The sequence below is a fragment of the Flavobacterium johnsoniae genome, assembly GCF_001879205.1.
Lineage (GTDB): Bacteria > Bacteroidota > Bacteroidia > Flavobacteriales > Flavobacteriaceae > Flavobacterium > Flavobacterium johnsoniae_A.
In genome coordinates this window covers 1-57,671 of record NZ_MLFK01000007.1, presented here as the reverse complement: position 1 = coordinate 57,671, position 57,671 = coordinate 1, and the positions used below count along the sequence as shown (strand labels likewise).

At 34.2% G+C, this 57,671-nt stretch carries 46 protein-coding genes and 1 tRNA gene (1 of these 47 running past the window's edge); 28 read left to right on the top strand and 19 right to left on the bottom strand.

The window, feature by feature from the left end; genetic code table 11:
- On the bottom strand, positions 1-504 hold the 5' portion of the coding sequence (gene nrfH / locus BKM63_RS11810; RefSeq protein WP_071636788.1) for a cytochrome c nitrite reductase small subunit. It extends 123 nt beyond the left edge of the window; only the first 504 of its 627 coding nucleotides appear in the window; its start codon is at positions 502-504; its stop codon lies beyond the left edge, outside the window.
- A 268-nt stretch (positions 505-772) separates the two neighbouring features.
- Between nrfH and BKM63_RS11805 the strand changes: the two genes are divergently transcribed.
- Both BKM63_RS11805 and abc-f read left to right on the top strand, forming a co-directional pair.
- Positions 773-1,141, top strand: coding sequence for a nuclear transport factor 2 family protein (locus BKM63_RS11805; protein ID WP_071636787.1), 369 nt, complete (start codon positions 773-775; stop codon positions 1,139-1,141).
- A gap of 153 nt (positions 1,142-1,294) precedes the next feature.
- Positions 1,295-2,884, top strand: a complete 1,590-nt coding sequence (gene abc-f, locus BKM63_RS11800) for a ribosomal protection-like ABC-F family protein (RefSeq protein WP_071636786.1) — start codon at positions 1,295-1,297, stop codon at positions 2,882-2,884.
- 56 nt (positions 2,885-2,940) lie between these two features.
- Here the strand turns inward: abc-f and BKM63_RS11795 are convergent, their stop codons facing one another.
- Together BKM63_RS11795 and BKM63_RS11790 are read right to left on the bottom strand one after the other, a co-directional pair.
- Positions 2,941-4,476: a YifB family Mg chelatase-like AAA ATPase gene (locus tag BKM63_RS11795; RefSeq protein ID WP_071636785.1), complete on the bottom strand. Its 1,536-nt coding sequence runs from the start codon at positions 4,474-4,476 to the stop codon at positions 2,941-2,943.
- 76 nt (positions 4,477-4,552) lie between these two features.
- Positions 4,553-5,527, bottom strand: a complete 975-nt coding sequence (locus BKM63_RS11790; RefSeq protein WP_071636784.1) for a Gfo/Idh/MocA family protein — start codon at positions 5,525-5,527, stop codon at positions 4,553-4,555.
- A gap of 316 nt (positions 5,528-5,843) precedes the next feature.
- Between BKM63_RS11790 and BKM63_RS11785 the strand changes: the two genes are divergently transcribed.
- A complete protein-coding gene (locus BKM63_RS11785) occupies positions 5,844-7,160 on the top strand; it encodes an ammonium transporter (RefSeq protein ID WP_071636783.1) in 1,317 nt (438 codons plus the stop codon).
- A 197-nt stretch (positions 7,161-7,357) separates the two neighbouring features.
- On the opposite strand, the gene BKM63_RS11780 is transcribed toward BKM63_RS11785, so the two are convergent.
- The 3 genes from BKM63_RS11780 to BKM63_RS11770 all read right to left on the bottom strand — a co-directional run bounded on the left by BKM63_RS11780 (position 7,358) and on the right by BKM63_RS11770 (position 12,284).
- On the bottom strand, positions 7,358-9,448 hold the full coding sequence (locus BKM63_RS11780; RefSeq protein WP_207539256.1) for a protein-disulfide reductase DsbD family protein: 2,091 nt from the start codon (positions 9,446-9,448) through the stop codon (positions 7,358-7,360).
- Positions 9,448-10,758, bottom strand: a complete 1,311-nt coding sequence (gene tilS / locus BKM63_RS11775) for a tRNA lysidine(34) synthetase TilS (protein WP_071636782.1) — start codon at positions 10,756-10,758, stop codon at positions 9,448-9,450. Before tilS ends, BKM63_RS11780 begins: the two co-directional genes overlap by 1 nt.
- 227 nt (positions 10,759-10,985) lie before the next feature.
- Positions 10,986-12,284, bottom strand: a complete 1,299-nt coding sequence (locus BKM63_RS11770; RefSeq protein ID WP_071636781.1) for an anthranilate synthase component I family protein — start codon at positions 12,282-12,284, stop codon at positions 10,986-10,988.
- Positions 12,285-12,602: 318 nt separating this feature from the next.
- Between BKM63_RS11770 and BKM63_RS11765 the strand changes: the two genes are divergently transcribed.
- Positions 12,603-12,977, top strand: coding sequence for a DoxX family membrane protein (locus BKM63_RS11765; RefSeq protein ID WP_071636780.1), 375 nt, complete (start codon positions 12,603-12,605; stop codon positions 12,975-12,977).
- A gap of 57 nt (positions 12,978-13,034) precedes the next feature.
- Here BKM63_RS11765 and BKM63_RS11760 read toward each other — a convergent pair whose 3' ends face one another.
- Positions 13,035-13,577, bottom strand: a complete 543-nt coding sequence (locus tag BKM63_RS11760; RefSeq protein ID WP_071636779.1) for a lipocalin family protein — start codon at positions 13,575-13,577, stop codon at positions 13,035-13,037.
- Between the two features lie 156 nt (positions 13,578-13,733).
- Between BKM63_RS11760 and BKM63_RS11755 the strand changes: the two genes are divergently transcribed.
- The gene (locus BKM63_RS11755) at positions 13,734-14,387 is read left to right on the top strand and encodes a hypothetical protein (RefSeq protein ID WP_071636778.1); all 654 of its coding nucleotides are present in this window, start codon (positions 13,734-13,736) and stop codon (positions 14,385-14,387) included.
- A gap of 56 nt (positions 14,388-14,443) precedes the next feature.
- On the opposite strand, the gene lpdA is transcribed toward BKM63_RS11755, so the two are convergent.
- Together lpdA and BKM63_RS11745 are read right to left on the bottom strand one after the other, a co-directional pair.
- The gene (gene lpdA / locus BKM63_RS11750) at positions 14,444-15,847 is read right to left on the bottom strand and encodes a dihydrolipoyl dehydrogenase (protein ID WP_071636777.1); all 1,404 of its coding nucleotides are present in this window, start codon (positions 15,845-15,847) and stop codon (positions 14,444-14,446) included.
- Between the two features lie 394 nt (positions 15,848-16,241).
- A complete protein-coding gene (locus tag BKM63_RS11745; RefSeq protein WP_071636776.1) occupies positions 16,242-16,700 on the bottom strand; it encodes an Lrp/AsnC family transcriptional regulator in 459 nt (152 codons plus the stop codon).
- Between the two features lie 432 nt (positions 16,701-17,132).
- On the opposite strand from BKM63_RS11745, the gene BKM63_RS11740 reads away from it, so the two are divergent.
- Positions 17,133-18,347, top strand: coding sequence for an aminotransferase class I/II-fold pyridoxal phosphate-dependent enzyme (locus BKM63_RS11740; protein ID WP_071637344.1), 1,215 nt, complete (start codon positions 17,133-17,135; stop codon positions 18,345-18,347).
- A gap of 394 nt (positions 18,348-18,741) precedes the next feature.
- Here the strand turns inward: BKM63_RS11740 and BKM63_RS11735 are convergent, their stop codons facing one another.
- The gene (locus BKM63_RS11735; RefSeq protein WP_071636775.1) at positions 18,742-20,673 is read right to left on the bottom strand and encodes an amino acid permease; all 1,932 of its coding nucleotides are present in this window, start codon (positions 20,671-20,673) and stop codon (positions 18,742-18,744) included.
- Between the two features lie 417 nt (positions 20,674-21,090).
- Positions 21,091-23,997 (bottom strand): FAD-binding and (Fe-S)-binding domain-containing protein, encoded by a 2,907-nt coding sequence (locus BKM63_RS11730; protein ID WP_071636774.1) that lies wholly within the window; start codon positions 23,995-23,997, stop codon positions 21,091-21,093.
- Between the two features lie 157 nt (positions 23,998-24,154).
- Here BKM63_RS11730 and BKM63_RS11725 point away from each other — a divergent pair, with 157 nt between their 5' ends.
- The 19 genes from BKM63_RS11725 (at position 24,155) to BKM63_RS11635 (ending at position 43,956) form a co-directional block, all read left to right on the top strand.
- Positions 24,155-25,006, top strand: a complete 852-nt coding sequence (locus tag BKM63_RS11725) for a mechanosensitive ion channel family protein (RefSeq protein ID WP_242661133.1) — start codon at positions 24,155-24,157, stop codon at positions 25,004-25,006.
- Positions 25,007-25,315: 309 nt separating this feature from the next.
- Positions 25,316-27,403 (top strand): GEVED domain-containing protein, encoded by a 2,088-nt coding sequence (locus BKM63_RS11720; RefSeq protein WP_071636773.1) that lies wholly within the window; start codon positions 25,316-25,318, stop codon positions 27,401-27,403.
- A gap of 376 nt (positions 27,404-27,779) precedes the next feature.
- Positions 27,780-28,988, top strand: a complete 1,209-nt coding sequence (locus tag BKM63_RS11715; protein ID WP_071636772.1) for an anhydro-N-acetylmuramic acid kinase — start codon at positions 27,780-27,782, stop codon at positions 28,986-28,988.
- Positions 28,989-29,233: 245 nt separating this feature from the next.
- Positions 29,234-30,805 (top strand): glycoside hydrolase family 10 protein, encoded by a 1,572-nt coding sequence (locus tag BKM63_RS11710; protein WP_071636771.1) that lies wholly within the window; start codon positions 29,234-29,236, stop codon positions 30,803-30,805.
- Positions 30,792-32,066 carry an MFS transporter gene (locus BKM63_RS11705; RefSeq protein WP_071636770.1) on the top strand — a complete coding sequence of 425 codons (1,275 nt, stop codon included), beginning with the start codon at positions 30,792-30,794 and terminating at the stop codon, positions 32,064-32,066. Before BKM63_RS11710 ends, BKM63_RS11705 begins: the two co-directional genes overlap by 14 nt.
- A gap of 22 nt (positions 32,067-32,088) precedes the next feature.
- Entirely contained in the window at positions 32,089-32,430 is a 342-nt protein-coding gene (locus tag BKM63_RS11700) for a hypothetical protein (protein ID WP_071636769.1), read from the top strand.
- A 197-nt stretch (positions 32,431-32,627) separates the two neighbouring features.
- Positions 32,628-33,074: a GNAT family N-acetyltransferase gene (locus BKM63_RS11695; protein WP_071636768.1), complete on the top strand. Its 447-nt coding sequence runs from the start codon at positions 32,628-32,630 to the stop codon at positions 33,072-33,074.
- Positions 33,075-33,082: 8 nt separating this feature from the next.
- On the top strand, positions 33,083-34,690 hold the full coding sequence (locus BKM63_RS11690) for a glycoside hydrolase family 3 protein (protein ID WP_431733023.1): 1,608 nt from the start codon (positions 33,083-33,085) through the stop codon (positions 34,688-34,690).
- 125 nt (positions 34,691-34,815) lie between these two features.
- Positions 34,816-35,454, top strand: a complete 639-nt coding sequence (locus tag BKM63_RS11685; protein ID WP_057119327.1) for a peroxiredoxin — start codon at positions 34,816-34,818, stop codon at positions 35,452-35,454.
- Positions 35,455-35,679: 225 nt separating this feature from the next.
- Positions 35,680-35,988, top strand: a complete 309-nt coding sequence (locus BKM63_RS11680; protein WP_007805605.1) for a thioredoxin family protein — start codon at positions 35,680-35,682, stop codon at positions 35,986-35,988.
- Positions 35,989-36,101: 113 nt separating this feature from the next.
- A complete protein-coding gene (locus BKM63_RS11675) occupies positions 36,102-36,359 on the top strand; it encodes a DUF6952 family protein (RefSeq protein WP_042566605.1) in 258 nt (85 codons plus the stop codon).
- Between the two features lie 326 nt (positions 36,360-36,685).
- Positions 36,686-37,183, top strand: coding sequence for a thiol peroxidase (gene tpx, locus BKM63_RS11670; RefSeq protein ID WP_071636766.1), 498 nt, complete (start codon positions 36,686-36,688; stop codon positions 37,181-37,183).
- A 13-nt stretch (positions 37,184-37,196) separates the two neighbouring features.
- Complete coding sequence (locus BKM63_RS11665) at positions 37,197-37,571, top strand: diacylglycerol kinase (RefSeq protein WP_071636765.1); 375 nt, start codon at positions 37,197-37,199, stop codon at positions 37,569-37,571.
- 12 nt (positions 37,572-37,583) lie between these two features.
- Complete coding sequence (locus tag BKM63_RS11660) at positions 37,584-40,028, top strand: DNA translocase FtsK (protein ID WP_071636764.1); 2,445 nt, start codon at positions 37,584-37,586, stop codon at positions 40,026-40,028.
- A gap of 7 nt (positions 40,029-40,035) precedes the next feature.
- Positions 40,036-40,728: a LolA family protein gene (locus tag BKM63_RS11655; protein WP_123907072.1), complete on the top strand. Its 693-nt coding sequence runs from the start codon at positions 40,036-40,038 to the stop codon at positions 40,726-40,728.
- Positions 40,729-40,736: 8 nt separating this feature from the next.
- Positions 40,737-42,197, top strand: a complete 1,461-nt coding sequence (locus BKM63_RS11650; protein WP_071636763.1) for an LptF/LptG family permease — start codon at positions 40,737-40,739, stop codon at positions 42,195-42,197.
- A 2-nt stretch (positions 42,198-42,199) separates the two neighbouring features.
- The gene (gene ribB / locus BKM63_RS11645; RefSeq protein ID WP_071636762.1) at positions 42,200-43,330 is read left to right on the top strand and encodes a 3,4-dihydroxy-2-butanone-4-phosphate synthase; all 1,131 of its coding nucleotides are present in this window, start codon (positions 42,200-42,202) and stop codon (positions 43,328-43,330) included.
- Positions 43,331-43,333: 3 nt separating this feature from the next.
- The gene (locus BKM63_RS11640; protein WP_071636761.1) at positions 43,334-43,732 is read left to right on the top strand and encodes an acyl-CoA thioesterase; all 399 of its coding nucleotides are present in this window, start codon (positions 43,334-43,336) and stop codon (positions 43,730-43,732) included.
- A gap of 139 nt (positions 43,733-43,871) precedes the next feature.
- Positions 43,872-43,956: transfer RNA gene (locus BKM63_RS11635), tRNA-Ser, on the top strand.
- Positions 43,957-44,455: 499 nt separating this feature from the next.
- Here the strand turns inward: BKM63_RS11635 and BKM63_RS11630 are convergent.
- The 5 genes from BKM63_RS11630 to BKM63_RS11605 form a co-directional block, all read right to left on the bottom strand.
- Entirely contained in the window at positions 44,456-45,010 is a 555-nt protein-coding gene (locus tag BKM63_RS11630) for a hypothetical protein (protein WP_071636760.1), read from the bottom strand.
- Between the two features lie 13 nt (positions 45,011-45,023).
- Positions 45,024-45,809 carry a hypothetical protein gene (locus tag BKM63_RS11625; RefSeq protein WP_071636759.1) on the bottom strand — a complete coding sequence of 262 codons (786 nt, stop codon included), beginning with the start codon at positions 45,807-45,809 and terminating at the stop codon, positions 45,024-45,026.
- Positions 45,810-45,827: 18 nt separating this feature from the next.
- Entirely contained in the window at positions 45,828-46,463 is a 636-nt protein-coding gene (locus tag BKM63_RS11620) for a hypothetical protein (protein WP_071636758.1), read from the bottom strand.
- Between the two features lie 763 nt (positions 46,464-47,226).
- Positions 47,227-47,706 (bottom strand): HEPN domain-containing protein, encoded by a 480-nt coding sequence (locus tag BKM63_RS11610; RefSeq protein WP_071636756.1) that lies wholly within the window; start codon positions 47,704-47,706, stop codon positions 47,227-47,229.
- The gene (locus BKM63_RS11605; RefSeq protein ID WP_071636729.1) at positions 47,703-48,815 is read right to left on the bottom strand and encodes a DUF262 domain-containing protein; all 1,113 of its coding nucleotides are present in this window, start codon (positions 48,813-48,815) and stop codon (positions 47,703-47,705) included. The genes BKM63_RS11610 and BKM63_RS11605 overlap by 4 nt, the downstream gene beginning before the upstream one ends.
- A gap of 238 nt (positions 48,816-49,053) precedes the next feature.
- Between BKM63_RS11605 and BKM63_RS11600 the strand changes: the two genes are divergently transcribed.
- The 3 genes from BKM63_RS11600 to BKM63_RS11590 are packed head-to-tail and all read left to right on the top strand — an operon-like array spanning position 49,054 to position 52,538.
- On the top strand, positions 49,054-50,622 hold the full coding sequence (locus BKM63_RS11600; RefSeq protein WP_071636728.1) for an Eco57I restriction-modification methylase domain-containing protein: 1,569 nt from the start codon (positions 49,054-49,056) through the stop codon (positions 50,620-50,622).
- 6 nt (positions 50,623-50,628) lie between these two features.
- Positions 50,629-51,750 carry a DUF262 domain-containing protein gene (locus tag BKM63_RS11595; protein ID WP_083572222.1) on the top strand — a complete coding sequence of 374 codons (1,122 nt, stop codon included), beginning with the start codon at positions 50,629-50,631 and terminating at the stop codon, positions 51,748-51,750.
- Positions 51,747-52,538, top strand: a complete 792-nt coding sequence (locus BKM63_RS11590) for an MAE_28990/MAE_18760 family HEPN-like nuclease (protein ID WP_071636727.1) — start codon at positions 51,747-51,749, stop codon at positions 52,536-52,538. The genes BKM63_RS11595 and BKM63_RS11590 overlap by 4 nt, the downstream gene beginning before the upstream one ends.
- A 512-nt stretch (positions 52,539-53,050) precedes the next feature.
- On the opposite strand, the gene BKM63_RS11585 is transcribed toward BKM63_RS11590, so the two are convergent.
- The 3 genes from BKM63_RS11585 to BKM63_RS11575 all read right to left on the bottom strand — a co-directional run bounded on the left by BKM63_RS11585 (position 53,051) and on the right by BKM63_RS11575 (position 57,444).
- Complete coding sequence (locus BKM63_RS11585) at positions 53,051-54,853, bottom strand: glycoside hydrolase family 2 protein (protein WP_071636726.1); 1,803 nt, start codon at positions 54,851-54,853, stop codon at positions 53,051-53,053.
- Between the two features lie 187 nt (positions 54,854-55,040).
- The gene (locus BKM63_RS11580; RefSeq protein WP_071636725.1) at positions 55,041-56,450 is read right to left on the bottom strand and encodes a hypothetical protein; all 1,410 of its coding nucleotides are present in this window, start codon (positions 56,448-56,450) and stop codon (positions 55,041-55,043) included.
- A gap of 91 nt (positions 56,451-56,541) precedes the next feature.
- A complete protein-coding gene (locus BKM63_RS11575; protein WP_071636724.1) occupies positions 56,542-57,444 on the bottom strand; it encodes a PKD domain-containing protein in 903 nt (300 codons plus the stop codon).
- Positions 57,445-57,671 lie beyond the last annotated feature (227 nt).

Below are 57,671 nucleotides of genomic sequence, written 5' to 3'. Positions count from 1 at the left end.
CAAGCTGTTAACTTTACCATGAGGAACTTCTCTGTGGCAGTCCCAGCATAATTTTCCTTCTCCATGCTGTTTATTTTCGAGTGTTACTCCTAGTGTACTCACATTTGCATTAAGATTACCGTGACAACGCTGGCAGTTTTTTTGAACAACATCTGTCCCTGCTTCTTTAATATGAATTACCTGCGGTTCTGCACGCCATGTAAATACTGTTGCATGATAGATTCCATCTTTTGCTTTAAAAAAGTATTTGTCAAAAGCATTTGTATGGGGTACATGACAGTCATTACAGTTTGTGACACGGGCATGCGAACTGTGTTGCCAAGTCGCATAAAAAGGAGTCATAACGTGACAGTTTACACATGTTTTAGGGTCATCTGACAGATATGACACAGCATTAGAAACGTATAATAAGTAAGCAAATAATCCCATTCCTATTCCAACTGCCACAATCACAAAAGGGATCCATTTTCGAGGTGGCAATAAATAATTTAGAATCTTCATCATGATATTTTTCCTTAATATTTCAAAACAAAAATATAAAGTCAATTCCTACATTAATATGATAATTATCAGATAACCAAAATTTTTGTTAAAAAAAATAACAACCTAGATTCTATAAGCCACAGAGCATTTTTATTTAAGCCAGTAAAAACATTTTAAACATTAAATAGTGTAGGAATAAAGGACCTTAGAATTATAAAATTTATTACATTTATATTTACTTCAGATCAGAAGGCAAGCCGCATTATTAATTGATTTAAATATTCTATCTATGTCCCCAAATAAACAAACTGTAAACGAATACATGGCTGCTTTTATGGTAAGCGATCACAAAAGAATCCTGAACTGCCTTACTGACGATGTAATTTGGGAAATGCCGGGAATTTATCAGCATAACGGAAAAGAAGCATTTGATAAAGAAATAGAAAATGAAAATTTTGTTGGCAGCCCTGCTATTCAAATTGTAAAATTAGTTGAAGAAAACAATGTGGTTATTGCTGAAGGCGCTGTGCAGGGAAATATGAAAAACGGAAATAAGCTAGATGCTGTTTTTTGTGATGTTTTTGAAATGGAAAATGGAAAAATAAAAAAGCTTACCTCCTATTTAATGTCTAAAAATGCCAATTTAAAATTTGAATAATTTGATATTTAAATCTTAAAAAATATTTTTTATATCTTTGCAATACTAAACAAACCGCACAATCTCTATGTGAATAAAAATTTCTTTCGGACAATTTTAAGGTAAGCTGTAAAAATGGCTTGCTCATTTGTTTATTCCTTAAAGAAAGAAATTATGGTTATTTTACAGAATATCTCATACTTGCATTCAAACAAAGATGTATTGTTTGATAAAATTACTTTTACAGTTAATCATCAGGAAAAAATTGCTTTAATAGGCAATAATGGCGTTGGAAAGTCAACATTATTGAAAATTATTACAGGGCAATTAAAGCCTGCAGACGGCTTATTAAAAACCGATTCTACGCCTTTTTACCTGCCGCAGATTTTTGGTCAGTTTAATCATCTTACCATTGCCCAGGCTTTGCAGGTTGACGATAAACTGAATGCTCTTCAGGAAATTCTTAACGGAAATGTTTCTGAAGAAAACCTCAATACACTAAACGATGACTGGACCATTGAAGAGCGTTGTAATGAAGCTCTCCAATATTGGCAGCTGCAGGATTTAAGCTTAAATCAGAAATTAGAAACCCTGAGCGGAGGACAAAAAACAAAAGTTTTTTTGGCTGGAATTTCAATTCATCAACCTGAACTTATTTTGCTTGATGAACCCAGCAATCATTTGGATATTGAAGCAAGAGAACTCTTGTACAATTTTATAAAAAACACTTCCTCGACTTTGATTATAGTGAGTCATGACCGAAAATTATTGAATTTACTAAATTCTGTTGCCGAATTATCAAAACACGGAATTACGGTTCATGGCGGCAATTATGATTTTTATGCCGAACAAAAGCAAATCGAAAATAATGCTTTGAGTCACGATATTCAAAGTAAAGAAAAAGCGTTGCGTAAAGCGAAAGAAAAAGAACGTGAAACGCTCGAACGTCAAAACAAACTGGATTCTCGCGGGGAAAAAAAACAGAAAAAAGCAGGAGTTTCCAGAATTATGATGAATACTTTACGAAACAGTGCCGAAAATAGTACAGCCAAAACAAAAGGTGTTCATGCCGAAAAAATTGGAGGAATTTCAAATGAACTGCAAAAATTACGTTCTTCTGTTCCAGACATTGATCAGATGAAATTCGGTTTTGATAAAACAGATTTACACAAGGGCAAAATTCTTTTTACAGCGACAGAAATCAACCATAGTTTTGAAGATCATCTACTATGGAAAAATCCTCTTAACTTTCAAATTAGAAGCGGAGACAGAATTGCTTTAAAAGGTTTAAACGGTTCTGGAAAAACGACTTTAATTAAAATAATCATGGGAAAATTAATCCCGAAGACAGGAACTATTTTTAAAGCCGAATCAAAAATCATTTACATTGATCAGGACTATTCTCTAATCGAAAATGAAATTTCGGTTTATGAACAGGCTCAAAAATTTAATACTTCCGGTTTACAGGAACATGATATAAAAATGAAACTGAACAAGTTTTTGTTTTCACAAAATGACTGGAACAAACCCTGTTTCGCTTTAAGCGGAGGCGAAAAAATGCGTTTGATGCTTTGCTGTTTAACTATTAATACTCAAGCTCCGGATATTATTATTCTAGATGAACCAACAAACAATCTGGACATTCAGAATATTGAAATATTAACAGTGGCTATTAATGAATACCAGGGAACTCTGATTGTTGTTTCACATGATGTTCATTTTTTAGAAGAGATAAAAGTTGAAGATTTTATTGAATTAAGTTAAAGCTTGTCTTTTTAGGAACTTTGTCAAAGTTTGAAACTTTGACAAAGTTTTCTCCTTTAGCCTAGCCATCCTTCACGATCCAGACTTCGATATTGAATCGCTTCGGCAATATGGTGTGAAACTACAGTTGGTGCGCCATCTAAATCAGCTATGGTTCTGGCTACTTTCAAAATTCTGTCATATGCTCTTGCCGAAAGATTTAATCGTTCCATAGCATTTTTCAGGAGTTCTTTTGACTCTTCGTCAAGAATACAAAACTCACGGATGAGTTTGCTGCTCATTTGGGCGTTGTAATGAATGTTTTCTATATCTACAAAACGTTTAGTCTGAATTTCGCGTGCGGCCGTAACACGTTTGCGAATTTCGACACTGCTTTCGGCTTTGCGATCATCTGCAAGTTTATCAAACGGAACCGGCGTAACTTCAATATGAATATCAATTCGGTCTAAAAGCGGTCCCGAAATTTTACTCATATATCGCTGCATTTCATGTGGAGAGGAAGTATTGGGCATACTTGGATCGTTAAAAAAACCACTCGGACTTGGATTCATACTCGCCACCAGCATAAACGACGAGGGATAAGTTACGGTAAATTTAGCACGTGAAATAGTTACTTCACGATCTTCTAACGGCTGACGCATTACTTCTAAAACATCACGTTTAAATTCGGGCAGTTCATCCAAAAACAAAACACCATTATGCGCCATCGAAATTTCTCCTGGCTGCGGATAACTTCCGCCGCCAACCAAAGCCACATTGGAAATAGTATGATGGGGACTTCTAAACGGCCGTTGGTTCATCAAACCAACTTCTTTCAATTTTCCGGCGACACTATGAATTTTAGTAGTTTCGAGTGCTTCGCGTAAAGTCATTGGAGGCAAAATACTCGGAACACGTTTCGCAAGCATTGTTTTTCCCGCACCCGGCGGGCCAATTAAAATAATGTTATGACCTCCCGCGGCTGCAATTTCCATACAGCGCTTTATACTTTCTTGTCCGCGAACATCAGAAAAATCAAATTCTGGAAAATCTAGGGTTTTATAAAATTCAGCGCGAGTGTCGATAACAGTTGGCTGTAATGTTCCCTTTCCGGCAAAAAAATCAATGATTTCCTGCAGATTAGAAACCCCGTAAACTTCTAAATCAGATACAATTGCAGCTTCTTTTACATTTTGAATAGGCAGGAAAAAACCTTTATAACCTTCTTCTTTTGCTTTTATAGCGATAGGTAATGCACCGCGAATGGGCTGCAAACTTCCGTCAAGAGAAAGTTCTCCCATAATAATGTATTGCTCAATTTCCGGCGCTTTTATCTGATCTGACCCTACTAAAATTCCCATTGCCAGAGGTAAATCATAAGCAGAACCCTCTTTCCTGAGGTCGGCCGGCGCCATATTTATTGTGATTTTTTTTCCCGGCAGACTTAATCCGTTATTTTTAAGAGCTGCTGCAATTCTGTAACTGCTTTCTTTTATTGCATTATCCGGAAGTCCAACTAAATGATAACCAATTCCCTTATCCATGTGCACTTCGATCGTAATCGTTGTGGCTTCTACTCCAAAAACGGCACTTCCGTAAACTTTTACTAGCATAATATTCCATTCATTAATTGGTTTTAAAACTAATGAAAAAATATTAAATGTAAATATTTTATTACAAATAATTATTTTAAAATGAAAGCCCAGTCTGCATTTTAACTTCCTCCACAATCTTACTCAAATCCAAACTATTTTGATGCGTCCAAAGTTTGCTCTCTATTTGATTGCCACGAATAGCATTTTGACATTCGATTATTTCGTGTGCATAGCCTTTTCCTAAAATCGGCAACGTGATAATCGCTTCTTTATCTTCATTTATCAAAATGGAATATCCATCAGCCATAAACCAAGGAGAATTCAGTTCGATTCTTCCTTTTGTACCTCCAATAACTGCCTTCATATCTGATTCTGAAACTATTGAAGCATGCAAAACAGACTGCGCTTTTCCATATTGCAAAATCATCGAAGTCTGCAGGTCGATTCCATTTTTATGAAATATAGATTTTGATACAATTTCTTTTGGAAACCCAAGTATTATATAAGAAAGAAACAATGGATAAACCCCAATATCAAAAAGAGCACCGCCGCCACGATTTTTGTCAAAAAGACGGCTTCCTCCTGTTTCATTCCCTATAAATGCAAAATCAGCCTTTATATAATTTACTTCGCCGATGATTCCGTTTTCAACATTTGATAAAATATCTTTCACAGCCGGAATAAAACGTGTCCAAAAAGCTTCCATGAAAAATTTATTATATTTTCGAGAAGTTTCAATCATTCGTTCCGCATCTTTATAGGAAAGCGCAACTGGCTTTTCGCACAAAACATGTTTACCTTTTTCTAATGCCCTTATAGACAGTTCTGCATGTGAATCATGTGGCGTTGCTATATATACAATATCTACTTCTCTATCGTCAAAAAGAGATTCATACGAATTATAGGCTTTAACGGCATTATACTTTTTAGCAAATTCATTTGCTTTACTATTATCTCTTGAAGCAACGGCAGTTAATACTGCATCTTCAAGCAATAATAAATCGGAGGCAAACTGATTTGCAATATTTCCCAGACCAATTATTCCCCATCTTATTTTTTGATTTTCCATCCTTATATTTTAATTATAAAAATTGTTAAAAACATTCAATAAACTTCATCAATAAACACAATTAGATGTTTTTAAACAACAAAGAGCAAGTTTAGCTTAAAAAAATGTATTAAAAAAATAAGAAAAATATTCAATTTACAAACCTACCGAAAAAAAATGCTGCCAAAATGCAAATTTTAAGTCTGTTTTAACAAATACATTCAAAATTGAGGGGGTTAAATTTAAAAATTAACAAAAATTAAACAATAGACTCTATTTTATTAGGGGGTATTGAATGATTTTATACTTTTATCAAAAATTTTAAAACTAAATAACTATGCGAAAAATTATTTTAAGTGTGATTCTTATCACTATTTTGGTACTAACCTTTATATCAAATTTTATCATTGCCGATAACCCAATTCCGGCAGAAGCTGTAAAATTTGATACAGGAGATACAGCTTGGATGATCGTCGCCACTGCTTTTGTATTGTTAATGACGCCAGGATTAGGATTTTTCTACGGAGGAATGGTAGGTAAGAAAAACGTAATCAGTACTATGCTTCAAAGTTTTATGGCAATGGTAATTGTTACAATTTTATGGGTTGTTGTTGCTTTCGGATTGGCTTTTGGTCCTACAATTGGAGGAATCATCGGAAATCCATCTACAAACTTATTCTTTGAAGGAGTGGGAACCAACACTGCCTGGAGCCTTGCACCAACGATTCCGTTTATGTTATTCGCGTTATTTCAGGCCAAATTTGCTATCATTACTCCTGCATTAATTACAGGTGCTTTTGCAGAACGTGTACGTTTCTGGGCTTATTTGTTATTCATGGTTTTATTTATATTATTGATATATGCTCCGTTAGCTCACATGACATGGCATCCTGATGGAGTTTTCTTTAAAATGGGAGTTCTTGATTTCGCAGGTGGAACTGTAGTTCACATGAGCGCTGGATGGGCTGCATTAGCAGGAGCAATGTTCTTAGGAAAAAGAAAAGTTCAAAAAGTTAACCCTGCAAGAATTACTTATGTATTATTAGGTACAGGTTTACTATGGTTTGGATGGTTTGGTTTCAATGCTGGATCTGCATTAGGAGCAAACGGTTTAGCTGTACAAGCTTTAGGAACAACTACTGTTGCTGCCGCTGCCGCTGCAATGGCCTGGGTTTTCCTTGACAAAATTTTAGGTCACAAATTATCTGCACTTGGTGCTTGTATCGGAGCTGTTGTAGGTCTTGTTGCTATTACACCTGCTGCTGGTTTCGTAAGTATTTCTCATGCAATCTTTATTGGTTTATTTGCTGCAATTGTAAGTAACTTGGTGGTAAGCAAATTCCCTAAAGGAAAAATTGATGATGCTTTGGATGTATTTGCTTGTCACGGTGTTGGTGGTATGGTAGGTATGCTGTTAACTGGAGTTTTCGCTTCAAAAGCTATTAATCCGGCTGTTGGTGATAATCAAGGTTTGATTTTTGGAACTCCAACTTTGTTCATTAACCAATTAACTGCTCTGGTTGTGGTATCTATTTTTGCTTTTGTAGCTTCTTATGTTTTATTCTTTATTGTAAATAAAATTACTCCTCTAAGAGTTACTGAAGAAAAAGAAGAACTAGGTTTGGATATCTCTCAACACGGAGAATTCTTATAAGAAATAATTCCCTTTTTCCCTTAATAAAAAAAGCACTCTGAGTTAAAAACTTAGAGTGCTTTTTGCTTGAATTAATCTTCCTTTAATATTTTAGATTATAGAATATAGATTGTAGATTGTAGATTGTATACTAATTAACAAACTATTCTATATTCTATATTCTATATTCTATATTCTATTTTCTTTCTTCCTGAATTCTATTTAAAATTTGAAATTCCTTCTTTCAACCATTTTAAATATTCATCTGCGCTTACATAACTGATAGTTGGTTTAGAAGTATTCATATTATTACCTTGTAAATCTGTAATTACATACAAAGGCTGAGTATTGGTTTTATATTTTGAGATCATAAAATCGGTCCATTTATCACCAACAGTGATGATTTTATCTCCTGAAGCCGTTACAAATTGTTCTTCTTTTGGTAATTCGCGTTTATCGTCTACATAAAGAGAAATTAAAACCACATCATTTTTAAGGATTGGTAAAATCGTTGGTTCGGACCAAACATTGTTTTCCATTTTTCTACAGTTTACGCACGCATAACCTGTAAAATCAAGCATAATTGGTTTGTTGATTTCTTTTGCGTAAGCCAGTCCGTCTTCGTAATCATGGAAGACCATAATACCGTGCGGACCTAACTCGGCTCCTTCCGGAAGTCCTTTTATTGACTCTGAAGAACCAGTCGCATTGCCTGAACCTCCTACTCCAAACGGGCTTTCGCTATATTGAGGTGGAGGCGGAAAAGCACTGATTAATTTTAATGGTGCTCCCCAAAGTCCTGGAATTAAATACATGGTAAATACTAAAGTAAGTAACCCTAAATACAATCTTCCAACAGAGATATGCTGCATCGGACTGTCATGAGGTAAGGTTATTTTTCCGAATAAATATAAAGTCAAGGCTGCAAAAATTGCAATCCAGATTGCGATGAAAACTTCTCTTTCTAAGAAATGCAATTGTAAAACTAAATCGGCATTTGATAAAAATTTAAACGCTAATGCCAATTCTAAAAACCCTAAAACAACTTTTACAGTATTTAACCAGCCGCCAGATTTTGGCAGTGAATTCAACCAGCCCGGGAACATGGCAAATAACATAAATGGAAGCGCTAGTGCAGATGAAAAACCAAGCATTCCAACGACAGGGGCAATACCTCCATTTGAAGCCGCTTCAACTAGTAAAGTTCCAACAATTGGTCCTGTACAAGAAAACGATACAATGGCAAGAGCCAAAGCCATGAATAAAATTCCGATTAACCCTCCTTTATCTGCTTGCTGATCGGCTTTGTTTGCCCATGAATTAGGAAGCATAATTTCGAAAGCTCCCAAAAATGAAGTTGCAAAAATGATTAAGATTACAAAGAAAATCAGGTTAAACCAAACATCTGTAGACAACGCATTTAAGGCATCGGCACCAAAAATTTTAGTAACAATTAAACCTAAAATAACATAAATAGCAATGATAGAAAATCCGTAAATAATGGCATTTCTAATTCCTTTTGCCCTGCTTTTACTCTGCTTTGTAAAGAAACTTACGGTCATTGGGATCATAGGGAAAACGCAAGGCGTTAACAAAGCCGCAAATCCTGATAAAAACGCAATAAAAAAGATAGACCATAAACTTCTTGATGGAGCTGGTGCCGGAATTTCTTCTTTCGCAGCTGCTTCAGTTTCTGTTTTTACATTATCTTCTTTAGTAACTTCTGCTGTTTTCTTAACTGTATCAACCGCTAAACCAGCCGTTTTTGTCTCATCCAGTTTGGCTTCGGTTACAACCGGAACTTCATCTATTTTAAAAGTTGAAGGAACTGCAATCGAGAATTTTTTACTAGAATTGATGCAAACTTCTTTACAAACCTGAAAATCAAAATCTACATCGACCGTTTTTAAATTTGGATTAATGATTTTTATTTCCTGTTCAATATGTGCTTTTCCTTCAAAGAAAGTTTCGTTTACTCCAAAAACATCATTAAAAGCTGTTCTGGTTTTTCCTTCTTTGGCCTTTCCAATTAACTCGTAATTCCCTTTCTGATTTTTAAAAGAAATCTCTAATGCCAGCGGTCCGCCTTCTGGTGTGAACTGCGAATACATATGCCAGTCTTTTTCAATCGTTCCATCAAAAATTAATACAGCATTATTTCCTTTTTTCTCAATTTTGGAAGTCCATTTTACCGGCTCCAAAATTTGAGCATTACTTGCCAAAGCAAAAAAGAAAAACAGAAAAAAGACATTGATTTTATTCCAGATACTTCCAGAGAGTATCGTGTTGTGGTTTTGATTAAAGTTCATTATTGCAATTCTATTTTAAGTATTTTATTTGTGGTATTTTCTATTTTAAAACGTTCGTCCTGCCTGATTCCAACAACCCATACTATCTGGTTATCAGACCATAAAATCCAGGTTTTTTCCTTTTCTATCAATGATAATTTTTCATCTTTAAAAAGCTTACTCACTTTTTTAGACTTTCCATTCATTCCAAAAGGCTGAAAAACATCTCCTTCGTTCCATTTACGTAAAACTAAAGGAAACCGGATTTTTTCGGCATCCACAAATATAGCTCTATTTGAATCTATAGTTATGTGACCTACGTTACAAAGTGTCATTTTTAAGGGAAAATTAACTACTGTATCGTTTTCATTAATTTGAAATTCTTCTTTTTCTGATATTTCTGAAAACGGGCTCAAAATTAAAGTTTCTCTATTTTTCAATAATCGAAATTCTTCCGAAAGTACTTGTTTTCCTGACTGCCCTTCTACTAAATCGTAAATATCGTTCCAGGCCGAAAAACCAAATTCGTTCAGCCATTGATACAAATACGACTTATAATTGGGTAGTTTTTTAAGCTGATTTAAATCAAAATGAATATCATCTCCGGCTTCTTTTGCGACCTGCTGATAAATCATAATCGAAGCATCTTCGACCATTTCTTTTGATTCCTGCAAATAAGACTGCGTTTTTTGAAATGCACTCAGAAAATTTGGATTTATTTCTTTTAAAATCGGAACTAAATCGTGGCGGATTTTATTTCGAAGATATTTGTTTGAAGCATTACTACTGTCTTCTCTCCATTGAATAGTATTTTCTTCGGCATATTTTAAAATTTCCTCTCTTGAAAATGGCAGAAGCGGCCGGATAATTTTATCGTTTTCTTCCGGAATCCCTGTTAAACCATCTAATCCGGTTCCGCGGGTGAGGTTGATGATAAAGGTTTCCAAATTATCATCGGCATGATGCGCCGTAGCAATATAATCGAAGTTTTTTTCTTCTAAGAATTCATAAAACCAGCTGTAACGAAGTTCTCTCGCTGCAACTTGTGTTGATAATTTGTAGTCTTTTGCAAAGGCTTCGGTATCAAATTGTGTTACAAAAGCAGGAATTTCATTTTGATCACAATAGTCCTGAATAAAATTCTGATCTCCAAAACTTTCTAATCCCCTAAGCTGAAAATTACAATGCAAAACCGCAATTTCATAAGGCAGTTGCTGCATCAAATGCAATAAAACCATACTGTCTAAACCACCGCTGACAGCCAGAAAAAGTTTTTTCCCGGCTAAAAAAGGGAATCTGGAAACGATATGATTTTGAAATTTTGAAAACATTTGATAAATGTAAAAAATTAAATTTGATCTATTTTTAAATGAAATGTTAAGCGCTTATTTTTTCTGCCACGAATTATAGAAATTTCCACAAATTGATTTGCTAAACTCTAAAAAATACAGCCACAGATTAGAGGATTAAAAATGATTATAAAATCTGTGTAAATCTTCTTAATCTGAGACAAAAAAAATAATTAGTGCAAATTAGTGCAATTCACAACAACCTAACTTTACTGTAAAACTTCGTGCATTGCCTTCGCTTTCAACAGACATTCTTCATATTCTTTTTCAGGATCGGATAATGAGGTTATGGCACTTCCAACAGAAAAAGAAACGTATTTTTTATCCTGATTGTATAATATACTGCGAATTACAACATTAAAATCAAAGTCGCCTTCGGGCGTAAAATATCCTACCGCTCCACTGTAAAGTCCGCGTTTGGTTTCTTCCAGATTTTCAATGATTTTCATAACCGAAATCTTGGGTGCACCCGTCATACTTCCCATTGGGAAAGTTGTTTTTAAAACATCCACAGCAGTATATTGACTATCTAATTTTGATGTAATGGTCGAAATCATTTGATGAACCTGCAGAAAAGAATAGATTTTGCAAAGTTCTTCAACTTCAACTGATCCTTTTTTTGCGGTATGCGACAAATCATTTCGAACCAAATCGGTAATCATGATATTCTCAGCACGTTCTTTTGCATCAGATTCCAGATATTCTTTTGATTTATGATCTTCAATTGGGTCTAAAAAACGTTTTGAGGTTCCTTTTATTGGCTGTGAAATAATTTTATCCCCCACTTTTTTCAGGTAACGTTCCGGAGAAGCCGATAATAAATATTGTTTATAATTTTTAAAGAAAACCGAAAACGGAGCCTGCGAAATCTCGTTCAGTTTCTGAAACTTTTCTAAAGGATTAATTGCGGTATTTTCGGCAAAAAATTCCATACAAAAATTAGCCTCATACATATCTCCTTTATGAATATGCTCAAGCATTTTAGTTACTTTTTCAACATACAATTCTTTTGAAATACGCTGCTGTACCTCTCCGGAAACCTCGGGATTGCTGAGCGTAACAAATGGTTCGGAATTACTTTTTTCAATCTCTTCAAAATCAGTTTCAACCTCATCATCACAAAAAAGCAAGTAATGAATTTCAAGCAGATTCCCTTTTAATATCAGTATTTTTTTGGGCTGGAAGAAAAACAAATCCGGAAAGTCCAATCCATCAAAATTATTTGATTTTAAAGCCTCGACATCATTTTTTAAATCGTATGACAAATAACCAAACAACCAGTCTTTTGTAGTCTGCTGATATTGTTTTAAATCTTCAAAAGCATTTTGAAAATCGGTTTTTAAGGACGTAAAAGCATCAACCGCCAGTAAACAGTCAAAACTTGAATATTCCTGCGGATAAGAATTACTGTCTAAAAAAACGATTTCACGAAATTGCTGTGCCCAGTTTAAGAGCTGTTGTTTAAACTGCTCTGGATTTGAAACAGGCTTGGTAATAGAAACTCTCAAAAATGAATGGATTTTTAAATTTCAAAATTACAATAAAAAATTCCGTTGGTAGGATAATCAAGAAAAATTATCAATTAAGCCTAAATTATAAAACTAAAAATAATTAAGCAAAACTGTTAATATATCAGTAATTTTATAAGAAAAAATTCGTTATATTTGATATAGCATTTAAACTAATCCCAAAATAGAATATTATTGATTGTTAAATTCTCAATAAAATGATGCTTAAAATAGGTTTTTATTTTATTTGAAGAATATTGATTTTGCATTTTCAGCACACTAATTATATCATTTTAACCTATTCAAATTTTAAGTATTATGAAAATTGCTACTATTATTGTCCGCGTTTTGATCGGCCTATTACTGCTGTTTGCTTCGATTTCCTTCTTTTTTAAACTTGCGCCGGAACCAGAAACAACAGGTAATTTTAAGGCATTTAATATGGGTTTAGTTGCTTCAACTTATTTACTGCCTCTTGCAAAAACGGTTGAATTGCTTTGTGGTCTTTCATTTGTTTCGGGTAAATTCGTTACCCTGGCAAATATTCTGATTTTACCAATTACGATCAATATTTTGTTTATCAATTATTTTCTGGCACCAGAAGGGCTTCCAATTGCCGGATTGCTTTTTCTGGGAAATTTGTTCTTGATTTACAGATATTGGGATAATTATAGAACTGTCTTTACGCCTTGATCTTTATCGTATAAAACAACAAAACCCGACATTAAAATGCCGGGTTTTTTATTTTATTTAATTTGATTTATCGTGTTTTACCCAAACCAAATCTGATATGTTGTATCCAATTTCCTGTGCTTTGATTAAAAAATCTGCTTTAATGCTTTCCGGCATTGTCGTTTCTCTCGAAAGTATCCACATATATTTTAAGCTTTCGCCTGCTACTAGTGCGTACTTATAATCCGGATCTACAGCAATAACGTTGTATCCTGAATAAAAAGGACCAAAAAATGAAACCTTAAGCATACCAACATTGTCCTTTTTGACTAGCTTGGCTTTCCCGATGCTCTCCTCCCATTTGTCTTTTTTGACATTATAGCCCTTATTATCGACTTTTATGGTACCGTTTTCATTCAAAGAATATTCGGCACTAACGTTATCTAAATCTTTTTCCCATTTATAATCTAATCTGGCGATTTCATACCATTTTCCCAAATACTTTGCTTTGTCAAAATTAGTGACTGCAACAGCTTTTTTAGGAATGGTTGAACCACAAGAATAAAGAACGAATGCAATTCCTGCTCCTAACAAAATTGGAGCTATATACTTATTTTTCATGATGTAATCTTTTTATTATCATAAAGATAGCATCAGAATAGCACATCTAATTTACAAAATTTTTCTTTGATTTTATATTTTTATAGCAAAGAATAAAATCACAATCTATAAATAGTTTTAAGAAACAATTATATTTGGCTAAAACTTTGTCTCTAAATGAAAAAATATCTTTTTATAATTCTTTTGCTTTGTGTCAATTTTTCTAAATCACAATCAATTAAATCTGTAGATTCTTTAAATATTGAAATTTGTAAATCATTAGTTCAAAATAAAAATCTTGACAATGAAATAAGAATAAATACAATGGAAAAATCTCATATATTTCCATACTTATCAAAATTTAATGACACAATAATTCAAAAAAAAATATTTACTCAGATTTATTATCGATTAGTAAAAAATTGTGATGAATTTAAAACTCTTTTTCCAGCCAAACCATTTTCAAATGGTTATTACGAACAAGATAAAGAACCAATAATCAACATATCTACAGAACAATGTAATCATTTTGATAAAATTTCAAAATACTATTATATTGAAGGCGACGGTAAAAAAGTAGAAGTAACTCTCAATGATAATTTATGGATTGAAAAATTTGAAGACGATACTTATTCAAAATTGTATTACAGAAAAAAAAGTAATTGTCAATTTGAATTAGAATTTATTGAAAGTAATAACCTTTCTAGAGGAAACTTAAGTGTTAAAGGTGAAAAATATCTTTATAAGATATTCAATAAAGAGAATGAAACATATAGTGTCTATTTAAAAAATAAAGAAACTTATTATATTTTTAAGGTAATAAAGCAATAAAAAAACCCGTCAGAAATAATTCCTGACGGGTCTAAAAATATAATTTAACGTAATTATTATACGTGTATCGCTCTGTTTTCAGTAGCTGCTAATGCTGCTTCTTTTACCGCTTCCGCGAAAGTTGGATGTGCATGGCTCATTCTTGAAATATCTTCAGCAGAAGCTTTAAATTCCATTGCAGTAACCGCTTCAGCAATTAAATCGGCTGTACGGGCACCAATCATGTGAACACCTAAAACCTCATCTGTTTTTTCGTCAGCAAGGATTTTTACGAATCCGTCTAAGTCAGCACTTGCTCTTGCACGTCCTAACGCTTTGAAAGGGAAACTTCCAGATTTGTAAGCAACTCCTGCAGCTTTCAATTGCTCTTCAGTTTGACCAACTGCGGCAACTTCCGGCCAAGTATAAACTACACCAGGAATTAAGTTATAATCGATATGCGGTTTTTGACCTGCTAAGATTTCAGCAACCATAGTTCCTTCTTCCTCAGCTTTGTGTGCTAACATTGCTCCACGAACAACATCGCCAATTGCATAAATATTTGGAACATTAGTTTGTAAATGATCGTTTACTTCAACTTGTCCTCTGTCTGAAATTTTAACTCCTGCTTTGTCAGCGTTTAATCCGTCTGTGTAAGGACGACGACCAACAGAAACTAATGAGTAATCTCCTTCAAGCGTAATTGTTTCTCCTTTAGCATTTTCAGCCTGAACAACCACAGCGTCGCCGTTTCTTTCTACTGATTTTACTTTATGAGAAACGTAGAATTTCATTCCTTGTTTTTTCAATACTTTAGTCAATTCTTTAGAAAGAGAACCGTCCATTCCCGGAATAATTCTGTCCATGAATTCTACTACAGAAACCTGAGCTCCTAAACGAAGGTAAACTTGTCCAAGCTCGATTCCGATAACTCCTCCACCAATAATTACCAAGTGTTTTGGAACTTCTTTTAATTCTAAAGCTTCAGTAGAAGTAATAATTCTTTCTTTATCAATTTTGATGAATGGCAAAGAAGAAGGTTTTGAACCTGTAGCAATTACAGTATATTTTGCTTCGATAGTTTCAGATGTGCCATCAGCTTTTGCAACTGCAATGTGTGTTGCATCTACGAAAGAACCTAAACCATTGAAAACAGTAATTTTATTTTTATCCATTAAGTAGTTGATTCCACCTACGGTTTGATCTACAACTGCTTGTTTGCGCGCGATCTTTTTCTCTAAATTGATTTTTACATCTCCGGAAACTTCAATTCCGTGATCTGCAAAATGAGCAATTTCAGCATAATGGTGAGAAGAAGAAAGTAATGCTTTTGAAGGAATACAACCTACGTTAAGGCAAGTTCCGCCTAATGAATTATATTTTTCTACAATTGCAGTTTTGAAACCTAATTGTGCGCAACGAATTGCTGATACATATCCGCCAGGACCTGAACCTATAATGACTACGTCAAATGAACTCATAGTATTTTGTTTTTATTTTAGCGGTTACAAAATTAAGCAATAAAGTTCTGTTTAAGACTTAAATTTCAATGTTTTTTGTGTGAAATTTTGGGAAAGAGATTTTTTATTTAGATTGAAAATTTTACCGCAAAGTTCGCTAAGATTTTACGCAATCAAGAAGCCTCGGGACGCAAAGTTTTTTTGTTTTTTAATCTCGCAGAGTCGCAGAGTCGCAAAGTTTTTTTTAAAAAATTTATTATAATGATTGAATAGCGTCCAGCTAAAGCAGGAGGCAACTCAAAAAACTTTGCGACTCTGCGTCTTTGCAAGATTATCCTAAAAACCTTTGAACCTTTGTCTCTCTGAACCTCTGAACCTAAATCTTAGAACCTCAGCAACTCAGAACCTCAGCATCTTAAAAAGAAATCACTGTCGAATTCTTCACCTCACTAATCATAAACATACTTTGCGTACTGCCAATGTGTTGTAATGAAGTTAGTTTGGTAACCAAAAATTCTCTGTAAGCTTCCATATCTTTTACTAAAACTTTCAGGATGTAATCGTAATCACCACTTACATGATGACATTCTAAAACTTCGTTGAGCTTGATGACTTCGCTTTCAAATTTGGTTAGGAATTCTTTGGTATGCTGAATTAATTTTAAATGACAAAAAACTACAAAACCTTTTTCGATTTTGGATTTATCTACTAAAGCCGCATAGTTTTTTATAATGCCTTCGCGCTCTAGTTTTTTGATTCTTTCATAAACCGCAGTTACCGAAAGATTGAGCTTTAGGGATAATTCTTTGGTTGTTTTTTTACTGTCGGTTTGTAATAAAACCAAGAGTTTTTTATCGGTTTCGTCGAGAATCATATTGCTGTTTGTTGTTGATGGTTTATTGTTTGTTGTAAAAAGAAAGAAAATCTATAGAATTATACTTTCTATATCAAATTTAGATTAAAAATCATAACAAATTCGTTTTTATAGTTTTAAAATCTAATTATTCAGTTTATGATTGATTAATTTTCTAATTAAACTTTATTTTGAATAGAATTTCTTTTGGAAACGAGAGCCCTAGCCCAGATTGAAGTGGAAAGCCCGGAGTAAAAAAGGCAAAAGTTTCTTGTTTTAAAAAAGCGAATCCCGAGGCTTCGAGAGAAGCTCTTTTTAGAACATTAGAAACTTGCTTTTTTTATGAGGACTTGAAACGGAAAGCTGGAAATAGCTCCTAAAAAAAATGTTTCATGTTTCAAGTTTCAGGTTGTTGGAACTTGAAACATGAAACCTGAAACAAAAACTAACTATATGAAAAACTTTAACCCAGCAGATAAAATTCAGGATCTGCAGTACTTTGGTGAATTTGGAGGCGTAAATCCATCGATTTCTGATTCTTCTACATATACTTTTCTTTCGGCCAAAACTATGTTTGATACTTTTGAAGGCAATATGGAAGGCTGTTATTTGTATTCGCGCCATTCGTCGCCAAGTAATTTGTATTTGGATCAGGCTTTGGCAGCAATGGAAGGAACAGAAACGGCGAATGTTTCAGCTTCGGGAATGGGTGCAATTACGCCTACTCTATTGCAACTTTGCGGTGCGGGAGATCATATTGTTTCGAGCCGAACTATTTATGGCGGAACTTATGCTTTTTTGAAGAATTTTACACCGCGATTTGGAATCGAAACGAGCTTTGTAGACATTACAAAACTAGATGTTGTAGAAGCGGCAATTACACCAAAAACGAAAGTTTTGTATTGCGAAACAGTAAGTAATCCTTTACTGGAAGTTGCCGATATTGCAGGTTTGGCAAAAATCGCTAAAAAACATAACCTGAAATTAGTGGTCGATAATACGTTTTCGCCTTTATCGGTTTCTCCTGCAAAACTGGGTGCCGATATTGTGATTCATAGTTTGACAAAGTACATTAACGGCAGCAGTGATACGGTTGGGGGCGTAACTTGTGCCTCTAAAGAATTTATCAATTCGCTGAAAAATGTAAATTCGGGTGCGAGTATGCTGTTGGGACCAACGATGGATAGTTTACGTTCGGCTTCTGTAATGAAAAATCTTCGGACACTTCATATCCGAATTAAACAACACAGTCATAACGCACATTTTCTGGCTGATCAATTTGCAAAAGACGGTTTAAAAACGGTTTATCCGGGCTTAAAAAGTCATCCGAGTCATGAATTGTACAAAACGATGATTAATCCGGAATATGGTTTCGGGGGAATGCTAACGATTGATGTTGGAACTTTGGCAAAAGCCAATGAATTAATGGAACTAATGCAAGCCAGAAATTTAGGTTATCTGGCGGTGAGTTTAGGATTTTACAAGACATTATTCAGTGCACCGGGAACTTCTACTTCGAGCGAAATTCCGTTGGAAGAGCAAAAAGAAATGGGATTAACCGATGGCCTGATTCGTTTTTCGATTGGTTTGGATAATGATATTGAGCGTACTTATGAGATGATGAAAGCCTGCATGGTAGAACTTGGAATTTTAAAATTATCAAGCTAAAGAATTTTACAGGATTAACAGATTTACATAGATTGTTTTTTGATTTGGATTAAAACCTGTTCCTAAAATATAAATCGTTCCAATGGAACTTTTATAAAGATCCGGAGGAATGGTTTATTTTGCAGAAATTCATTACGCTTTTCTCACGCAGATTTGGCGGATTATGCCGATTTATTATGGAATTCTATAAAACAGAATCTGCTAAATCTGCAGGATCTGCGCGAGAAAAATGGATCGCTATAAAAGCAAACACTTCTTTATAAATAAATTTGCACGATTTTTTATTAGTTTGTTTAAATCCGCTGGAGATATTCTCTACGCGGATTTTTTTTACAGAAAAAAAGCCGTTCTGATCCATCTCAGAACGGCTTTTGTATTACTTTTTATTTCTAATTTAAACTTTGGCTACATTTAGTTTACTGTTTTTTCTACTGTAAGTAAAGTAGATAAACAATCCTATTAATAACCAAATTGTAAAATAAATCCAGTTCCATACGCTTAATTCGGCCATCATGTAAAGACAGCAGATTAATCCTAAAAGCGGAATCAACGATAGATTTTTTCTGAAAGCCCAAACCGCTAATCCAACTAAAACAAATAAGAATATCCACATTGGTATTTTATGTTTGAATAAACTGAAACCTGATTCATATTTTGCTGAATCGCTGATCGGTAAACCTTTGACAACTTCAGCATATTTTACTTCGTCGTCCTGATATTGTCCTAATAAATGTTCTAAATCTGATGTTTCGGCAGTTTTATTATTTACTTCGATACTTTCTAAATATTTAAAAACCTGCTCTGATTCTGATTTGTCTAGAGACGTTACAATTGACGTCGCATCGTAAATCTGAGGATCGTTATTGATAAAAGCCATTGTCGCTTTATTGTTGAAAGCAAAAGCGTAATACAATCCGGCGATCATTAAAACCGGTAAAATATATTTTGAATTGACGTATGGCGTTTTGAATTTTCCCCTCGGAATTTCGGGTTTGTTTTGCAATACTAAAACCCCTGCACAAACCAGCACAAAGGCAAATAAAGTTCCTATACTGCATAAATCGGTTACCATTGTAAGGTTTAGAAACAACGCAGGAACTGCCACCACAAAACCGGTTACGATTGTAGCAAAAGATGGTGTTTTATATTTCGGGTGAACGGTAGAAAATTTCTTTGGCAATAAACCATCACGGCTCATACTCATCCAGATACGAGGCTGTCCCATTTGGAAAACCAACAAAACGCTCGCCATTGCTACTACTGCACTAACCGCAATAATTCCCGACATCCATTTTAAATCTAATTTTTCGAAAACAAACGCAAGAGGATCTCCCACATTTAATTCGTGATATTTTACCATTCCGGTTAAAACCAAAGCAATAGCAATATATAGAATGGTACATATGATAATCGCCCACATCATACCTCGTGGTAAATCACGTTGCGGATTTTTACATTCTTCTGCAGTTGTGGAAATGGCGTCAAAACCAATATAAGCAAAGAATACTGCGGAAACTCCTTTTAGAACCCCTCCAACTCCATTTGGAGCAAACGGATCCCAATTTGCAGTATCGACATAAAATACCCCAACAGCAATTACTAAAAGCACTACGCAAAGTTTAACAACTACCATTAAGTTACTGGCGTTACGAGATTCTTTCATTCCTCTGTAAACCAAAGCTGTAATCAAAATAATGATAAATAAAGCCGGTAAATCTGTCACAAAATGAAACGATCCTATGGTTGGCGCTGTTGTCCAGGCTGTATGTGCCTGCTGCAAAGCAGTACTTAAATTTTCGAATGATTTTCCGCCTCGCATTAAGGCTTCTGCATCTTTAAATCCGTTTGAAGCGGTTAAATAATCCATCTGAATCCATTGCGGGAGATGAATGCCGCCACTCTGGAGCAGTCCCGTAAAATAATCGCTCCACGATATCGCGACCGTTATATTTCCAACGGCATATTCCATGATTAAAGCCCAACCGATTATCCATGCAATCAGCTCCCCAAAAGCTACATACGAATAGGTATAAGCACTTCCTGAAACCGGAACCATAGACGCAAATTCAGCATAGGCAAAAGCAGCAAAACTACACGCAAGAGCTGTAAATAAGAACAAGAAAATAACCGCCGGACCTCCGTCTGCACTGGCTTTTCCAATTGTACTAAAAATTCCTGCTCCAACAATAGCTGCTATTCCGAATGCAGTTAAGTCTCTTGTAGTCAAATGTTTCCCTAATGCATTATGACCGTCTGTTTCATTCTGAGCAACTTGCTTCAGAATATCCTGCACTGTTTTCTTACGGAATAAACTCGATAATGCCATATATTTTTTACTGTTATAAATTAATTTAATTCAGTCGTTTTTGTTTTATTTTGCAAATAATGCAAAAATTATCCTGATTTCAAATATATAAAACGATTTTGTTTTAACGAGACTTTTTTTGCCCACGGGTTCTACGGATTTAACTGGTTAGCGTGAGTTTCTTTTTTTGCCACTGATTAAAATGATTAGCACAGATTATTTTAATATCAATTTCACGCAGATCTAAAAAAATTTAGGCTGATTGGCGCAGAATGATTTAATAAAAATCTTAATTAAATCTGCTTTAATCTGTAAACCTGCATGAAACAAAATCATTTAAATCTTAATAATCTGGAGCTAAACTTAAGACAAAACAAAAAAAATCCGTGTTTATCCGCGTTTTCACGAAGTGAATCCTTGTCATCTGCGTGCCATCTCTCAACGCAAACAATTCCTCAAAATACTAACCGGATGCTGCGCCTCGCGTTTTGTACCATCATAAATTTGATGACGGCAGCTGGTTCCTGCTGCCGCAATTTTTACATTTTCGGCAGTGTTGCGTACTTTTGGAAATAAAGTATCCTCTCCCATCTGCATGCTTACTTTATAATGTTCTTTTTCGTATCCAAAAGAACCCGCCATACCGCAGCAACCCGAATTGTAAATTGTAACCGTATTATTTTTAGGAAGATTCAGCATGGCAAAAGTGGCTTCGACAGAACTTAATGACTTTTGATGACAATGCCCGTGAATTTTAATTTCCTTTGTTTCTTCAGAAAATGAATCCGGAGTTATTTTTCCGTCTACAATTTCTTTTTTGAAAAATTCTTCAATAGTAAAAGCATTTTGCGAAATTCTCTCCGCACTTTCTTTATCCGATGCCAATCGTAAATATTCATCTCTAAAAGTCAAAATCGCCGAAGGTTCAATACCGATTAATGGTGTATTCGAAGAAATTAAATCTTTAAAAATATTGACATTAATATCTGTAATCTTTTTGGCTTCTTCCAGAAATCCTTTAGATAAATACGTTCTGCCACTTTCTTCGTGATTTACGATTAAAACTTCATAACCTAATTTTGTCAATAATTCAAAAGCATCAATCCCTATATTGACGTCATAATAATTTGTAAATTCATCTACAAACAAATACAATTGTCCGTTTGGGAAATCTGTGTTTTTAGGCTTATGGTTTTCATACCACTTTCTGAAAGTCTTTTTTGCCAAAAGCGGTACTTGTCTTTCCGGCGCAATTCCCATTGACTTTTTAACCAATGCCTGATTCGAAATAAAATTGGTAAGAGATGGAAAAATACTTCCCATTTTATTCAGTTTTGCGTTATTGGCAAAAATTTTACTTCGGGTGGAGAATCCGTTTGCTTTTTGATATTGGTATAAAAATTCGGCTTTAAGAGTCGCAACATCCACGTTGCTTGGACATTCACTCGCACAGGCTTTACAACTTACACACAACTCAAAAACTTCGTATAATTCTTTCTGGTCAAATTTGTTTTCTTTTTCAGAATAAGTCAAATATTCACGCAGCGCATTTGCTCTCGCACGAGTCGTTTCCTTCTCGTTTCGTGTTGCACGATAACTCGGACACATTGCTCCTCCTGCTGATGGCAGTTTTCTGCAGTCGCCGGAACCGTTACATTTTTCGGCAGCACGTAAAATTCCCAAACTGTCTGAGAAATCCTGAAACGTTTTAATATCCGGCTCTATCCTTCCAGAAATCACACGATGGTTTTCGTCCATCTTCAAGGCATTGACAATCTTCCCGATATTTAAAACCGAATTCGGATCAAATGCTAATTTGATTCTTTTGAGCAATTCGTAATTCTTTTCGCCAATCATAAACGGAATAAACTCACCGCGCACAATTCCGTCGCCGTGTTCACCACTTAGCGAACCTCTGTATTTTTTTACCAAATGCGCTACATCGGTCGCAATTGTCCTGAATAGTTTTAGATCAGATGTTTTTTTCAAATTCAAAACCGGACGCAAGTGTAATTCTCCTGCACCCGCATGCGCGTAATAAATTGCTTCTTGTCCGTGACGCAGCATCATCGCCGAAAACTCAGCAATATAAGCTGGTAGATCGCTCAATTCAACTGCTGTATCTTCAATAGAATCGGCTGCTTTATCGTCGCCTACAATACTTCCTAAAAGTCCAAGACCTGCTTTTCTCAGTTCGTTGGCTTTGTCAATATCAGGACCATAAATTTTTACGAGTGAGTAGCCAAAATTGTTTTTTTCTAAATCGGCAATTAAGGCATTCGCCTGATTCTCGGCATCTTCCAGCGTATGAGAAGCTACTTCAAACAACATAATCGCTTTGGGTTCTCCAACCAAAAAGAAACGGTTTTTAATGTGTTCCCGATTTGTTTTGGTACAATCTAAAATCGTATCGTCGATCATTTCGCAAGTGTACAAATGATGTTTCATCGCCACCACAACAGATTCCAAAGATTCCTGAATCGTATGATAATGCGCCACCACCATAATATTATGCGCAGGCGGCAAATCATCAACTTTTAAAGTGATTTCGGTTGTAAAAGCTAAAGTTCCTTCGCTTCCGCAAAGTAATTTTCCGAAGTTAATTGTCGGTTCTGTCCCGCCAAATAATTCTGATCTCAGCAGAATATCAACAGCGTAACCTGTATTTCGCCTGTGAATTTCCGGTTTCGGGAACTCTTTTATAATTTCTTCCTGAACCGCTTTTACTGAAAGTTCATTGTAAACGCTTTTATATATTTTATTTTCTAAAGAATCGCCTTTGGTTTTCTCGATAAATTCCGCCGAAGTCAGTTCTCCAAAAGCCACCTCAGATCCATCGCTCAAAACGGCTTTTACCTCCACAATTTTATCACGAGTAACACCATATCGAATTGAAGTTGTTCCAGATGAATTATTTCCCACCATTCCGCCAATCATTGCGCGATTTGAAGTTGATGTAATGGGAGCGAAAAATACGCCGTGCGGTTTTAAAAATAAATTCAGTTCATCTCGAATAACGCCAGGCTGAACCGTAACCGTTTTTTTCTCTGCATTATAACCTAAAATTTTGGTAAAATTCTTCGAAACATCGACCACAAGTCCGTCGCCAACTGCCTGCCCTGCGAGCGAAGTTCCCGCTGTTCTGGGCGTAATCGAAATAGAATGCTGTGCCGCAAACTTTATCAATTTGCTGATATCTTCGACCGTTTTAGGAATAGCAACCGCATTTGGCCGAATCCGGTACACTGATGCATCTGTCGAATAAAGTGTTTTATGAAGATCATCGTATAAAAGTGTGCCTTCAAGCGTGCCGGCTAATTGCTCTAAATGAGATTGGGTCAACATGTAAATGGTGCTTTTCTTTAAAAATAGTTTCTCAAAACTGAGACCACAAATATAAAAATATAGCAGGTTAAAATGTGTAAAATGCCGATTTATCTTAACAGCCCGTCAACATTTTATAAAATTAAAGCCGAATTCTGTAAAGCACTAAAATATTGAAATGGCTAATTTTAAGAATTTACTTTTACGCCTTATTATTATGGAAAATTTCGTTCAGGACGTCTTCAAACATTTAGAAAACTATTATTACAGTATTGTCGATCTTACGCCAAAATTTATTCTCGCCATTGTTGTCATCCTCGTTTCGTGGTTTATTGCAACCAGAATTGGTATTTTCGCAGGAAACCGACTAAAAACCAGAATGCATGACCGACTTCTTGCCACTTTTATCGCCCGTTTAATTAAATCGGTTTTAATTATTATTGGAGTTTTGTTCATGTTCAAGATCATTGGACTTGACGGAATTGCGCAAAGCATGCTTGCCGGAGCGGGAATCTCTGCTTTTGTAATTGGTTTTGCCCTTAAAGATATTGGAGAAAACTTCCTTGCCGGAATTCTGCTGGCTTTTAAACGTCCGTTTTCTATTGGTGATATAATCGAAAGCAACGGCGTAAAAGGCGAAGTCATTAACCTCAACCTGCGCGATACCGAAGTAAAAAGCGACTCGAAAATCATTTATATTCCAAACGCGCTTTTAATAAAAAATACACTTATCAATTATAACAGTGAAGGCTTTCTCCTGCAGACTTTCACCGTTGGACTCGAATATGGTTCTGACTATACCCGTGCTATCGAACTCGTAAAAGAAGTTCTGGGAAACAGCGAAGATGTAACCGAAAAAGATCATGAAAACGCTGCCGTAATTACTGATGTTGCCGCTGCGGGTGTCATTCAACTCAATATTCGTTATTGGGTTAAAACGGCATCAACTACTGAAAATTCAGAATGCCGCTCTAAAATTATTGCTGCAGTTTTGAAGAAGCTGAAAGAAAATGAGTTTGTGTTGAAATAATTTTTTTGAGAGACAAAAGTTCAAAGCAGCAAGGCGACAGAGGTTTCTTCTCTACATAATTGTCATCCTGAGCGAAGTCGAAGGCTAATGAAAACGTAAATCTTCTTTTTTTAGAATTTGGTCTTGAAGCCGTGGGATAAAAATTGGAGGTTGTTTTTTACACCATTCAAAAAATTTAAGAAAAAAGCGACTACAAAATAATTTAGGTATAAAATAAAAAAATATATTTACATGCTTAAATTTCAGATTATAGCAATAATCTCATTTTTTGAATAAAGAACCAAAAACAAACTAAATCTGCTGCAATACATGGGGAAAATTACTTTTAAAAAATCTTTTTTAAAAATTGCTTTTGGAATTTTGCTGTTATTCTTCCAAGTACTGGAAGCGCAATCGCAAAAGACTGGAAAAACAAAAAAAACAGAAGCAGCTACTTACTGTGAAGCTGGTGGTAACAGCATTGATTTCGAATATATTGGTCAATTTAGGCTTGGTGCTTTCCTGGGACCAAATACCACCTCAACTGGCTACAGCGACCATACCAATATGGTTATAAATTTAGTAAAAGGAGAAACCTATTTATTATCTATTCATCCTGCTTGGAGTAACGCTGCAAGTTTTTCTGCCGGTTACGGAGTTTGGATTGATTACAACGGAGATAAAGCTTTCAACTACGGCGATGAAATGGTTTGGTCAGCATTTGATGGAAGTTATAAAAAACCTATCACTTCTACCTTTAAAGTTTCAGAAAATGCCGTTACCGGAACTACAAGACTAAGAGTTGCTATGGAATTTGCTTACAGGCCAAATGCCTGCGGTTTATATAAATACGGCGAAGTAGAAGACTATACCGTCAATATCATAGAAGGTGTACCAAACAATCCTTTAGCTCCCGCAGCACCTGTAAGTCTTACTGCATCAGAAATTATAGAAACACAGTTTAAACTATCTTGGACACTTCCTGCAAATAATCCTGATGTAACGGGATACGATATTTATCAGGATCAGGTTCTTATTGCAAGTTCTGCAATACCCTCTTATACTGTTACGGGACTAGACCCTAAAACAAGTTATGTATATACTGTTAAAACAAAGAATGCAAATGGAATCAGCTCGCTTTCAAGCGAACCGATTGTTGTAACCACTATTCCCGATGTAACCCCTCCTACAATTCCGGGAGATTTTACTATTGCATCTCTAATGTCCAGAAAAGTAAATTTATCCTGGAGTCCCGCAACCGATCTTGTGAGCGGTAATAACATAACCTACAAAATATACAATGGAAATACACTCGTAGCAACAACTAAATCAAGTAATTATTTAATTACTGGTCTTAAACCGGGAACAGAATATTCATATAAATTATACGCCTATGATGAGGCCAATAATTTTTCGAATGCCGTGAATATTATTAAACTCACAACACCAGTTGATACTACTCCTCCAACTAAACCAACTGATTTGACAGCTTCTAATATTACAACATCTTCAGTTACTTTATCATGGACTGCTTCAACAGATAATGAAGAGATAGATAGTTATTATATTTCCGGAGGACCAAGCGGATTATGGCCAAAAGGTACACAAGCAACAATTTCTAATCTTCAAGAAGGAACAACTTACACCTTTACTTTAAATGCTGTAGATCCTGCAGGTCTTTATTCAGAAAGTGCGACAATTACAATAACCACTGTTGCTCTTCCTAAATACTGTGCATCAAAGAGCACAGACATTTCAAAGAAATTTATTAACTGGGTAACCTTTGGCACTATTTCCAATAATTCAGGAGTAGATGCAAGCGGTTACAGCGATTTTACAGCAAAATCAGCAAAAATAACCAAAGGGGTAAAAACAAGCATCTCTATTAATGCCTGGGTAAGTCCATCAGCTTCTGGTTCAAATAGATACTATGTATGGATTGATTATAATGGCAACAAAGATTTTGATGATCCAGACGAATTGGTTGTAAAAGGATCTACTTCTGCAGCATATCTCAACAATTTTATCACTATACCTGGCACTGCAATTACGGGCAAAACCAGAATGAGGGTAATCCTTAAAGAAGGAACTGCCCCAACGCCTTGTGAAACATTTGCCATTGGAGAAGTAGAAGATTATACAATAGAAATCCTGGACTCGAATTTGGGTATTGATGAATATGCCAAAAAATCTGAAGGTTATATTTTAAGTCCAAATCCTGCTCATGAAAAATTGTATATTGATAATGCAGCAAATGCCGATACTGCCTTTAAAATAATCAGCTCAAACGGACAAATTATAAAAGAGGGCAAAATAGATTCTAAAGGTATCGATATTCATAAACTCAGTAACGGAATATATATAATAGAACTAAACGATGGTGAAAAATCTATAGCGAAGAAGTTTATAAAAAATTGATTTGTTTTTCTTTAAATAAAAATACAGCCCCTTGATATATAATTAAGGGGCTGTATTTTTTATTGAGTTTACCAAGAAGTGAGATATAACAAATTTGAATTTTCAGAAGCTTTTCCTGCTGTCCGTTTATATCTTTTATAGCCTTTTATTTTATTTTCATAGAAGTTATGTCAGAGCGAAATCTTTAAAACATCAATATTTCACACCAATAAAACGCTTTCTTGACTGCTTCATTTCACTATAAATATTTCATCTCAATGGATTTTTTGTTAATTCTTGTAATTCGAAACAATAAAATCTCTTTTTTCTAAATTTATATGCAAAATAATCCCATTTTAGCGTTTCCAAATTAAATGCATTTTTAAGATTACTTGAAATGAATAAAAATATAAAAGCTCTCTATAATATTGCCCAAAAAGAAACCCGAAAAATACTAGGTTTAATGTCAGGAACTTCACTTGACGGACTTGACTTGGCACTTTGTGAAGTTTCTGGCGAAGGCGGAAACACAGTGGTAAAAATCGAACAGTTTGAAACCGTTGATTACGACGAAGATATTAAAAACGAAATCAGAAAAGTTTTTGCTAAAAAAACAATCGATTTTCAGCATTTGGTTTTGCTAAACGAATGGATTGCAGATTTACATGCCGGAATGATTAACGATTGTCTCTCTAAATGGAATATTCCTGCAAATGAAGTCGATTTAATTGCTTCACACGGACAAACGGTTTTGCATGCGCCGAAATTTCTGCATCAGCAGGAAAAATTCCCCAATGCAACCTTACAAATTGGCGACGGTGATCATATTGCTGTAAAAACCGGAATCATCACTTTATCTGATTTCAGGCAAAAACACGTTGCTGCAGGCGGCGAAGGTGCGCCCCTGGCTGTTTATGGCGATTATTTGTTATTCAGCAAAAAAGGCGAAAACCGAATTATGCTCAACATGGGCGGTATCGCGAATTTCACTTATTTACCTGCATCTCAAAACGCCGAAGAGGTTTTTGTAACCGATACCGGAACTGCCAATACGCTTATTGACATTTTCACTAAACACTATTTCCCTGAAAAAAGCTTCGATAAAGATGCTGCAATTGCCAAAACCGGAATTGTAAATCAGGAATTTTTAAGTGAATTAAAAAGCGATGCTTTCTTCCAGAAAAGCTTCCCAAAAACCATTGGCCAGGAATTGTTCAATCATGATTTTGTAAACTCGACTTTGGTAAAATTAGGTTTACAAAATATTTCGGCACCAGATTTGCTTGCGACTTTAACACGCCTCAGCGCCGAAACGATTGCCGAAGCAGTTTTGTTTGTAGTTGAAAATACTAAAACACCAATCGAGGAGTTTACAGTTTATATGTCTGGCGGAGGTGCAAGAAATCCGTTATTGGTGAGCTGGTTACAGGAATTATTGTCTTGTAAATTTGAAAAAAGTGACGTTCTCGGGATTTCAGGCGATGCAAAGGAAGCTGTTTTATTTGCCGTTTTGGCCAATGAAACTGTTGCGGGAGGAAATTATAATTTTGGTTCGCAAAAAGGGATTCCATCTGTAACAATGGGGAAAATTTCTTTTCCGGATTAAAGAATAAGTTTGCCACAGACTAAACGATTTAAAAGATTAATCCATAAAATCCTTTAATCTGCGGCCATAAAAAAGTTGTCACGAATTTCACGAATTATCACTAATTATTTCTTTTTATTTTGAAAATAAAATTAGTGTTATTAGTGCAATTCACAGCAAAAAAAATTACAACCATATAATTTCTCAATTATTAATTATAATCGGTTAAAAAAACTATTTTTGGTTCTTGTTAAAAAAAGATTGAAATGCATAAAAATCAGCACTTACTATTCTCTATCATATTTTTATTTTTCTTCGGATGGAAATCTGTTTCACAAGAAAAGATAATGCATCCTAAAAATGAATTTAGAGGTGTCTGGATCGCGACAGTAGTAAACATTGACTGGCCAAAAACAGCAATTGACAATGTTGAAAAAGAAAAAGCTGATTATTTAGAAATTTTAAATACATATAAAAAACTAAACTATAACGCTGTTATCGTTCAGATTAGAAGTGTTGGCGATGCTTTTTATCCATCAGAATTTGCGCCATGGTCAAGATTCTTAACAGGAAAAGAAGGTGTTGCTCCAAATCCGTATTACGATGCTTTGGCCTGGATGATCGAAGAAGCACATAATCGAGGTTTTGAATTTCATGCGTGGCTGAATCCATATCGCGCAACTTTCGATTTAAACAAAAACCTTTTAAGCCCAAACCACGATATTTTTAAACATCCGGAATGGATGATCGAATACGGCGGAAAATGGTATTACGATCCTGCATTGCCTGAAGTTCAGGCACATTTAACAAAAGTAGTTAAAGAAGTTGTAGACAAATATGACATCGATGCAATTCACTTTGACGATTATTTTTATCCGTATGCCGTTCCCGGAAAAGTCTTTAACGATTCGGCTTCATATAAAAAATACGGTTCGGGTTTAAGTCTTTCTGATTGGCGACGCGCCAATGTGAGCAACTTTGTACACACGATTTCAACCACTATAAAAGCAAGCAAACCATGGGTTCAATTCGGAATCAGTCCGTTTGGGGTTTGGCGCAATAAATCTCAAGATCCGAGAGGTTCTGAAACGCAGTCGACTTCAAATTATGACGATTTATATGCTGATCCTATGTTATGGATGGACCAAAAATGGATCGATTATATCTTGCCTCAATTGTATTGGAGCATGAACAACACAAGAGCTTCTTACTCAAAATTAGTAAAATGGTGGTCAGAAAACTCTAATAACACGGCTGTTTATATAGGTCATGCTTCTTACAAAATCAGGGCAGACAGCGATAAAAGCTGGAATTTTGCAACTGAAATTCCAAATCAGGTTGATTTTGCCAGAAGTTTTAAAAACGTTTCCGGAAGTGCATATTTCAGTGCTAAATGGTTCATGAATAAAAACTTTGACATTGTTCGTCTTTTAGAAGAAAACCAATATAAGTATCCCGCAATTCCTTTGGCGGTTCCTAATCTGAAACGTATTATTATTGACAATCCGGTTTTTACTGAATTTACAAAAGACAGCTTAAAATATACTTTCAGCATCAAAAGTCCGCTAAATACAAAAGTGCGTTATATTGTAATTTATGGCGGTGAACATATTTCGAAAATCAATACAAACGATGCCACGAAAATAATCGATAAAGTAAGAGCTGTTGAAAAAGACGGTGTTATTTCATTTTCTATTCCTGCAGAAAAAATCAATCAATATAAAGCTTGCGCTGTGACATTTATTGATTATTTTGCAAACGAAAGCACACCAGCTGCTGCCGATTTAAAAAAGAATTTTAAAATTTATTCCCCTGCTCAGCCAAATGAAAATAGATAACAAACCCTGGTTTTGGATTCCGCTTCTTAACTTCGCTTCCGGATTACCGTATGCCGTAATTATTTCCGTTTCGGTAATTATGTACAAAAATCTGGGTATTACAAATGAAGACATTGGCGTTTACACCAGTTTGTTATATCTGCCGTGGGTAATTAAACCTTTGTGGAGTCCGTTTATTGAACTGCACGGAACCAAAAGAAAATGGTTTTTATCTATGCAGTTACTCATTTCAATAGCCTTTTTATTAGTTGGATTAACGATTCCTGCGAATGGATTTTTTATGATGACTCTGGCGATTTTCTGGGTTGCTGCTTTCGCTTCAGCATCTAATGATATTGCCAGCGATGGTTTTTATTTATTGGTTTTACCAGAAAATCAGCAGTCCTTTTTCCTCGGAATCAGAAGTACTTTTTATAGACTTTCGTTATTAGCCGGAAATGGATTAATTGTACTTTTTGCAGGTTATTTAGAACACAAATACGGCGACAATACAAAAGCTTGGTCTTATACCATGATCGCAGTTGGATTATTAATGACTTTTATAACCGTTTATAATTTTATTTTTACTCCAAAAAACGAAATAAACGCTGTTGCAAATATCAAAGAAGAACATCAAAATCAAAACTTCGCAACGGTTTTCATCAGCTTTTTCAAGAAAAAACAAATCGGATTAATTTTGGCTTTTATTCTGGTTTTCAGATTAGGAGAATCACAATTGCTTAAAATGCTAAGTCCGTTTTTATTAGATGGGAAAGAACTAGGCGGAATGGGTTTAGATACTGAATCCGTTGGAATAATTTACGGAACTTTTGGTGTTGGCGCTTTGACTTTAGGCGGCATTTTAGGCGGCATCGCGATTTCTAAACAAGGTCTTACTAAATGGATGCTTCCTATGTTTTTAACGATGCACCTTCCAATTATTGGATTTATTTTGTTAGCATTCTTTCATCCAACCTCTATTTATTATATTTATGCCGTTGTGATTTTAGAACAATTTGGATACGGTTTTGGATTTACCGCTTTTATGATGTACTTAATTCATGTTGCCGAAGGAGAATCAAAAACAGCTCATTATGCACTTGCAACCGGTTTTATGGCAATGGGAATGATGCTTCCGGGAATGCTGAGCGGTTATATTCAGAAATATTTAGGCTATGATAACTTCTTTATTTGGGTTTTGATAGCTACAATTCCAGGTCTTATTTTATCACGCTTTTTAACTTTCCCGAAAGATTTTGGGAAAAAATCTGAAGAAGTTTAACCCCAAATCAAACATCTTACATATGGAAATCAATGAAAATCTGCAGGCCGAACGCAACCTGAAAGGAACTGAGTTCGAGAAAACCGGAAATCTTGAAAAAGCAATTGAATTATATGAGGAAAATGCCGCGGAAAGCTTTAAAGGAAATCATCCTTATGATCGACTGGCTACGATCTACAAAAATCTAAATGATCTCGACAATGAAATCAGGATTTTAGAAAAAGCTATTGTAGTTTATGAAGAAATTACAATCGAAGACCGACTGGAAGGGCTGCCAAAACTTTTCCGTTTCAAAAATCGATTAGAAAAAGCGATTGAAACCAAAAAACAATTAGCGAAACAAAAGAAAGCAAAATTGAAATAAAACATTCTTTTAAACACATAGTCCCGATATCTATCGGGATTAACTGAAAAGAATAAAAAGAAAAAACTCGTTTCTCAACATATAGTCCCGAAGTGTCGGGATGTATTTAAATAAAGTGAAACGGTTTTTCCAAGAATTAAATACTATGTTTCTATGTATTAGAAAATTAAAATATACCAATCTAAGCATTCTAAATCATGAACATAAAACGAACAAATTCCGATGATATTGATTTTATAAGTTTGGTTGCTTTATTAGACCAGGATTTAGCCATTAGAGACGGCGAAGATCATGCGTTTTACAATCAATATAATAAAACTGATAAGATAAAACATACCATCGTTTATTATGATAACGGGATTCCTGCCGGATGCGGCGCTTTTAGAGAAAAAGAAAGCGGTACAACCGAAATCAAGCGCATGTACGTTCATCCTGATTATCGTAAAAAAGGTATCGCCTCTGCTGTTTTAAAAGAATTAGAAATCTGGGCCAAAGAAATTGGCTATACATATACGGTTCTCGAAACTGGAAAAAAACAGCCCGAAGCTATAAACTTATATCAAAAATTAAATTATACCATAATTCCAAATTATCCGCCTTATGAAAAGATGGATAACAGTGTCTGTATGAAAAAGACTTTATAATAATGAAAATGACAGCTCAAGCATTACGACAAAAAGTGGGACAATTCTTTTTTCCTGCTGTTTTCATCAATGATACCGAAGAAAATATTCAGGAAACCGAACGCTTAATCAAAGAACATAATATTGGCGGACTAACCTTTTTTCACAGTCGTGCGAGCGCTGCAACCAATTATGAAAGCAAGAAAAAAGTTGTTTTTAATGATGACAGCTATCAAAAAATTAAAGATCTTATAGTTCGTTACCAAAAAGCGGCTTCTACTCCACTTTTAATCAGTATTGATGCAGAATGGGGATTGGCAATGCGTATCGAAAAAACACCTCAATATCCGTATGCTATTACACTTGGCGCTTTACCTTCAACTAAATCTGATTTGGTTTTTGAAGTTGGAAAGCAAATTGGTTTAGATTTAAAAGCAGCCGGAATTCAGTATAATTTATCGCCTTTGGCAGACATCAATAATAACCCAAACAATCCGGTTATTGGATATCGTTCTTTTGGTGAAAACAAAGAAAAAGTCGCCAATTTTGCTCTTGAATATTTAAAAGGAATGTCTGAAGCGGGTGTTTTAGGCTGTCTGAAACACTTTCCCGGACACGGAAATACCAATGTCGATTCGCATTTGGGATTACCTGTTTTAAATGAGACATTAGAAGAATTAATGGAAAACGAATTGTATCCGTTCATAAAAGGAATTGAAAACAATGTCGACTCTATAATGATTGGTCATTTGGCTGTTCCGAGTTTAAATGACGGAAAGGATACTTCCGCAACATTATCAAAAGCCGTTATTCAGGATCTTTTACGTGATAAATTAGGCTATGATGGTTTAGTGATTTCTGATGCTTTAAATATGCATAGTGTTTCAAAACTATATGAAACAAAAGGTCATTTAGAATGGGAAGCTTTCAATGCCGGAAATGATGTTTTGTGCTTTGCTGAAAATGTTAAGGAAGGGATTGAAGAAATCCTGAAAAATGCTTCACCGGAAAGAATTGAAGAAAGTTTCAACAGAATCATGAAAGCCAAAGAAAAGGCCGGAATTCTCTCTGCAAACAATTTTACCTCAGGCGAACTAAACTTTAAAAAGACTTCAGAATTAAACCTTCAGATTGCTGAAAACGCTATAACTAAAATTATCGATAATTCAAATTTAGAATTGGCAATTGAAGCACAGAAAAATAACAAACTTGCAAAACTGAGTTTATATAAAAATACCGATAATACGTTTTTTTCGACTTTAAATTCAAAATTAACTTCGCCGGAATTTGCTTTTGAAAATCCGGAAGTTTCAAATATTTCATTAATCAGCAAAGAACTAGAGAATTTTGAAACTATTATTATTTCATTATTTGTTCCAAAAGCAAAACCAATGAATAATTTTGAAATTGACGATCAGGTATTAGATTCACTTTCAAATTTGCTGCAAACCAAAAAATGCATCGTCTATGTTTTCGGAAATCCGTACGTTTTACCGATAATTCCAAATCTCAAAAGGGCTTTCGGCTTAATTCAGGTCTATCAGGATTTCGAAGAATTTCAAAAAACAGCAGGAATTCAATTTTTAGAAAATATTCCAGGCAATGGGATTCTTCCGGTAAACATTGACATCCAATAACTTATAAATTCATATAGCTAAAATTTATCAACTTATAAATATTAATAATCACATCTTATTGTAAGTACCTGTACTTATACCCTACTTTTGCATCAGAAATAAATTTTTAACGTAAAACGAAAAATATGTCTTTAGTAGGAAAAAAATTCCCAAGTATTGCAGTAGATGCTATCTCAGAAATGGGTGACAATTTAAAAATCAACATTTTTGAAGAAGCAGTAAACAACAATAAAAAAGTACTTTTATTTTGGTACCCAAAAGATTTTACTTTTGTATGTCCAACTGAATTACACGCCTTTCAAGCTGCATTACCAGAATTTGAGCAAAGAAATACTATCGTAATTGGTGCTTCTTGCGACACAAACGAAGTTCACTTCGCTTGGTTAAATACTCCAAAAAACAATGGTGGAATCGAAGGTGTTACTTACCCAATCTTAGCTGATACAAACCGTAACTTAGCTAACATTTTAGGTATCCTTGATATTGAATCTACAAGCTACAGCGAAGATACTGATTCAGTGATCATCGAAGGTTCAAACGTAACTTACAGAGCTACTTACCTTATTGACGAAACTGGAAAAATCTTCCACGAAAGTGTTAACGATATGCCATTAGGACGTAACGTAAACGAATACCTAAGAATGGTTGACGCTTACACACACATCCAAACTAAAGGTGAAGTTTGTCCTGCAAACTGGGAAGCTGGTAAAGAAGCTATGTCTGCAGACAGAGTTAGTACTGCTGAATACTTAAGCGCTAATTAAGCTGCTAAGATACTAAGGTTCTAAGATGCTAAGTTTTTCAACTTAACTTTTGAATCTTAAATACAATTCTACAATAAAAGTCAAGAGATTCTAAGATTAAACTTAGATCTTAGAATCTCAACGACTTAAAAAAAACATCAAATAAATCCACACAAAGTTATTCGGTTCAAGAGCAAACTCAGCATCTTAGAACCTTAGCAACTTGGTGTCTTAAAATAAAAAACTATGTTAATCGACTTAAACGAAGATACGTTAGCAGATTTAGTTGCTAAAAACGAAAAAGTAGTAGTACAATATTCAGCTTCATGGTGTGGAAACTGCCGTATTATGAAACCAAAATTCAAAAAATTAGCAACAGAAAATGAAGCTATTACTTTTGTTTTGGTTGATGCAGAAAATTCTCCTGAATCAAGAAAATTAGCTAATGTGAGCAATCTTCCAACATTTGCAACTTTTGTAAACGGACAATTAGTTGGCGAAACTCAAACCAACAAGCAAGAAGTTTTAATCGATCTTGTAAACGCAATTGCTTAAATTTAGATTAGTTAGACTGGCTTAGATTTTTAGACTTCTTAGAAAGTGGTCTAAAAACTTTAAAAAAGTCTAAGAAGTCTAAGAATGTCTAAAAATCTAAGAAGTCTAAAATTATGAAATTACCAGTAATAAAGCAGTTAACGCAGTTCATCGAAGAAAACGATCAGGATTATATCATAGAAACGATCGAAGTTCTGGAAGCTATGACCGAAATTCCTTCTCTAAAAGACGAAGAATTAGATGTAATTGGCGAATTGATTTCGAATATGTACGGTGCTCTTGAAGTACACAAAATGGTTTCTCAGGGAACAGATAAAAAAGAAGCTCTTAATGCATTTATGAAACGCGTTTTAGGCTCAATAGATAAATAAACCAGTCTTTTCCAAAAACATGACTTTAATTGCGTCTCCCCAAGAGGCGCTTTTTTTTGTTTACCGCTTTTTAAGTTACAATTCTCAGTCTCAGGCTGAGCGAAGTCGAAGCCCGGCCAAAGTAAATCTACAAGGATTACTAACTTAGATTATGGAGTTCCCTGCGTGGTCTTCGACTTCGCTCAGACTAACATTTCCAATATATAATTCGTGAATTCGCGGCCATCCAAAAACCATCCTTAATCTCTCCTTAAACGAATAACAAATACTTTTAGATTCAAATATTAATCCTTACTTTTGAGCCTCATTAATTTTAAACAAAAATCATGGCTTCAATCACATTAGGAGGAAATCCAGTTCATACATCAGGCGAATTACCAGCAGTTGGTTCAAAATTAGCTGACTTCAAATTAGTACAAAACGATTTATCTGTTGCTTCATTAAGTAACTTCGCTGGCAAAAAACTAGTTTTAAATATTTTTCCAAGTGTTGACACAGGAACTTGCGCTGCATCTGTTAGAAAATTTAATCAAAGTGCCAGCGGATTAGAAAACACTACTGTTTTATGTATTTCCAGAGATTTACCTTTCGCTCAAAAACGTTTTTGTGGTGCCGAAGGCTTAGAAAATGTAGTTAATTTATCTGATTTTCAAGAAGGAAGTTTTGGTAAAGCAAACGGTTTGGAAATTGTTGACGGGCCTTTAGCTGGTTTACACTCAAGAGCCATTATTGTAGTTGATGCTGACGGAACAATCACTCACACAGAACAAGTTGCAGAAATTGCAAACGAACCAAATTACGAAGCAGCTTTAGCAGCACTATAATATTTTCCAATAAATGGATTTTCAAAAAGATAATACCTTTGTTACAGGTCGGCTAAAGAGCGTGACTTATGCTTTTAAAGGAGCTGTAAAACTTATCAAAACAGAACACAGCGTTATGGTTCAATTCTCATTGGGAATTATTATGACCATTGCGGGGTTCTATTTTCATATTTCTCAAACCGAATGGCTTTGTCAAACCTTAGCCATAGGTTTGGTTTTAAGTGTTGAAGGATTAAATACGGCTGTTGAAAAAATTGCCGATTTTATCCACCCCGATTACAGCAAACGTATTGGGTTTATTAAAGATATTGCTGCGGGAGCGGTATTTTTTGCCGCCATGACAGCAATAGCAATTGGCTTGATTATTTATATTCCAAAATTTATATAGGCGGAAGCAAGAATGGCAAAAACAAAAAAAGAAACTGTAGACAAAAAAACCGAATCAAAAGTCGCAAGCATCAGATCTTGGACATTATCCAAACAACAAAAATTTGTGTTGGGCTGCCTTTTGGTACTCTTTTCTATTGCGTTACTGGTTGCATTTATTTCTTTTTACGTAAATGGACAATGGCAGACCGATCAAAGTGCGGTTAGCCAGCTCGGAGATCGTGAAGAAGTGGTACAAAACTGGCTCGGAAAATTCGGAGCTTTTCTTGCCGATTTAATTGTTTACCGTGGTTTCGGAATCGCATCTTTTATAATTGTTCGTTTATTCTTTTTAACCGGATTATTTCTGGCATTAGAACTTTCGACCAAAAAATTAAAAAACACCTGGTTCTGGGATTTATTTGCCATTATTATTGTCTCTGTTTTATTTGGATTTTTCGCAACTTCGGCACCGGAATTAGGCGGAACGATTGGTTATGAACTCAATCTTTTCCTTCAGGATTATATAGGAAAAACAGGAACTTTACTGACTCTGCTTTTCGGGTTGATTGTTTATTTGATTTTTAAAATAAAATTATCTCCGGAAAAAATTCAATCTTATTTTGATTCAACTAAAAAAGAATTCAAGTCAGAATTGGGGTCCTTAAAACCAACTCCGCAGCCAGAGAGTGCTTATAATTTAGAGGAATTTGCAATTGAAGAAGATCCTGAGTTAGATAATATTCATCTAAAAACAGAAGATACCCAATTCGAAATCAACAAAGAAGCTTTAAAACCAACGATTAACCATTCATCAGAAATTGATTTGAATCCGGTGGTAAAACCGCTTCAAATGAATATCAATCCGGTAACAGAAACTCCGGCTCATAACGAAGAATTTGTTATAGAAAAAGCCGAAGAAGAGGACATTATCGAAGAAAACCTTGCCTCTCGCCTGGTTGCAGATTTTGGGCTGTTTGATCCAACTTTGGATTTATCGAATTACAAATTCCCAACCATCGATTTACTAAAGGAATATTCGACTGGAGGAATTACAATTAACCAAGAAGAATTAGAAGAAAATAAAAACAAGATTGTAGACACACTTCGTAACTACAAAATTGAAATTGCACAGATTAAAGCCACTGTTGGGCCATCTGTTACGCTATACGAAATTGTACCGGAAGCTGGTATCAGAATTTCTAAAATTAAGAGTTTAGAAGATGATATTGCCCTGTCGCTTTCGGCATTGGGAATTCGTATTATTGCACCAATTCCAGGAAAAGGAACAATTGGTATCGAGGTTCCGAATAAGAATCCAACCATGGTTTCAATGAAAAGCGTTATTGGTTCTGCAAAATTCCAGGAAGCTGAAATGGAACTGCCAATTGCTTTAGGAAAAACTATTTCTAACGAAACTTTTGTTGTTGATTTAGCAAAAATGCCTCACTTATTGATGGCAGGAGCAACAGGACAAGGAAAATCAGTTGGATTAAATGCGGTTTTAACTTCGCTTTTATACAAAAAACATCCGGCCGAAGTAAAATTTGTTTTGGTCGATCCAAAAAAAGTAGAACTTACGCTTTTCAATAAAATTGAAAGACATTATTTAGCCAAACTTCCAGATACTGAAGACGCTATTATTACAGACAACGCAAAAGTAGTAAACACTTTGAATTCACTTTGTGTTGAAATGGATAACCGTTATTCTTTATTAAAAGATGCGATGGTTCGTAATATTAAGGAATACAACGAAAAATTCAAATCGAGAAAATTAAATCCGGAAGCCGGCCACCGATTCTTACCTTACATCGTTTTGGTTGTCGATGAGTTCGCCGATTTAATTATGACAGCAGGAAAAGAAGTTGAAATTCCGATTGCACGTCTGGCCCAATTAGCACGTGCTATTGGTATTCACTTAATTATTGCCACACAAAGACCATCGGTAAACGTCATTACTGGTTTGATTAAAGCGAATTTCCCGGCGAGAATTGCATTTAGAGTAACATCAAAAATTGACTCCAGAACAATTCTTGACACGCAGGGAGCTGATCAGTTAATTGGCCGCGGAGATTTACTATACACTAATGGAAACGATGTTGTTCGTGTTCAATGTGCCTTTATTGACACTCCGGAAGTAGAAAAAATTACAGATTTTATAGGTGGACAAAAAGCGTATGCTACGGCTTATTTGCTTCCAGAGTTCGTTGGAGAAGAAACTGGCATTAATCTTGATATGGATATTTCTGAAAGAGATACCTTATTTAGAGAAGCTGCCGAGATTATTGTCAATGCACAACAAGGTTCTGCTTCATTACTGCAAAGAAAATTAAAATTAGGTTACAACAGAGCCGGTCGTTTGATCGATCAGCTGGAAGCAGCCGGAATTGTTGGCCCATTTGAAGGCAGTAAAGCAAGAAGTGTGAACATTTTAGATTTGAGTGCTCTTGATCAATTTTTTAATAATGAACAAAATTAACCCCATCATGAGAACAAAAATTCAGGAAATCAAAAACAATTCTATCACTAACATGACTAAAAAGTGTTTTCAAATAGCTGCTTTATTGCTTTTGAGTTTCATTTCTATTCAGGCTCAGGATAAAAAAGCCAAAGATTTATTGAACGAGGTAACTGCAAAAATAAAAAGCTACGATAATATTGTTATTGATTTTAAGTATTCTCTAAATAACGCAAAAGAAAATATCAATCAGGACAGTAAAGGAAACGTAACCATGAAAGGAAATCAATATGTATTAAATTTTATGGGCGTTACCAAAATTTTTGACGGGCAAAAAACCTATACAATTGTTCCTGAAGACGAAGAGGTTACTGTTTCTAAAGTAAATGAAAAAGACGATAATGCTATTACGCCTTCAAAAATGCTTACTTTCTTCAATTCTGGTTATAAATACAATATGGACATTGTTCAAAATGTGAAAGGAAGAAAAATTCAATACATTAAATTAGCGCCAACAAGCACTAAAGACCAAAGAAAAGAAATTTTATTAGGTATTGATGTTCAGACTAAACACATCTATAATTTGATTGAAACCGGAAAAAACGGAACAAAAACAACTTTAACCGTTAATTCTTTTAAAACCAATCAGCCATTATCAAAAAATCAATTTACCTTTGTAGCGAGTAAATACCCGAAATACTACATCAATAAATTAGATTAATCAGAAGGTTGAAAATACTAGACAAATACTTATTAAAGACATTCTTACTTACATTTACTACGGTATTTGTAATCTTATTTTTCATATTCATACTGCAAACAGTATGGCTATTTATATCAGAACTAGCAGGTAAAGATCTCGACTTAATACTAGTCGTGAAATTCCTGCTTTTTTCTATGCCCCGCATTATTCCGCTGGTTTTACCGCTTTCGGTTCTATTGGCTTCGATTATGACTTTCGGAAATTTAGCCGAAAATTACGAATTCGCAGCTATGAAATCTTCGGGAATATCCCTTCAGAGAGCTATGCGGGTTCTAATCGTTTTTATATTCGTTTTGAGTATAGTAGCATTTTGGTTTGCCAACAATGTTATTCCGTATGCCGAATATAAGTTCGTTAACTTCCGTAAAAACATCGCTCAGGCAAAACCAGCAATGGCAATCGCCGAGGGCCAGTTTAATGATGTTGGCACTTACAACATCAAAGTCAATAAAAAATCCGGCGAAAACGGAAACATCTTAACCGGAGTTACAATTCACGAAAAAGCAGTTAATATTGGCGAAAACAAAACCGTTATTAAAGCCAAAGACGGAGAATTAATAAGTAATGAAAAATCAAGTATTTTAAAACTGGTTTTAAATGATGGTTACTATTACCAAGATGTTACTCCAAAAAAATACGAAGAACGCGCTAAACTGCCCTTTATTAAAGCTGCATTTAGAAAACATATTATTAATATTGATTTATCTGAGTTAAACAAAGTTGATGACAGCAAAGAAAGTATTGCCGGAACAAATGCAATGCTTAATGTAAATGAGCTTCGTTACACTTTAGATTCCTTAAATAAGAATCTGGACAATGAAATCATTTCATTTTCTGAAAACATAAATCAACGTGTTGGAATTAGAAAATCGCTCGCTCCGAGTGAAATTGATAAAGCCAGAAACAAAAAAACGCTTCCAAACGATCTTTTGTCTTTATACACAAATAAGCAAAAATCTGACGTTTTAAAAATGGCCAGCAGTAATGTTACCAGTAACATTTACTCTATTGAATCGACTCAAAAAGATTTAAAAGACAAACAGCGGGACATCAACAAACATTTAACGGCATTGTATGAAAAGTTCGTTATTGCTTTTGCCTGCTTTTTAATGTTTTTTATTGGCGCGCCTCTTGGAGCCATTATCCGAAAAGGAGGACTAGGACTGCCAATCGTTTTTGCTGTTTTAATTTTTATTACTTTCCATTTCATTAATACTTTTGGGAAAAGATTATCACAAGAAGGCGGAATGACACCATTTATGGGATCATGGATGTCCTCTTTCATATTACTCCCGTTAGCTGTATTGTTAACATATCGTGCCACAAACGATAATGGATTAATTAATTTTGATGCGATAACCACTCCTATTTCACAACTATTTCAAAAAATTTCTGAGCGGTTTTCTCCTGCTCAAAACAAACAATAATTATGTCAACAAAAATCCAGCTTAATACCATTGAGGAAGCTATAGAAGATATTCGTCAAGGTAAAGTAATCATTGTAGTCGACGATGAAGACAGAGAGAATGAAGGCGATTTTTTGGCTGCTGCCGAAAAAGTAACCCCTGAAATGATCAATTTCATGGCTACACACGGACGTGGATTAATCTGCACGCCGCTTACGGAAAGCCGCTGCAAAGAACTTGATCTACGTGCTATGGTTACCAATAATACAGATCATATGGAAACTGCTTTTACGGTTTCTGTCGATTTAAAAGGAAATGGCGTAACGACTGGAATTTCTGCATCTGACAGATCCAGAACAGTACAATCATTAGTTGATCCAAATACAAAACCACACGATTTAGCTCGTCCCGGACATATTTTCCCTCTAATTGCAAAACAAGGAGGCGTTTTAAGAAGAACCGGACATACAGAAGCTGCGATTGATTTTGCAAGACTGGCCGGCTTTAAACCAGCTGGTGTTATCTGCGAAATTTTAAATGAAGACGGAACAATGTCTCGTTTGCCGGAACTTATAAAAGTGGCAAAGAAATTTGACTTAAAATTAGTTTCGATTGAAGACTTAGTTGCTTACAGAATGCAGCACGACAGCCTCATCATTAAAAAAGAAGATTTTGATATCGAAACCCGTTTTGGAACATTTAGATTGAGAGCTTACGAGCAAACTACAAATAAACAAATTCATATTGCCCTGACAAAAGGAACCTGGAATCTTGGAGAACCAATCTTAACCAGAATTCACTCTTCGCAGGTAAATAATGATTTATTAGGCACCTTAACTAATAATGCTGAACAGCAATTAGACGACATGTTTAAGGTTATTAATGAGAATGGTAGAGGCGCCGTGATTTTTATTAATCAGGATATGACAGCCGTAAATTTATTAAACCGAATTGCCGAACTTAAATCATTACAATCAAAAGGAACACTAAAAGCGCCTAAGATAATTATAGACAGTAAAGATTACGGTATTGGGGCTCAAATCCTTCACGATATTGATATCTCAAAAATTAGATTAGTTTCGAACACAGAACAAACAAAACGTGTGGGAATGATTGGATATGGCCTTGAAATTACCGAATATGTAACTTACTAATATATGGGAACAGTAGAAGAAAGAATTATAAAATCGGAGACACGTATTTTTAAAGCAGTTTTCCCAAGCACCACCAATCATTACGATACTTTATTTGGTGGAACTGCATTGCATTTAATGGACGAAGTGGCGTTTATATGTGCTACTAGATTCAGCAGAAAGAAAGTTGTAACCATTTCGACTGGCCAAATTGACTTTAAAAAAGCAATTCCGGCTGGAACTTTAATCGAGTTAGTCGCCAAAGTAGATAGTGTTGGAAGAACAAGCTGTAAAATTCACGTTGATATTTTTATGGAACAAATGTATTCTGAACTTCGCGAAACGGTAGTTTCTGGAACTTTTTCGTTTGTAGCTGTAGATGAAAACAAAAAACCAACCCCGATTTTAGATAATTTAGAGTAATTTTTAAAAAAAATAATTTTCAGAAACACTGACAATTAGACACTTAAAAATTAACTTAAAAAAACCGCTGAAAAAGTTTTTATAATCGGAAAAGCGCACTATATTTGCACTCGCAATCACAAAATGATCGCGACATACTGGAGAAATGGCAGAGCGGTCGAATGCGGCAGTCTTGAAAACTGTTGACTGTAACAGGTCCGGGGGTTCGAATCCCTCTTTCTCCGCTGAAAGCTTAAAAAGAGACTTTTCAAAGTTTGTAAAAAAGCTAAAAAATTTATAAACCCTGCAGATCATAACATTTGCAGGGTTTTGTATTTTATAAACATTTGCAAAAACACTCATAAATTTTCTGTGACAATCATGGCACAGCTTCAAGAAATCCAAGGTGTGCCATAAAACTTCACCTTATCAAGTAAAACGGACAAATAACATTTACATCGCATTCAACACAAGCATAATTCCACATTAACCCAGTCTATTAAGTTAATTACGATAGAGAACATCCTTGAGTTATTTTTCATTTTACTCCTCGGAATAATTTAACCTGCGATTTGTAAAAAGTAATTTATAAAATCTTGATGTACACTTTTTATGTGTTGATTCTTATACAGCATCGACAAAGCTATATATTTACTAAGGTCTTAATAATTTCAAACGGAACCATTGTATCCGCACAAGAGTTAAAGGCATACTTATAAATGCAAGTATTGCTTTGATGTTGTACTAGTTATTTTGGATGATATCTTCTGCACTTATACATTCAATTTCCCAAGTGCAAATCTGACGCAACTGAATGCGAAACTCCAGACCAGTAGGTTTTCTGGGAGGCACTCCTTTAACCAAACTATGAGCTTTATTTTCAATCCCATCAATAGTAACTGGGTCATAAACTACGTCACAGTTAAAAGGCGCCTGACGTATTGAACCAACATTCCAAGAAAGAACTCCGTTTCTCTCTGGAATTCTAGCTCTATTTAAAGTATCCTCAGGACTGCTAAATATAGCACGGTCCACCGAGAGTCCGTCATCGCCCTTGGCATCAAAAGCCATGGGCAGAATTTTTTTAATGGGATCTGTCTGAGAAAAATCAATGTGGGCCCGATTGATTCTCATGTAAACATCTTCCACATCTGCAATATTATATTCGTCGTGTAAAAGATCAAAAATTTCTGAGCCCTCAGCTGTCAAAGCAAGACCATTTTCCAGTGGAATATCTGGGCGCTCTTCCGCTCCTGAAAGTAAAGCATCATCTTGGCTATCTGTGTCCGGTATACTCATAAGTCACAAGAATTTAAATATTAACCGGCAGAGGCAGTGTGTTGAAATCAAAATCATTCAACTCAAATTCACCTCCTGATTTCTGCGCGTCACCATAATAAGAATAAAATGTCCCTTTGTTGCTATCTCCGTCGATGTTAAAGAAAATCTTAACCTCAGTATCCTCCCACAAAATATCAATACTTCCATTGGGCCCCTGATAGATTTTTGGCACCTGCATATTTTTTAATAAATTGACACGTATCCATTTGGAAAAACTTAACAGAAACATTACGGCTTTTTCCCAGTTCTCATAGGTGTATCCTGGAGAATTATTCTCGTCCCAGTCATCCTCTAAACCGTAGATATACTTCGATTTCTCTATTGCTTCTTCAAGTAGTAATTCGGGATTTTCATCCCTAGAAATCATAGATTCAGCCAGATCGTATGGGATGTAATTTTCGGTTGGATATATTGAATGTCGCATATAGGCTGGTAATTTGGGCATATTATCAATAGTTGCCGCAATGTGTCCCAATACCATAATATTCGAATCAAATATTCCATCTGAAATTCTTCTTGCATTCATTTTGCCCATAAACAAATTATCAAAGCCCCTCTTTTCCCTGACTGGTTGCATTTTGTAGTGAGACTTTTTGGACACCCATCCACCTGATGAATCTTTTTTAATTCGGCCAGATTCTGAGGCTCCCCCAATGAAATGCAATGATTTTCCAGGAAATAAATTACGCTCCAAATGGCGCTCGTTTTTTGGAAGATAATTTTTTTCTGAATCTAATTTTTGTGTAATATCCGCCATGTATTTTTTTTTAGATTTCTAAAAATCAAACCCCGACTTTTCTTTAATTTGAATTAAGGTTGATTCAGCATATTTTACAGCATTTTTCAAAGCTTCAAACTCAGCAGAATCAAGTGAAAATGACATTTCCTTATCCTGTTCATTTTCCCTGTAATCAATCTTCAACTTATGCACTAAAACGAAACCTTCCAGACCGCTTTTTAGAAAAACAGGTTTTATTTCATGCGTAATTCTAGTATTTGAAATCTGCTTTGAGTTATCAGATATCGCTCCAAGTGCAGCTAATGAAAATAGAATATCCTGACCCGCATTGAAAATGATATCATGTAAATCTTTTAACACAGATTCCAAAGCGTTATCTCTAAAACTCTCTGTCACAGTTAAATATTCCGACAATTCGGCATAAAGCCTTTCGTTATCGTAATTATACGTATCTTTTACTGTAATGAGACTCACGACCAGACCAAAAATCTCTTGGGCTTCACTATAATATAAATCGGAATTTCTAACCAAATGTTCTACAAAATCAATTGGCATCATGCCCTTCTTATAGGCGGACAATTCCTTTAAAAATTGATCCTTTACTCCTTTTTGCAGGCCTGTAAATAAAAGTAATCTCTCAATATCTTCCTCAGGAAATTTTATACTGTCCATATCTTAAAATAATTTTTAATCAAATATATACAATTAGACATTCAAGAATGATTTTTTAATTTAAAATTATGAAAATGGTCTAAAAAAAATTAATGGAACTAAACTACTAAAAAAATAAGAAAAATCTTTTTTTTATCAACTAATTTTTAAAAATGTTTTTACTTTTATACTCTTAACAACTTTATTAGAATACGCTATACAACATTATATGGCTAAAATGAATTAATATCGTTAAATACAAAGTTTCAAATATATACTGTAAACCGAATATTTGGTAAAATTTATCCTCTTCGGCTTTTCTTTTGTAGTTTACGTTTTACAAGAATTTGTTAAATTTAATTTTAAAAAATCTTAGGATTTCTGTTATTAATTTACACATAACAGCGTATTAAATTAACTAAAAGCAAATACTTCCATCAATAGAAAAAATACGAAAAACAATTATTCTTCAAGAAAAATTATAGGATTTGACGCCGACGTTATATTAATTATATACACATAAATAATAATTTCTATCTTTACTTTGGCAAGTGAAAGTGAATCGTGATCATTTGGATTGTCAAGTACATGCCCATGAATTATATTATGTCTCTCCTTTAAAAAATTATTTATAAAATCTTCCCATAGAGTTCTCTTTTTTTCATTTGTTTTCGTCACCGGATTGTAAATGCTTACATCAACAGTATATGGAAACGTTTGAGTAGATTTTTTTGTGTACTTTAATAACTTATTCCTAATTTTTAACATTTTTGTTTTCTGATCCTCAAAAACAACATCTAATTCTGATCCATCTAGCGATGAAAAAAAAAATTTTAATTCCAAATTTTTCTAAAATAGTTTCAAGTATTTGTGGTGTCGGATTTTTATTATCCACAAATAAAAAAGGAAGAGATACTAATTCACACTTATATTCCTTAAAAGCATCCCAAAGTCGATTCCTCAGAGTTTCAGACGACTTATCAGATTCATTTTGATGAATAAAATATCCACAATGAGTCCGAAATATTGCTTTTTTTATTTCATAAAATTTACAATTAGCATTTAAATCATCAATAACATCTTTAGCAATATCTTTATACAATCCTTCAAAATGACTTACAAGCATAACATGAGCTGAGCGACATAGAGATTGATACATTTCGATATCATCTTGATTAAGATAAGCTAATCTTAATAATCTTTCAACTTCATCAAACCTCCTTTCAATTTGCTCAAACCGCAAATTTATATATGTTTGGGTCATCTCAAGATTTCTTTAACTTTTTCAATTCTATATTTAAGTTTTGTTATATCTAGATAACTACCAGAAATAGATTCATAAAATTGTTCCTGCAAAAAAAGGTTTGCAAAATCTTCTTTATGAGAGCTAAATTCTTTGATATTTTCATTAAAAATAAGATCGTGACAACTAATTGCAAGAGCGTCAAAAACAGCAACATTATATTTGGATTGTAATTTTAATTTTCCTTGATCGTTTTTAAATTTCGCAAAAGCCGTTGGTCCAAAGTCGCGATTAATTATTTCAAAAGTTACTTCAAATTTTTCCTTAAGTATTGCCAATTCGATGTCATTAATAGTGGCATAATTTTTCATGGTTTCAGATAAGAAATCAGTAAAACCTCTATCTTTACTTTTCTTATAATTTTCATAGTTATTATTTATTAAAGTAAAAAATCGCAATACAATTTCAACATCTTCCATTTTTTTTACCCTATTATTTTCATCTGGATAAGCTGGATCAATCTGCAAAAGAGTTCTAAAATTGCTGTTGGTACAAAGTCTTTTGCAAAGTTCATTAAACTTTCCACTAAAAACAGCGTTACGTAGTTCTTGAGCTTCTAATTTAACGGATCCGGAATTTAGTCTTTCAAAAATATCAAATTTCACTTGCGAATCAATTGTTGAATCTATTCTCAAGCATTTAACACTTCTTTCCTCTAGTCTTCTAACTAAAAATGGAGGCAAATCTTTGTAATAACAACCATTAAGTTCCTCTAATGCTTCCAATCCAATTAATGCAAATTTATTTTTTAAATAATTAAACATTGCTGTGAGTCGTTGTTGACCATCAATTACAGAAAATCTAAATTCTTCTGTCTCTGAATCAACATCAACGTCTTGCGATATATATATTGTTGGAATTGGTATGTTTAAAATGAGACTCTCTATTAATCTTGATGAAGTTTTTTCATCCCATCTATGTCTTCTTTGATAATCAGGATCTAACTTTATGATTCCTCGCTCAATTTTTTTAATTAATGTTTCTATATCGTATTCAATACTTTGAGTCTTGACAGTACGTTCTTTTGCCTTTTCTTGCAATGAGCTAAGGCTATATTTTAAATTTTCCATAATCAAATATTTAAATTCAAAGATAATTTATTTCTGTAATCCTCGATGAACCAAAATTACAGTATTTAAATTACAACTGTTGGAAGTACATACTATTGTATATGATTCTTATTCTCCCAATCTACCAAGTATATTTTTACAGAATTTTGATATTTTTATAATGTGCTTAAAATCTAAACTATATCACGCCTTTTAGTTCTACATATACTATTTCCCAATTTTACTATATTTGCAAGTAATGAAAGAACACATAAGTACAGAAACTTTAAACCTGGAATCTCCAAGTGACTATTCCGATCGACTTGCAATTCAATATGCAAAATTTGTATCACTAAAGCATAAAAAAGAAAATGGTCAATTTTTTACACCTTCCTCCGTTGCAAATCTCATGGCATCATATTGTGATTACGACGAGAAAACTGTAACAGTATTAGATCCTGGATTTGGTTTGGGAATTTTAACCTGTGCGCTGATCGAAAATCTTATTGCAAAATGTAATCAGATTCGTAATATATCAGTAACTGCATACGAGACTGATTCCAATCTAATTTTCTACTCAGAGCTTGTCCTTAATTACCTAAAAATTTGGCTAAACAAAAAGAATATATCTTTTGAATATAAACTTTGTAATAATGACTTCATATTACATAATCTTACAATTATAAAAAATAATGATTACGAAAAATTCGATGTCATTATTTCCAATCCACCATACTTTAAATTGGGTAAAATGGATGAAAGAGCATTAGCTTCAAAGGGATTTATAAGTGGCGAATCCAATATATATTCGTTATTTATGTCTCTGTCTGTAAAATTATTAAAAAATAACGGAAAATTCATATCCATTACTCCAAGAAGCTTCGCTTCTGGAAAATATTTCAGAGGGTTTAGAGATAGTTTTTTTAATTCAGTCCAAATTGATAATATCCATTTATTTAAATCTCGCAGAGATACTTTTAATAGAGATAAAGTTTTGCAAGAAACTGTCATCATTAAAGCGACTAAAACCAACATATTATTGGATAAAAGAATATCGCTAACTTCAAGTAAGGGTATAAAAGACATTACAGAAAATAAAATAAAAAACTATTTTACTAAAGATTTAATTAACTTAGAATCTGCCGAAAAGATTCTTTATTTGCCAAGTAATAATTGTGAAATCTCCGTATTACAACTTGTAAATTCATGGACAAATCGATTATCTAACCACGATATTCAAATTTCAACAGGTCCTGTTGTATATTTCCGTAACCTAGATCATATCCGATATGAATCTAAAAAACAGACTGATGATATTGCACCTTTATTTTGGCTCCAGAATGTCGAAAAAATGAGTTTAAATTGGCCTAAAATTTTAAAAGAGAAAGGTCAATATATCATCGTCAATAAAGGTTCACAAGCTTCATTGTTGCAAAACAAAAATTATATACTTTTAAGAAGATTTAGCACCAAGGATGACAAAAGTAGATTGATAGCTGCTCCTTATTTTAGTAATTTTATCGAGACACAGTACATTGGAGTTGAAAACAGGGTAAATTACATATACCGGAAAGACGGACATTTAGAAGAAAACGAAGTTTCAGGTTTATGTGGTTTATTAAACAGTGAATTATTTGATACTTATTTTCAAATTTTTAATGGAAATGTAAATGTAAGTGCCACAGAACTTAGAGAAATGAAATTTCCAAGTTTATTTCAAATTAAAGAAATTGGGAACAAAATAATAGAATCGAATGATTATTCTATTTACAATATAAATACCATTGTAAATGAATTTTTTAAATTAGAAAACATATTTCAAAACTAAAAACTTATGCAAAATATTAATCTTTTAATAGAAGAATTGAATACAGGACGTAAAGAAATCAAAACAGATAGTTTTAGTATGTCGATTGGAGAAATTATCAATCTTTACAAAGATGGTGATTTAGAATTAGCACCGGCTTATCAACGCCTATTTAGATGGGATGACCAACAAAAATCGAAATTCATCGAATCTATTTTATTAGGTATACCGTTACCTCCTATTTTCGTTGCACAAAAAGAAAATAGTAAATGGAGTGTTGTCGATGGCCTTCAGCGATTGTCGACGATTTTGCAACTAACTGGAGAACTTCAATATAAAGACCAAGCAACAGGAGAAACTAAAAAAAAAGAACCTCTAAAATTAACCACGACCAAGAAGCTTCCTTCATTAGAAAACTTTACGTGGGAAACTTTAACAGACGATATAAAGAGAACATTAAAAAGAGCTAAGTTTAGTATCAATATAATCCTTACCGAAAATAGCATACAAGCACAGTACGAACTTTTTCAAAGATTAAACACTGGAGGATTACATCTTGAAGCGCAAGAAATTAGAAATTGCTTAATAATAATGCTAGATGAAGATTTCTACAATAAATTGGACGAACTAAAAAGCTATCCAGCATTTAAAAATTCTCTCAATTTACAAGAAGGAAAGTTCAACATTGAATACCATATGGAACTTATTTTACGTTTTTTTATTGCAAAACACAATAACATAGATTTTAGTACGTATCGAACATCCACTCTTCTACTAAGTGATTTTATTGATAATGAAACAATTAAGCTTATAAGTGATGATGATTTCAATCTTGATCAAGAAATACAAATTTTTAAAAGAACATTTGATTTTTTATATAAATCGTTAGGGCATGATGTTTTCAAAAAGTATAACACTGATAAAAACGAATTTGAGAGAGCATTTTCGAATTCAAGTTTTGAAGCAATAGCTTCCGGAGTAGCTCTAAACATAGACAAAATCGAAGACCAAAATGTAGAAGAATTTATCCAAAAGATTAAATCTATGTACTCTAATGATGATTTCTTAGAATTTTCGAAAAGAGGTAATAAAGCAATTTACAGAATGAAAAGTATGATCGATTTCTCAAAGGAATACTTTAAAATATGAAACTAAATAAACTTGAAGAATTACTAGAGGAAGACTTAGGTTGGAGAAAAAAGGAACTTTCTGACTTAATACTCATTGCTAAACAAACTGGTGAAGAAGTAGTGCTAAAATCTATAATCTTACTTCTATATGCTCATTGGGAAGGATATATAAAAAGAAGTAGTAAGTTATATTTAAATTATATTTCTGATTCAAAAAAATTTTTAAATGAACTAACAGAAAACTTTAGAGCAGTTATTCTTAAGGGAATAATAAATCAATGTATTGCATCCAAAGAAGCTTTAACTCTTCAGAATGAACTAATCGTTTTATCAAAATTATCCAATGCTGATAAGATTAAATTTAAAATTAAAACAGGATATAATAACGAAAGTAATGAGCTAGATGTTGAAAATGATTTCGACAATACGATAATAAATACCCATTCTAATCTTAATCCTAAAGTTTTTAAAAATATTTTGTCTGTAATTGGTCTCCAATACAAAACTCAAATTGAATCAAGAGAAAAATATATAGACTCCCATCTTTTGGCTAACAGGAACTCTATTGGGCATGGAAGCAGATTAAAGAAACAAATTAGTGAAGATTTCGCTCTTGAAATTAATGATATTGAAAAATTAAGAGATGTAATATTTTCAATAATTGATAATTTTAGTGATGAACTTGTTGAATATTGTAAAGAAGAATATTTTCTAATTTCGAATCAACACAAACTTACATCATATATCGAGTTAAAAGAGCTAGAATTATCAAATACATTTAAATATATTGATGAAAAATATTCTTAATATCAATGCTTATAAAATATGCAGACATAGCTAATTAAGGATTAAATCATTTACTTACGACTACTACAAAAAGACAATTAATAAAATTCTTTAAGAATAAAAATTTTATTAATCGTTAAAAAATATCAATTTTAGATCTCAAAAGTTCTGAAATTTAAAGTTGACATGTATTTTCTAGCTCTTTATATTATTTCAAATAAATTGATTAAAAATTCAAGGTACACTTTTTTTCTGTGCCTATTCTTAAATAATATATTAAGCCCATTATTTACTAGCGTATTTAATAATTCAATGCAGAACCTCTTCCTCCGCTGAACTTGAAACCTTTAACAAATGTTAGGGGTTTTCTTTTTTTTATTCTTTGCCTTTGACACCTTTTTGCCTTAGCAGAGAAAGAAGGATTCGAACCCGCAAAGAAACTTTAATTACTAAAAACACCAAATTCCTAATACAAAAAACCTCCAAAATCAAAACTGACTTTGAAGGCTTCTCCAACTTTATCTAAATTTCACTTATTTATATTCCTTTTCTTTCTGTGCATACCAGTCTTTCATTACATAAAATGCTTTCTTTTTGATTCCCTGATCTGAAATCAGACCTTTACGGTTAAAGAAATCCTGAATGTTGGGTAACTGTCTGCGTGGTGATCTAAAGTCGACTAAAATCCAGGGCGAAACTCCTGCCAGGCCTTCGATACGATTGAACATTTGCGTGTTTTGAACATATAATTCTTCCTGATATTCTTCGTTCCAGCGTTCTTTTTTATCGCCGTGTAATCCCTGCAAAGCTTCACCGCCAAATTCGCTGATAATTACAGGCTTGTTATACGGAATCACCCATTGCATGTCTTTGCAGGATTCGTTGGTTCCTCTGTACCAGCCGAGATATTGGTTAAAACTTACAATATCTACATATTCGTTCATATTATCATGAAGTGTATTTACATTATTCGGACTTTTGGTGACTTCCATCGCCATACTTATCAAACGGGAATTGTCCTGTGTACGGGCATATTTAGCCAGTTTACTCAGAAAAACATCTCTGTCGTCGCCATGCGGTGTTTCGTTTGCAATTGACCAGATTACGATGCCGCAACGGTTTTTATCCCTGTAAATCATGTCGTGTAATTGACGTTCGGCATTCGCGTATGTATCCGGATTTGTCCATGAAATCGTCCAGTATACCGGAACTTCAGACCAGATCATCAAACCCATTTTTTCGGCTTCTTTTACCATGTTCTCGTTATGCGGATAATGCGCCAGACGAACATAATTACATCCTAATTCTTTTGCCCAGGTCAGCAGGGTAACGGCATCTTCTGTAGACCATGCTCGTCCGGATCTAAAGGGTGCTTCTTCGTGAATACTGATTCCGCGCAAAAAGACTTTTTTTCCGTTCAACAGAATCTCTTTTCCTTTGGTTTCAATGGTTCTAAAACCTATTTTATCTGTAATATTTTCATCGGCTTTATTGATCGCAACCTCGTATAGTTTCGGATTTTCAGGTGTCCATAAAACTGGTTTACTTTTTATTTCAAAATAAGCCATTCCTTTGGCATCGGTAGTAACATTTTTCGTGATTTTCAATTCGGGAATGCTAATCGAAACAGATTGATTTGCAGTTTCGCTATTGAGCTTTACCCAGCCTGAAATTTTTGTTTTGTCTTTTTTATCCAGTTGAACCAGATAATCTTCAATATAAGTATTCGGAACTTGCGCTAAAGTCACATCTCTGGTGATTCCGCCGTAATTCCACCAATCCATGTTTACCGTTGGAACATTGTCTTTATGGCGTTTGTTGTCGACTTTTACTACCACAAAATTATTTCCGTCGATCAGTAAATTGGTTACATCAAAATTAAAAGGTGTATAACCTCCAACATGACTTCCTGCCAATTTTCCGTTTACATATACTTTTGCATCGTAATTGACTGCTCCAAAATGAAGAATACCTTTGGTTTGAGAACTCTTTTTATAATTGAAATCTTTCTGAAACCAAACTGTTCCTTCATAAAAAAACAATCTTTCGTCTTTACTGTTCCAGTCAGACGGAATATCCATCGTGGCCGAAGTTGCAAAATTATATTCGGTTAAATCTGTGGTGTTCCATTTTTTATTTTCGAAAAATCCATTGTTTTTAAACGGCAGTAAACGATAATCGTAATATCCGTTTTCGAGCGGATCTACGATGTAACTCCATTTTCCGTTTAAGGTGATGTTATTTCGAGATGAAATATTAGATAGTAACGGTATTTCCTGTGCCATTGCTTTCCCAAAAACCAGAAAAGTAAAACACAGCATTATTATTTTTCTCATATTCTAAATTGTTTTTTATTTTTAATTATAGTCTAATTAATAAACACATAGAAACATAGTTTTTGTTTGTGGTTAAAGGCGTTTCACTATTTTAAATTCACATAGCTTATCTATGTGTTAGAAACTGGTTTCTTTTTATACTCTTTTTCTATTCTAAAAATCTATGTTTCTATGTGTTTAAAAAAAATTACATCTTATCAAAATAACGCGTCAGTTCAAACGCATTATCGTTGATTATTTTCATCTCTTTTAATAAAGGTTGATAAGGCTCAAATGCACTGTTTACAATACCTTTATTTGAATCTCTGTTTGAATAATCAGTAGTTAAATCCTCGGGATCGTTATCCATATATTTGAACCAATGCCAGCCAACCGAATTTTTATTTTTAAGCAATTCCAACGTGAAATTCTGATAGAAAAGCCCTCTTTCCTTTTGCGTTCGAACCAGCCATCCGGCTCCGGTATTATTGGGCAAACCTGAATCTTCTCCTTTGGTGTACCATTCTGTAATTAAAAACGGTTTTCCTGACCATTCTCCCCAATTATTCATCAATTCCTGACTTGGCTCCCATTTTCTATAATGGTTTATCGAAATGATATCCATGTACTTTCCGGCCACCTTAAAAATCTCCGGATTGGTTAATTCCTGTTCTTTATCCTGATTAAAACGGCATCCTAAATAAAGATGGTTTGGATCTGCTTTTTTAAGCGCCGCCGTTACCTTTTTCATATAAGTTTCAAAATAAAAAGCGGTAAAGGCCATACGATCTTCCTGAGTAATATCTGAGGTTGAAGCGCTAAAACCTTTTCTTTGGTCTAACCATTCTTTCGCAGCAATATATCCCTGTTCATCTTTGGCCAATAAAGTTAAATGTTTATCTAATGCATCGTTATACCAAGGAAGCTCGTTATCAGTAAAATAACCCATCAAATACTTATCATTTTTATATTGAGAAACATCTCTGAACGATTTTTCGATGTAAGCATCAAACTCTTTATCAAAAACCATAACCAAATCAAAACGATAATTCTGCCAGCTGGCTTCTTTGTATTTTCCACCGTATTTTTTAATATGATCAGAATGATACATGCCCATTGGCGAAATAATTACCGTATAAACCAGCGGATTTTCTCCTTTTCTAACTAATTCTACATTTGACCACGCGCCTACTCCGTTAAATCCGTTATCGCGAAGTAATTTTGTTTCTTGTTTGAGCCAGTTTTCAGGACTTCCGAATTTTTTATCAAATGCTTTTTGCTGATTTACAGAACGTCCTGCATTAAAAACGGCAACTCCTTTATAAATAAACGGATAACCTTCGGGATCGATGATCCACCATCTGTTGTCTATTTTTTGGGTTCTAAAAAATCCTGTGGATTCTTTTTGCCAGGTTTTCCATCCTCCGTAAGTTGAAATATCAGGTTGTTTTTTAGGTTTAAATCCGGGTAGTTTGTCGACGGTTTTGGCTTCATAAGAAATCCATTTTGGATCCAGGGCATTTTGTCTGGCTTCGACTTTTTGATATTTAATACTGTTCTGTGCCTGCAAGGAAATCAGGCTGATGCAACAGAACAATACATAAAGGGAATGCTTCATTAAATTCGTTTTTAATTATTTTTTGAAAAACTTAGGAGGTGTTTTTGTAAAGCTTTGTCAAAGTTTTAAACTTTGACAAAGCTTTTTAGGTTTAGTTTTTAGATAAATAGATATGATCAAAATCGAAAACGTAATTATTTAAAGTTCTTATATCTTCGGGATCAACGCTTCTCAATACCAAAATATCTTTGATTTTTGTCAGGTCTAATGCCGGATTTTGTTTTTTGTATTCAGCAATTGGAATTTTAACCATGTTCCAGCTTCCATCTCTTTTTAGTCCGTATAAATTACTTGTGGCATCAAATTCTACATATCCTGTATTAGCGGCATCTTTCATTCTAAATCTGATTTTTCCCGTGCTCGTTGTTCTTACCGCCATATTGATATAAGTGTAAGATGAAATATCTGTGAAATTTACAAACGACAGAATTGCCATTGCCCATTTAGCTTCTGCTGCAGGTGGCGTGGCCGGAAGCGAAAAATTTCTATAAGCGCCTTCATAGCCATCAACTGCAACTTCTTTAATTACAAATTGATTGCTTGAAACCCAGTTTAAAACAGGAGCTATTTTAGTAAAATCAGGGTTTTCAGAATAAATTTTAAGGGCATCAGCCGGAATAACGATTGGTGGAGTTGCAGGCGCTTCAACCTCAACGGCAAAGGTTTTCTTTTCTATAGTATTATCAACAAAGGTGATTTCTAAAGTAGTCGTAAAAGTACCGCCTTTGGTATACTTTACCTCAACCTTTGGGTCTATTGATGAACCAGGCGATCCGCCCTGAAAGATCCATTTTATGGCACGTACTTTTGTCGACGAATCAGTATAAGTTACGGTTTCTCCCGCCTTAACAGAAGTATTGGTAGAAGTGGCTTCTAATTTTCCTTTGTTATAAAGATACACTTCACGTACATCGCTTTCGCAGGAAAACAAACCTATTGAAAGCATTGCAAACAAGTATTTTAATTTAGCTATATGATTTAGTTTTGTGGTCATGATTTCTTTTTTTTGTTATTTTTTTTTAAGAGAATAGAAGAAAGAGTAAAGAGAATAGACTTCTCAGCAAATCTTGATTCTTGTTTTTTTTTAGAGAGAAAAAAGAGCAAAGAATAAAGAAAATAGACTTCTCAGCAAATCTTGATTCTTGTTTTTTTTTAGAGAGAAAAAAGAGCAAAGAATAAAGAAAATAGACTTCTCAGCAAATCTTGATTCTTGTTTTTTTT

Excerpts from the sequence above, each read along its gene's own strand:
- BKM63_RS11680 (WP_007805605.1), top strand. The coding sequence starts at position 35,680 with ATGTTAATCGACTTAAACGAAGATACGTTAGCAGATTTAGTTGCTAAA.
- BKM63_RS11630 (WP_071636760.1), bottom strand. The coding sequence starts at position 45,010 with ATGAGTATACCGGACACAGATAGCCAAGATGATGCTTTACTTTCAGGA.
- ribB (WP_071636762.1), top strand. The coding sequence starts at position 42,200 with ATGTCAACAAAAATCCAGCTTAATACCATTGAGGAAGCTATAGAAGAT.
- BKM63_RS11685 (WP_057119327.1), top strand. The coding sequence starts at position 34,816 with ATGTCTTTAGTAGGAAAAAAATTCCCAAGTATTGCAGTAGATGCTATC.
- BKM63_RS11665 (WP_071636765.1), top strand. The coding sequence starts at position 37,197 with ATGGATTTTCAAAAAGATAATACCTTTGTTACAGGTCGGCTAAAGAGC.
- BKM63_RS11620 (WP_071636758.1), bottom strand. The coding sequence starts at position 46,463 with ATGGACAGTATAAAATTTCCTGAGGAAGATATTGAGAGATTACTTTTA.
- BKM63_RS11740 (WP_071637344.1), top strand. The coding sequence starts at position 17,133 with ATGAAAAACTTTAACCCAGCAGATAAAATTCAGGATCTGCAGTACTTT.
- BKM63_RS11780 (WP_207539256.1), bottom strand. The coding sequence starts at position 9,448 with ATGAACTTTAATCAAAACCACAACACGATACTCTCTGGAAGTATCTGG.
- BKM63_RS11710 (WP_071636771.1), top strand. The coding sequence starts at position 29,234 with ATGCATAAAAATCAGCACTTACTATTCTCTATCATATTTTTATTTTTC.
- BKM63_RS11735 (WP_071636775.1), bottom strand. The coding sequence starts at position 20,673 with ATGGCATTATCGAGTTTATTCCGTAAGAAAACAGTGCAGGATATTCTG.
- abc-f (WP_071636786.1), top strand. The coding sequence starts at position 1,295 with ATGGTTATTTTACAGAATATCTCATACTTGCATTCAAACAAAGATGTA.
- BKM63_RS11695 (WP_071636768.1), top strand. The coding sequence starts at position 32,628 with ATGAACATAAAACGAACAAATTCCGATGATATTGATTTTATAAGTTTG.
- BKM63_RS11605 (WP_071636729.1), bottom strand. The coding sequence starts at position 48,815 with ATGGAAAATTTAAAATATAGCCTTAGCTCATTGCAAGAAAAGGCAAAA.
- BKM63_RS11640 (WP_071636761.1), top strand. The coding sequence starts at position 43,334 with ATGGGAACAGTAGAAGAAAGAATTATAAAATCGGAGACACGTATTTTT.
- BKM63_RS11790 (WP_071636784.1), bottom strand. The coding sequence starts at position 5,527 with ATGGAAAATCAAAAAATAAGATGGGGAATAATTGGTCTGGGAAATATT.
- BKM63_RS11675 (WP_042566605.1), top strand. The coding sequence starts at position 36,102 with ATGAAATTACCAGTAATAAAGCAGTTAACGCAGTTCATCGAAGAAAAC.
- tpx (WP_071636766.1), top strand. The coding sequence starts at position 36,686 with ATGGCTTCAATCACATTAGGAGGAAATCCAGTTCATACATCAGGCGAA.
- BKM63_RS11795 (WP_071636785.1), bottom strand. The coding sequence starts at position 4,476 with ATGCTAGTAAAAGTTTACGGAAGTGCCGTTTTTGGAGTAGAAGCCACA.
- BKM63_RS11705 (WP_071636770.1), top strand. The coding sequence starts at position 30,792 with ATGAAAATAGATAACAAACCCTGGTTTTGGATTCCGCTTCTTAACTTC.
- BKM63_RS11660 (WP_071636764.1), top strand. The coding sequence starts at position 37,584 with ATGGCAAAAACAAAAAAAGAAACTGTAGACAAAAAAACCGAATCAAAA.
- BKM63_RS11700 (WP_071636769.1), top strand. The coding sequence starts at position 32,089 with ATGGAAATCAATGAAAATCTGCAGGCCGAACGCAACCTGAAAGGAACT.
- BKM63_RS11580 (WP_071636725.1), bottom strand. The coding sequence starts at position 56,450 with ATGAAGCATTCCCTTTATGTATTGTTCTGTTGCATCAGCCTGATTTCC.
- BKM63_RS11655 (WP_123907072.1), top strand. The coding sequence starts at position 40,036 with ATGAGAACAAAAATTCAGGAAATCAAAAACAATTCTATCACTAACATG.
- BKM63_RS11595 (WP_083572222.1), top strand. The coding sequence starts at position 50,629 with ATGCAAAATATTAATCTTTTAATAGAAGAATTGAATACAGGACGTAAA.
- BKM63_RS11585 (WP_071636726.1), bottom strand. The coding sequence starts at position 54,853 with ATGAGAAAAATAATAATGCTGTGTTTTACTTTTCTGGTTTTTGGGAAA.
- BKM63_RS11690 (WP_431733023.1), top strand. The coding sequence starts at position 33,083 with ATGACAGCTCAAGCATTACGACAAAAAGTGGGACAATTCTTTTTTCCT.
- BKM63_RS11590 (WP_071636727.1), top strand. The coding sequence starts at position 51,747 with ATGAAACTAAATAAACTTGAAGAATTACTAGAGGAAGACTTAGGTTGG.
- BKM63_RS11805 (WP_071636787.1), top strand. The coding sequence starts at position 773 with ATGTCCCCAAATAAACAAACTGTAAACGAATACATGGCTGCTTTTATG.
- BKM63_RS11720 (WP_071636773.1), top strand. The coding sequence starts at position 25,316 with ATGGGGAAAATTACTTTTAAAAAATCTTTTTTAAAAATTGCTTTTGGA.
- BKM63_RS11730 (WP_071636774.1), bottom strand. The coding sequence starts at position 23,997 with ATGTTGACCCAATCTCATTTAGAGCAATTAGCCGGCACGCTTGAAGGC.
- BKM63_RS11785 (WP_071636783.1), top strand. The coding sequence starts at position 5,844 with ATGCGAAAAATTATTTTAAGTGTGATTCTTATCACTATTTTGGTACTA.
- tilS (WP_071636782.1), bottom strand. The coding sequence starts at position 10,758 with ATGTTTTCAAAATTTCAAAATCATATCGTTTCCAGATTCCCTTTTTTA.
- BKM63_RS11625 (WP_071636759.1), bottom strand. The coding sequence starts at position 45,809 with ATGGCGGATATTACACAAAAATTAGATTCAGAAAAAAATTATCTTCCA.
- lpdA (WP_071636777.1), bottom strand. The coding sequence starts at position 15,847 with ATGAGTTCATTTGACGTAGTCATTATAGGTTCAGGTCCTGGCGGATAT.
- BKM63_RS11765 (WP_071636780.1), top strand. The coding sequence starts at position 12,603 with ATGAAAATTGCTACTATTATTGTCCGCGTTTTGATCGGCCTATTACTG.
- BKM63_RS11755 (WP_071636778.1), top strand. The coding sequence starts at position 13,734 with ATGAAAAAATATCTTTTTATAATTCTTTTGCTTTGTGTCAATTTTTCT.
- BKM63_RS11575 (WP_071636724.1), bottom strand. The coding sequence starts at position 57,444 with ATGACCACAAAACTAAATCATATAGCTAAATTAAAATACTTGTTTGCA.
- BKM63_RS11600 (WP_071636728.1), top strand. The coding sequence starts at position 49,054 with ATGAAAGAACACATAAGTACAGAAACTTTAAACCTGGAATCTCCAAGT.
- BKM63_RS11610 (WP_071636756.1), bottom strand. The coding sequence starts at position 47,706 with ATGACCCAAACATATATAAATTTGCGGTTTGAGCAAATTGAAAGGAGG.
- BKM63_RS11760 (WP_071636779.1), bottom strand. The coding sequence starts at position 13,577 with ATGAAAAATAAGTATATAGCTCCAATTTTGTTAGGAGCAGGAATTGCA.
- BKM63_RS11715 (WP_071636772.1), top strand. The coding sequence starts at position 27,780 with ATGAATAAAAATATAAAAGCTCTCTATAATATTGCCCAAAAAGAAACC.
- BKM63_RS11745 (WP_071636776.1), bottom strand. The coding sequence starts at position 16,700 with ATGATTCTCGACGAAACCGATAAAAAACTCTTGGTTTTATTACAAACC.
- BKM63_RS11725 (WP_242661133.1), top strand. The coding sequence starts at position 24,155 with ATGGCTAATTTTAAGAATTTACTTTTACGCCTTATTATTATGGAAAAT.